56 protein-coding genes, 1 pseudogene and 2 other annotated features (2 of these 59 only partly in view) are annotated in these 57,671 nt (G+C 50.0%); of the genes and pseudogenes, 47 read left to right on the top strand and 10 right to left on the bottom strand.

The genetic code is table 11. The features are described from left to right. The 9 genes and pseudogenes from P9B68_RS03280 to P9B68_RS03240 all read left to right on the top strand — a co-directional run. Nucleotides 1-594 carry the 3' portion of a ribokinase gene (locus P9B68_RS03280; RefSeq protein ID WP_135657647.1) on the top strand. 330 nt of this gene lie to the left of the window's left edge, so only the last 594 of its 924 coding nucleotides appear in the window; its start codon lies beyond the left edge, outside the window; it ends in the stop codon at nucleotides 592-594. A gap of 165 nt (nucleotides 595-759) precedes the next feature. Beyond that, nucleotides 760-2,028, top strand: coding sequence for an alpha-L-fucosidase (locus tag P9B68_RS03275; RefSeq protein WP_135657649.1), 1,269 nt, complete (start codon nucleotides 760-762; stop codon nucleotides 2,026-2,028). A gap of 350 nt (nucleotides 2,029-2,378) precedes the next feature. Further along, nucleotides 2,379-3,698 (top strand): annotated as a pseudogene (locus tag P9B68_RS03270) (ABC transporter substrate-binding protein); the annotation flags it as partial. A 353-nt stretch (nucleotides 3,699-4,051) separates the two neighbouring features. Then, nucleotides 4,052-4,975 carry an ABC transporter permease gene (locus P9B68_RS03265; RefSeq protein ID WP_135657653.1) on the top strand — a complete coding sequence of 308 codons (924 nt, stop codon included), beginning with the start codon at nucleotides 4,052-4,054 and terminating at the stop codon, nucleotides 4,973-4,975. A 13-nt stretch (nucleotides 4,976-4,988) separates the two neighbouring features. Then, nucleotides 4,989-5,885, top strand: coding sequence for an ABC transporter permease subunit (locus tag P9B68_RS03260; protein WP_135657655.1), 897 nt, complete (start codon nucleotides 4,989-4,991; stop codon nucleotides 5,883-5,885). 12 nt (nucleotides 5,886-5,897) lie between these two features. Next, nucleotides 5,898-6,896: an ABC transporter ATP-binding protein gene (locus tag P9B68_RS03255; protein WP_135657657.1), complete on the top strand. Its 999-nt coding sequence runs from the start codon at nucleotides 5,898-5,900 to the stop codon at nucleotides 6,894-6,896. Continuing rightward, entirely contained in the window at nucleotides 6,893-7,855 is a 963-nt protein-coding gene (locus tag P9B68_RS03250) for an ABC transporter ATP-binding protein (protein ID WP_135657659.1), read from the top strand. Before P9B68_RS03255 ends, P9B68_RS03250 begins: the two co-directional genes overlap by 4 nt. Before the next feature lie 31 nt (nucleotides 7,856-7,886). Beyond that, a complete protein-coding gene (locus tag P9B68_RS03245) occupies nucleotides 7,887-9,299 on the top strand; it encodes a leucyl aminopeptidase (protein ID WP_277668448.1) in 1,413 nt (470 codons plus the stop codon). A gap of 26 nt (nucleotides 9,300-9,325) precedes the next feature. Then, complete coding sequence (locus tag P9B68_RS03240) at nucleotides 9,326-10,495, top strand: ROK family protein (protein WP_243112925.1); 1,170 nt, start codon at nucleotides 9,326-9,328, stop codon at nucleotides 10,493-10,495. Between the two features lie 134 nt (nucleotides 10,496-10,629). Here P9B68_RS03240 and P9B68_RS03235 read toward each other — a convergent pair whose 3' ends face one another. From P9B68_RS03235 to P9B68_RS03215, 5 genes are all read right to left on the bottom strand, one after another. Further along, on the bottom strand, nucleotides 10,630-10,881 hold the full coding sequence (locus P9B68_RS03235; RefSeq protein ID WP_135658215.1) for a helix-turn-helix domain-containing protein: 252 nt from the start codon (nucleotides 10,879-10,881) through the stop codon (nucleotides 10,630-10,632). A 137-nt stretch (nucleotides 10,882-11,018) separates the two neighbouring features. Beyond that, nucleotides 11,019-11,648, bottom strand: coding sequence for an SGNH/GDSL hydrolase family protein (locus P9B68_RS03230; protein ID WP_243112937.1), 630 nt, complete (start codon nucleotides 11,646-11,648; stop codon nucleotides 11,019-11,021). 38 nt (nucleotides 11,649-11,686) lie between these two features. Next, entirely contained in the window at nucleotides 11,687-12,802 is a 1,116-nt protein-coding gene (locus P9B68_RS03225) for a phosphotransferase enzyme family protein (protein WP_135657666.1), read from the bottom strand. Then, nucleotides 12,799-13,728 (bottom strand): sugar phosphate nucleotidyltransferase, encoded by a 930-nt coding sequence (locus P9B68_RS03220; RefSeq protein ID WP_135657668.1) that lies wholly within the window; start codon nucleotides 13,726-13,728, stop codon nucleotides 12,799-12,801. Before P9B68_RS03220 ends, P9B68_RS03225 begins: the two co-directional genes overlap by 4 nt. 272 nt (nucleotides 13,729-14,000) lie before the next feature. Further along, nucleotides 14,001-14,915, bottom strand: a complete 915-nt coding sequence (locus P9B68_RS03215; protein ID WP_135657670.1) for an AraC family transcriptional regulator — start codon at nucleotides 14,913-14,915, stop codon at nucleotides 14,001-14,003. 514 nt (nucleotides 14,916-15,429) lie between these two features. On the opposite strand from P9B68_RS03215, the gene P9B68_RS03210 reads away from it, so the two are divergent. From P9B68_RS03210 to P9B68_RS03035, 36 genes are all read left to right on the top strand, one after another. Then, nucleotides 15,430-16,719 (top strand): ABC transporter substrate-binding protein, encoded by a 1,290-nt coding sequence (locus tag P9B68_RS03210; RefSeq protein ID WP_135657672.1) that lies wholly within the window; start codon nucleotides 15,430-15,432, stop codon nucleotides 16,717-16,719. A 76-nt stretch (nucleotides 16,720-16,795) separates the two neighbouring features. Further along, nucleotides 16,796-17,707 (top strand): carbohydrate ABC transporter permease, encoded by a 912-nt coding sequence (locus P9B68_RS03205; protein WP_135657674.1) that lies wholly within the window; start codon nucleotides 16,796-16,798, stop codon nucleotides 17,705-17,707. Between the two features lie 15 nt (nucleotides 17,708-17,722). Then, complete coding sequence (locus tag P9B68_RS03200; RefSeq protein WP_135657676.1) at nucleotides 17,723-18,589, top strand: carbohydrate ABC transporter permease; 867 nt, start codon at nucleotides 17,723-17,725, stop codon at nucleotides 18,587-18,589. Nucleotides 18,590-18,620: 31 nt separating this feature from the next. After that, on the top strand, nucleotides 18,621-20,654 hold the full coding sequence (locus tag P9B68_RS03195; protein WP_167875143.1) for a DUF5107 domain-containing protein: 2,034 nt from the start codon (nucleotides 18,621-18,623) through the stop codon (nucleotides 20,652-20,654). 230 nt (nucleotides 20,655-20,884) lie between these two features. Further along, complete coding sequence (locus P9B68_RS03190) at nucleotides 20,885-22,225, top strand: FG-GAP repeat domain-containing protein (protein ID WP_277668447.1); 1,341 nt, start codon at nucleotides 20,885-20,887, stop codon at nucleotides 22,223-22,225. A 25-nt stretch (nucleotides 22,226-22,250) separates the two neighbouring features. Next, entirely contained in the window at nucleotides 22,251-22,955 is a 705-nt protein-coding gene (locus P9B68_RS03185; protein ID WP_277668446.1) for a response regulator transcription factor, read from the top strand. Between the two features lie 38 nt (nucleotides 22,956-22,993). Next, nucleotides 22,994-24,460 (top strand): sensor histidine kinase, encoded by a 1,467-nt coding sequence (locus tag P9B68_RS03180; RefSeq protein WP_135657684.1) that lies wholly within the window; start codon nucleotides 22,994-22,996, stop codon nucleotides 24,458-24,460. Then, nucleotides 24,453-25,409, top strand: a complete 957-nt coding sequence (locus tag P9B68_RS03175; protein ID WP_277668445.1) for a DUF1385 domain-containing protein — start codon at nucleotides 24,453-24,455, stop codon at nucleotides 25,407-25,409. Before P9B68_RS03180 ends, P9B68_RS03175 begins: the two co-directional genes overlap by 8 nt. Nucleotides 25,410-25,429: 20 nt before the next feature. Beyond that, the gene (gene prmC / locus P9B68_RS03170; protein ID WP_277668444.1) at nucleotides 25,430-26,275 is read left to right on the top strand and encodes a peptide chain release factor N(5)-glutamine methyltransferase; all 846 of its coding nucleotides are present in this window, start codon (nucleotides 25,430-25,432) and stop codon (nucleotides 26,273-26,275) included. A 132-nt stretch (nucleotides 26,276-26,407) separates the two neighbouring features. Continuing rightward, on the top strand, nucleotides 26,408-27,520 hold the full coding sequence (gene recA, locus P9B68_RS03165; protein WP_277668443.1) for a recombinase RecA: 1,113 nt from the start codon (nucleotides 26,408-26,410) through the stop codon (nucleotides 27,518-27,520). Further along, complete coding sequence (locus P9B68_RS03160; RefSeq protein ID WP_243112928.1) at nucleotides 27,517-28,131, top strand: regulatory protein RecX; 615 nt, start codon at nucleotides 27,517-27,519, stop codon at nucleotides 28,129-28,131. The genes recA and P9B68_RS03160 overlap by 4 nt, the downstream gene beginning before the upstream one ends. After that, the gene (gene rimO, locus P9B68_RS03155; RefSeq protein WP_135657692.1) at nucleotides 28,132-29,463 is read left to right on the top strand and encodes a 30S ribosomal protein S12 methylthiotransferase RimO; all 1,332 of its coding nucleotides are present in this window, start codon (nucleotides 28,132-28,134) and stop codon (nucleotides 29,461-29,463) included. Nucleotides 29,464-29,474: 11 nt separating this feature from the next. After that, nucleotides 29,475-30,074, top strand: coding sequence for a CDP-diacylglycerol--glycerol-3-phosphate 3-phosphatidyltransferase (gene pgsA, locus P9B68_RS03150; protein ID WP_277668442.1), 600 nt, complete (start codon nucleotides 29,475-29,477; stop codon nucleotides 30,072-30,074). A gap of 107 nt (nucleotides 30,075-30,181) precedes the next feature. Then, nucleotides 30,182-30,385 (top strand) — a binding site (T-box leader). Nucleotides 30,386-30,425: 40 nt separating this feature from the next. After that, nucleotides 30,426-31,088, top strand: a complete 663-nt coding sequence (gene cysE, locus P9B68_RS03145; RefSeq protein ID WP_135657696.1) for a serine O-acetyltransferase — start codon at nucleotides 30,426-30,428, stop codon at nucleotides 31,086-31,088. Further along, nucleotides 31,075-32,481, top strand: a complete 1,407-nt coding sequence (cysS, locus tag P9B68_RS03140) for a cysteine--tRNA ligase (RefSeq protein ID WP_135657698.1) — start codon at nucleotides 31,075-31,077, stop codon at nucleotides 32,479-32,481. Before cysE ends, cysS begins: the two co-directional genes overlap by 14 nt. A gap of 29 nt (nucleotides 32,482-32,510) precedes the next feature. Beyond that, a complete protein-coding gene (gene ybaK / locus P9B68_RS03135; RefSeq protein WP_135657700.1) occupies nucleotides 32,511-32,990 on the top strand; it encodes a Cys-tRNA(Pro) deacylase in 480 nt (159 codons plus the stop codon). Between the two features lie 167 nt (nucleotides 32,991-33,157). Then, nucleotides 33,158-34,189, top strand: a complete 1,032-nt coding sequence (locus tag P9B68_RS03130; RefSeq protein WP_135657702.1) for a hypothetical protein — start codon at nucleotides 33,158-33,160, stop codon at nucleotides 34,187-34,189. A gap of 103 nt (nucleotides 34,190-34,292) precedes the next feature. Then, nucleotides 34,293-34,685, top strand: coding sequence for a hypothetical protein (locus P9B68_RS03125; protein ID WP_277668441.1), 393 nt, complete (start codon nucleotides 34,293-34,295; stop codon nucleotides 34,683-34,685). 243 nt (nucleotides 34,686-34,928) lie between these two features. Then, on the top strand, nucleotides 34,929-35,546 hold the full coding sequence (locus tag P9B68_RS03120) for a hypothetical protein (protein ID WP_277668440.1): 618 nt from the start codon (nucleotides 34,929-34,931) through the stop codon (nucleotides 35,544-35,546). A 241-nt stretch (nucleotides 35,547-35,787) separates the two neighbouring features. Next, the gene (locus P9B68_RS03115) at nucleotides 35,788-37,098 is read left to right on the top strand and encodes an HD-GYP domain-containing protein (protein WP_277668439.1); all 1,311 of its coding nucleotides are present in this window, start codon (nucleotides 35,788-35,790) and stop codon (nucleotides 37,096-37,098) included. Then, nucleotides 37,095-37,658, top strand: coding sequence for a DUF5317 domain-containing protein (locus P9B68_RS03110; RefSeq protein WP_277668438.1), 564 nt, complete (start codon nucleotides 37,095-37,097; stop codon nucleotides 37,656-37,658). The genes P9B68_RS03115 and P9B68_RS03110 overlap by 4 nt, the downstream gene beginning before the upstream one ends. 121 nt (nucleotides 37,659-37,779) lie before the next feature. Then, nucleotides 37,780-38,343 carry a TetR/AcrR family transcriptional regulator C-terminal domain-containing protein gene (locus tag P9B68_RS03105; protein ID WP_135657712.1) on the top strand — a complete coding sequence of 188 codons (564 nt, stop codon included), beginning with the start codon at nucleotides 37,780-37,782 and terminating at the stop codon, nucleotides 38,341-38,343. 338 nt (nucleotides 38,344-38,681) lie between these two features. Then, nucleotides 38,682-40,178, top strand: a complete 1,497-nt coding sequence (gene glpK, locus P9B68_RS03100; protein WP_135657713.1) for a glycerol kinase GlpK — start codon at nucleotides 38,682-38,684, stop codon at nucleotides 40,176-40,178. A gap of 106 nt (nucleotides 40,179-40,284) precedes the next feature. Then, nucleotides 40,285-41,001, top strand: coding sequence for an MIP/aquaporin family protein (locus P9B68_RS03095; protein ID WP_277668437.1), 717 nt, complete (start codon nucleotides 40,285-40,287; stop codon nucleotides 40,999-41,001). Between the two features lie 147 nt (nucleotides 41,002-41,148). Then, the gene (locus P9B68_RS03090; RefSeq protein WP_277668436.1) at nucleotides 41,149-42,600 is read left to right on the top strand and encodes an NAD(P)/FAD-dependent oxidoreductase; all 1,452 of its coding nucleotides are present in this window, start codon (nucleotides 41,149-41,151) and stop codon (nucleotides 42,598-42,600) included. After that, entirely contained in the window at nucleotides 42,593-43,861 is a 1,269-nt protein-coding gene (locus P9B68_RS03085; RefSeq protein ID WP_135657719.1) for an NAD(P)/FAD-dependent oxidoreductase, read from the top strand. Before P9B68_RS03090 ends, P9B68_RS03085 begins: the two co-directional genes overlap by 8 nt. Continuing rightward, complete coding sequence (locus P9B68_RS03080) at nucleotides 43,858-44,211, top strand: DUF1667 domain-containing protein (protein ID WP_135657721.1); 354 nt, start codon at nucleotides 43,858-43,860, stop codon at nucleotides 44,209-44,211. The genes P9B68_RS03085 and P9B68_RS03080 overlap by 4 nt, the downstream gene beginning before the upstream one ends. A gap of 55 nt (nucleotides 44,212-44,266) precedes the next feature. Next, nucleotides 44,267-45,256, top strand: coding sequence for a dihydroxyacetone kinase subunit DhaK (gene dhaK / locus P9B68_RS03075; protein ID WP_135657723.1), 990 nt, complete (start codon nucleotides 44,267-44,269; stop codon nucleotides 45,254-45,256). 113 nt (nucleotides 45,257-45,369) lie between these two features. Continuing rightward, a complete protein-coding gene (gene dhaL, locus P9B68_RS03070; protein ID WP_135657725.1) occupies nucleotides 45,370-45,993 on the top strand; it encodes a dihydroxyacetone kinase subunit DhaL in 624 nt (207 codons plus the stop codon). 19 nt (nucleotides 45,994-46,012) lie between these two features. Beyond that, entirely contained in the window at nucleotides 46,013-46,393 is a 381-nt protein-coding gene (gene dhaM / locus P9B68_RS03065) for a dihydroxyacetone kinase phosphoryl donor subunit DhaM (RefSeq protein ID WP_135657727.1), read from the top strand. A gap of 253 nt (nucleotides 46,394-46,646) precedes the next feature. Continuing rightward, entirely contained in the window at nucleotides 46,647-46,910 is a 264-nt protein-coding gene (locus P9B68_RS03060; protein WP_135657729.1) for a hypothetical protein, read from the top strand. 250 nt (nucleotides 46,911-47,160) lie between these two features. Continuing rightward, nucleotides 47,161-47,460, top strand: a complete 300-nt coding sequence (locus P9B68_RS03055; RefSeq protein WP_135657731.1) for a DUF2087 domain-containing protein — start codon at nucleotides 47,161-47,163, stop codon at nucleotides 47,458-47,460. Nucleotides 47,461-47,537: 77 nt separating this feature from the next. Next, nucleotides 47,538-47,771, top strand: a binding site (T-box leader). Nucleotides 47,772-47,830: 59 nt separating this feature from the next. After that, nucleotides 47,831-49,501 carry a biosynthetic-type acetolactate synthase large subunit gene (gene ilvB, locus P9B68_RS03050; protein WP_135657733.1) on the top strand — a complete coding sequence of 557 codons (1,671 nt, stop codon included), beginning with the start codon at nucleotides 47,831-47,833 and terminating at the stop codon, nucleotides 49,499-49,501. A gap of 12 nt (nucleotides 49,502-49,513) precedes the next feature. Continuing rightward, nucleotides 49,514-50,002: an acetolactate synthase small subunit gene (gene ilvN, locus P9B68_RS03045; RefSeq protein ID WP_135657735.1), complete on the top strand. Its 489-nt coding sequence runs from the start codon at nucleotides 49,514-49,516 to the stop codon at nucleotides 50,000-50,002. A 32-nt stretch (nucleotides 50,003-50,034) separates the two neighbouring features. Continuing rightward, nucleotides 50,035-51,237: a threonine ammonia-lyase gene (gene ilvA / locus P9B68_RS03040; protein ID WP_135657737.1), complete on the top strand. Its 1,203-nt coding sequence runs from the start codon at nucleotides 50,035-50,037 to the stop codon at nucleotides 51,235-51,237. 49 nt (nucleotides 51,238-51,286) lie between these two features. Then, a complete protein-coding gene (locus P9B68_RS03035) occupies nucleotides 51,287-51,661 on the top strand; it encodes a RidA family protein (RefSeq protein ID WP_277668435.1) in 375 nt (124 codons plus the stop codon). Between the two features lie 54 nt (nucleotides 51,662-51,715). Here the strand turns inward: P9B68_RS03035 and P9B68_RS03030 are convergent, their stop codons facing one another. Together P9B68_RS03030 and P9B68_RS03025 are read right to left on the bottom strand one after the other, a co-directional pair. After that, a complete protein-coding gene (locus tag P9B68_RS03030) occupies nucleotides 51,716-52,534 on the bottom strand; it encodes a putative ABC transporter permease (protein ID WP_135657741.1) in 819 nt (272 codons plus the stop codon). A gap of 66 nt (nucleotides 52,535-52,600) precedes the next feature. Beyond that, nucleotides 52,601-53,974 carry an oligosaccharide flippase family protein gene (locus tag P9B68_RS03025; protein ID WP_135657743.1) on the bottom strand — a complete coding sequence of 458 codons (1,374 nt, stop codon included), beginning with the start codon at nucleotides 53,972-53,974 and terminating at the stop codon, nucleotides 52,601-52,603. A 188-nt stretch (nucleotides 53,975-54,162) separates the two neighbouring features. Between P9B68_RS03025 and prmA the strand changes: the two genes are divergently transcribed. Together prmA and P9B68_RS03015 are read left to right on the top strand one after the other, a co-directional pair. Beyond that, complete coding sequence (gene prmA, locus P9B68_RS03020) at nucleotides 54,163-55,083, top strand: 50S ribosomal protein L11 methyltransferase (protein WP_135657745.1); 921 nt, start codon at nucleotides 54,163-54,165, stop codon at nucleotides 55,081-55,083. 107 nt (nucleotides 55,084-55,190) lie between these two features. Continuing rightward, a complete protein-coding gene (locus P9B68_RS03015; protein WP_135657747.1) occupies nucleotides 55,191-55,388 on the top strand; it encodes a hypothetical protein in 198 nt (65 codons plus the stop codon). A 20-nt stretch (nucleotides 55,389-55,408) separates the two neighbouring features. Here the strand turns inward: P9B68_RS03015 and pheA are convergent, their stop codons facing one another. The 3 genes in view from pheA to aroA are tightly spaced (at most 15 nt apart) and all read right to left on the bottom strand, a layout consistent with a single transcriptional unit that may run on beyond the window. Continuing rightward, on the bottom strand, nucleotides 55,409-56,533 hold the full coding sequence (gene pheA, locus P9B68_RS03010) for a prephenate dehydratase (RefSeq protein ID WP_135657749.1): 1,125 nt from the start codon (nucleotides 56,531-56,533) through the stop codon (nucleotides 55,409-55,411). Nucleotides 56,534-56,548: 15 nt separating this feature from the next. Then, nucleotides 56,549-57,625: a chorismate synthase gene (aroC, locus tag P9B68_RS03005; RefSeq protein ID WP_277668434.1), complete on the bottom strand. Its 1,077-nt coding sequence runs from the start codon at nucleotides 57,623-57,625 to the stop codon at nucleotides 56,549-56,551. Beyond that, on the bottom strand, nucleotides 57,606-57,671 hold the final stretch of the coding sequence (gene aroA, locus P9B68_RS03000) for a 3-phosphoshikimate 1-carboxyvinyltransferase (protein ID WP_135657753.1). 1,176 nt of this gene lie beyond the right edge of the window; the window shows 66 of its 1,242 coding nt (coding positions 1,177-1,242); its start codon lies off the right edge, out of view; it ends in the stop codon at nucleotides 57,606-57,608. The genes aroC and aroA overlap by 20 nt, the downstream gene beginning before the upstream one ends.

The following is a 57,671-nucleotide window of genomic DNA, read 5'->3' as shown; positions in this document are numbered from 1 at the left end:
CATGAAATCACAGAGGAATACGCCGACAGGGTTCTGGAACATTTCGGGGAAGGCGATCTGGTTTTAATGCAGAATGAGACCAGTTGCATCGATTACATAGCGCGGAAATGTGCGCAGAAGAAGATTAAAATTGCGATCAATCCATCTCCGATCAGCGAAAAACTGTTGGACACCTTCCCTTTTGAGTTGGTATCCCTCTTTTTTATTAATGAAATAGAAGGCAGGGAGCTGTCGGGGAAGGAAAAAACGGATGAGATTCTGGATTCTCTGCTCGAACAGTATCCGGATTCCGCTTTTGTTTTGACCCTTGGGCATAACGGCGTTGTCTATCGGGATAAAAACAATACCTTTACGCATGGAATCTATGATATAAAGGTAGTCGACACAACGGCGGCGGGCGATACGTTTACCGGATACTTTTTGGCCTGCTACGCGGCGGGCGAGCCGGTTCCGGATTGCCTGCGTAAGGCTTCCGTCGCATCTTCTCTCGCGGTTTCAAAGCCCGGTGCAGCACCCTCCATCCCTCGGATGGAAGAAGTCCAGGAGGCAAAATCCCATTTAAAATATGTGGAGTTTCAAAATCCGCTCTTTTAAAGGAATGCTGCAAAACATTCCGTAAAAAGCCGGAGCGGCCAGCCCGAAAGGGTTGGCTTCCCCGGCTTTTGCTTTGCGGCGGAAAATGCCATCTCCGCGATCTGCTGGAAATCGATTGATTTTTCCGGGTATTCTGCTATGCTTTAGGAAAAGGAGGATTTGTAAATGGAAGAAAGAGTAAAAGCGTTTCTGAACGACCGGTTCGGTATGTTCATCCACTGGGGGCTATACGCGATTCCCGCCCGCGGCGAATGGGTGCAAAGCTATGAACGCATGGATGCGGAAACCTATCGGAAGTATTATGACGCGTTTGACAGCACGGATTGTAATCCCAGGGAATGGGCGAAGCTGGCGAAGGAAGCGGGCATGAAATACGCGGTGCTGACCGCAAAGCACCACGACGGCTTCTGCCTGTTCGATTCCAAACTGACGGATTTCAGCTCGGTACACACGAAGGGCGGGCGTGATCTGGTTCGGGAATTTGTCGAGGCGTGTCGCGCGGAGGGGATCAAGGTCGGTTTGTACTACTCCCTTCTGGACTGGCACCATCCGGATTATCCTGTTTACCACGACAAGCAGCATCCCATGCGCGACAACGAAGCGTACCGGGACAAGCCGCAGAACTTTCAGAATTACGTCCGCTATTTTCATGAACAGGTGCGGGAGCTGCTGACGAATTACGGAAAGATTGATCTGCTGTGGTTTGATTTTTCATATCAGGACTCTGTAAACGATATGTCCGGCGAAAAGTGGGAGGCGGGGAAGCTGGTAAAGATGGTTCGCGAGCTGCAGCCCGATATCGTTTTGAACGACCGTCTGGGCGGGCACACCGGCTCGATCTTCCCTACCCTCCAGTACGGCGACTTTGTTTCCCCGGAGCAGTACCTCCCGAAACACGGGATGCTGGATGCAAACGGCGAAGCGCTTCCGTGGGAGGCCTGTATTACCTTAAATAATAACTGGGGCTACTGTTTTGCCGATAGGGGTTACAAGCAGCCGAAAGACGTGATCCGCGCGCTGGTGGAATGCGTGAGCAAGAACGGGAACCTGATTGTGAACGTCGGCCCCGACGCGCGAGGGGAGATTCCGGAAGAATCCGTGCGGATTCTGCGCGAGGTGGGGCAGTGGATGCGCAAAAACGGAGACAGTATTTACGGCTGCTGCGCCGCCGATTTTGAAAAGCCGGAGTGGGGACGCTTTACCCAGAACGGGAAAAAATTGTATGCGCATATCTTCGAAAGGGGAATCGGGCCGGTTTTTCTTGAAGGAATGTCCGGGAAAATCCGTTCCGCGCGGTATTTGCACGACTTGTCCGAAGCGGATATCCGTCTTCCGTGGAACCAGCCGGACAATCGTACGGACGCTTTTTTGAATCTGCACGCCAACCGTTTGCCAGATGAACGGGACACAGTAGTTGAACTGACGCTTGTTTGATAAAAATATATGAATAAACGCCTCGTTTTTTGCGTTTTCTGTTGACTTCGGACATTTCTTTTGATATTATAAACTCGAGTTAATAAACTGAGTTTATAAACAGCGGGCAATAAAAAATGATTTCCGTCTTGATTTTTAAAATACTGCGGAAAATGTCGAAAAATAGTGGGTGTAATGTTGCTTTTTGTTTTTATATGATAACATGATGTTAGCATTGACCGCCTCTGCGCCCGGTTTCTGCATAAATTTCTTATTTCCTTTTTGGCAGTTATTCTTGTTAGCATTGTCCGGTTACTCAAAAACCAGGCAATACAAATAATAATGTAAATACGAACAAAAGGAGTGGAATTATGAAAATTCGAAAAAAGGCAGTTGCGATCGTTTCGCTGGCTTTGGTTGCTGCAATGTTGTTCTCGGCGTGCGGATCGGGCTCAACGTCTTCCGGACCCCAGGTACAGAGCACCGGGACAAGCACAGAAGCAAAATCCAAGGACAACGATCTTGTAATTGCTATGTCCGAATCCGTACTGACCCTTGATCCGCACAATCTGACATCGACGATGTCTATTTCCGCAAACCGCACCATGTATGAAAATCTTCTGACCTTTGACAAGGACATGAAGAACATCGTGCCGCAACTCGCGAAATCCTATGAGGTTTCGAAGGACGGGCTGGTTTATACCTTCCACCTTCAGACAGGCGTAAAATTTACGGACGGCACGGACTTCAATTCCGAGGCGGTTAAGGTAAACATTGAACGCTGCATGGACAAAAAGAACAACCTGAAATCATTCCGTTATTTTACAAAGGTAAAAGAGGTAAAATGCCCGGACGCCAATACCGTGGAAATTACCTTGAAAGAGCCCTACAGCGTGTTTGTCAATAAGCTTACAAACTTTGGCATTATCAGCCCCAAGGCGATTAAAGAGGGCGTAACGCTGAATTCCAAAGCGGTCGGCACCGGTCCCTTCAAGCTGAAGGAATGGGATCAGGCGGACCACCTGATCGTAACCCGCAACGAAAATTACTGGGGAGAAAAGCCCGGCGTAGATTCTATTACCTTTAAGGTCGTTCCGGAAGCGGGTTCCCGTATCGCCATGCTCCAGACAGGCGAAGCCGACATGATTTACCCGATTCCTCCAGAGCAGATCAAATCGATCGACGGCACGAAGGATATTAAAGTGGAATCCGTGCCTTCCAACATAGTCGACTATGTAACGTTGAACATGAGTCACAAGCCGTTCGACAATATCAAAGTGCGCCAGGCCATGAACTACGCAATCGACAAGGATGCTTTCATCAAAGCGGTTTACGGCGGCTACGGCGACCACGCAACTTCCCCGATTGCTTCCACAACCCAGTATTACAGCAAGCAGGAGGAATATGCGTTCAATATCCAGAAAGCCAAGGACCTTTTGAAAGAGGCGGGGTATCCGGACGGATTCAAAACGACCATTTGGGCGGATAACACCTCTGACTCTGTAAAGGGTATGCAGTTTATTAACCAGCAGCTCGCACAGATCGGTATTACTGCAGAGGTTGTACCAATGGAGGGCGCCACATTGAATGCGAAAATCAATGAAGCGCAAAACGCGGCGGAATCCAAGATCGACATGTGGTTTGTAAACTGGTCCCCGTCCAGCGGCGATGCGGACGGCGCAATGCGCGGACTGTTCTACAGCAAGATGATTCCTCCGGCAAACGCCAATACGGCTTATTACAACAATCCGACCGTTGACAAACTGTTAGATCAGGGCCTTTCCGAAACTTCACCGGAAAAACTGGCGTCCATCTATGCGGAAGCGCAGAAGACCATCTGGAATGACGCTCCGTGGCTGTTCCTCGGCCAGCGGGTCGTACAGTACGGTATCAAAAATTATGTAAGCAATGTTTACATGATGGCGGACGGTTCAATTAACTGCGCACAGGCAACGCTCGCCCACTAATTTTTGCATTTGGAAAGGGTTTGGTAACTGAAGGGTTACCGAACCCTTTTTAAGAATCATTGACTGGAGGTCGTCAATTGGGTCGTTATTTTTTGAAAAGAGTATTGGGGACCATCCCCCTGATGCTGGTGATTTCCTTCATTATCTTTATGTTCGTACACATGATTCCCGGCGATCCGGCCCGGATCATGGCGGGCAAGGACGCTACCTTGGAGGAAATTAACCGTACGCGTCAGGCTCTGGGACTGGATCAGCCCCTGATGAAGCAATATCTTATGTATCTTGACCGGATGTTTCACGGTGACCTTGGAACTTCCACCACAACCGGACAGACTGTGGCCGAAATGATCGGTCCGCGCTTTCTGCCGACCTTAACCTTGGCGGGATGCGCACTAGTGTGGTCCCTGATTATCGGGGTGCTTTTAGGTGTGCTCTCGGCGGTTATGCGGGGAAAGTGGGAGGACTACATAGGAATGCTGATTGCCATTTCCGGCATTTCCATACCGGTTTTCTGGCTTGGTTTGGTTCTCATTCAGATTTTCTCCGTACAACTGGGGTGGCTGCCTACAGGGGGGCTGGACAACATGCAAAGCTATATCCTGCCGTCCTTCAGCCTTGGAATCGGTGTTATGGCGATCATGGCGCGCTTTTCGCGTTCTTCCATGCTGGAAAACATGAAGGAGGATTACGTGCGAACCGCGCGCGCAAAAGGGCAAAAGGAATCCATGGTGGTTTTAAAGCATGCCTTTCGCAATTCCCTGATTGAGGTTGTCACGGTTGCCGGACTGCAGATTGGCGGGCTGCTTGCCGGTTCCATTCTGGTGGAAACGGTATTCACCATTCCAGGAATGGGCAGACTGCTTGTCGATTCCATTAAGTTCCGTGACTATCCTGTTATTGAGGCGGAGCTGCTGCTGTTTTCTTTGCAGTTTGTCGTCATCAATCTGATTGTCGACTTGCTTTATGGCGTCTTAAATCCGAAGATACGTTATGAAAGTTAAGGAGGATTCCCAAATGTCTGAAGAAAAAGGAGCTTTAACCGTACCTCAGGAGGAACAGGCGCTCGCTCCAAGGCAAAGCCGCGTAAAAGCTTTTTTTATAAAATTTCTGGGCAGAAAAACGGCTGTTGTTGCCGCTTGTTTTATCATTTTGCTGGTTATCATCGCATTCCTTGCGCCGGTACTGCAGCCCTTTGACCCGGCCACGCCGGATTACGACGCAATTCTTTCCCCTCCCAATGCCAAGCATCTGTTCGGCACCGATGAATACGGTAGGGACATTTTAAGCAGACTGCTCGCAGGTAGCCGGCTTTCCCTCTCGGTTTCCCTTAGCTCGGTAACCCTCGGCGCGGGGCTGGGCGCTGTTTTAGGCATCCTCGCCGGGTATTACGGCGGATGGCTCGACAGCCTGATCATGCGTACCGCGGACGTTCTTCTTGCCTTCCCGGACATCCTTCTGGCAATCGCCATTGTTGCGGTGATCGGGCCGGGGCTTTCCAACGTAATCATTGCCGTGGCAGTATTCAGCATCCCATCCTTTGCAAGAATCATGCGAAGCTCAACCCTTACGGTAAAGCAGTCGCTTTATGTGGAGGCGGCGCGTTCCATCGGAGCCACGAACAGGAGCATTATGTGGAAGCATATTTTCCCCGGAACCGTCGCAAGTATTATTGTGAACTTTACCATGCGTATCGGCACCGCGATTCTTGCTGCGGCATCCTTGAGCTTTCTGGGCTTCGGCGCAAAGCCGACGGAGCCGGACTGGGGCGCCATGCTCTCCACGGGACGGAATTATCTTGGCGTTGCTCCGCACATCGTATATTTTTCCGGCGGAATCATCTTTTTGACGGTTCTGGCCTTTAACCTTTTGGGAGACGGCCTGCGGGATACGCTTGATCCCAAAATCCAGTAGGTAGGTGTGAGTATGGCAGAAGTGTTATTAGAAGTAAATCATTTGCGTACGGAATTTAAAAAGCGCAAGGGGAAAGTGACCGCCATCGACGATGTATCCTTTCATATAGACAAAGGGGAAATCGTCGGACTGGTGGGGGAATCCGGTTGCGGAAAATCGGTTACCTCCCTTTCTATCATGCGTCTGCTGCGGGATACCCCCGGCGAGATTACCAACGGAACCGTCTTGCTCGGCGGAAAAAATCTGCTGGAATTGTCCGATAAGGAAATGCATGCGTTCCAGGGCAAACAGATGGCGATGATTTTCCAGGAGCCGATGACCTCGTTAAACCCGGTTATGCGCGTGAAGGAGCAGATTGTAGAAGCGATCCGCCTCCATCTGGATATGGATCAGGCACAGGCGCTGAAGCACACGGAGAAAATGCTTACCCAGGTGGGAATCCCCGATGTGCAGCAGGTTATGAATTCCTATCCGCACCAGCTTTCCGGCGGCATGAGCCAGCGCGTTATGATCGCCATGGCGATGTCCTGCTACCCCGAACTGCTGATTGCAGATGAACCGACCACGGCGCTGGATGTTACCATTCAAGCGCAGATTCTCGACTTGATGCGGGAATTGAATCAGAAAAATGGAATGAGTATCCTTTTGATCACCCATGATCTGGGTGTTGTTGCCGAAATGTGTTCGCGCGTCATTGTAATGTACGCGGGAAGAATTGTGGAACAGGCGGATGTGGAAACGCTGTTTGCCCATCCCCGTAACCCATACACACAGGGGCTTCTGGCTTCCCTTCCAAGGCTTGGACAGCATGTCGACATGCTGCCGTCGATTCCCGGCACCGTCCCCGACCTTGCCAATATGCCCGCCGGCTGCAAATTTGCGCCGCGCTGCAAATATGCAATGGATATCTGCACGAAGGAAGAGCCGAAGTTGGTCGATATGGAAAAGCCAGGCTGCAAATGCCGCTGCTGGCTGGTTGAGCAGCAAATGAAAGAGGAGGGAAAAGCATGAGCGAACCTCTGGTAGTGGTGAAAGATCTGGTAAAAACCTTTGTTTCCTCAAAGGGCCTGCTTTCTCCCAAAAGATATGTGCACGCCGTTACGGACGTGTCGTTTACCATCCATCCGAAAGAAACCTTTGCGCTGGTCGGGGAATCCGGTTGCGGAAAGTCTACAACGGGACGCCTTGTTACGCGCCTGCTTCACCCGGATGCGGGTCAGGTGATTTTTGACGGCACCGATATTACCAATTATACCGTTAATCAGATGCGTCCTTTAAGGAGCAACATGCAGATGGTGTTCCAGGATCCTTACGGCTCGCTGAATCCGCGTATTAAAATTGAGGATCTGGTGGCAGAGCCGCTGAAAATCCATACAAACCTCAGCGCCGAGGAAAGACGCAAGGTCGTTTATGAGCTTCTGGAGGTTGTCGGGCTGCGCACCGAGCACGCGGATCGGTATCCGCACGAGTTCTCCGGCGGGCAGCGCCAGCGCATCGGCATTGCGCGAGCTTTGTCCGTGCGCCCGAAGCTGATTGTGGCTGACGAACCGGTTTCCGCGCTGGATGTTTCCATTCAGGCGCAGGTTCTGAACCTTCTGAAGGAATTGCAGCAAAAATATGAGCTTACTTATCTTTTTATTTCCCATGATCTGAGCGTTGTGGAAATGATCGCGGATAAAATCGGCGTTATGTACCTGGGAAAACTGGTGGAATCCGCGCCCAAAGAGGAGCTATACAGCAATCCGTTGCACCCCTACACTAAGGCGCTCCTTTCTGCGGTACCGATTCCCGACCCGACGCATAAACGCAACCGGATTATATTGAAAGGTGACCTGCCAAGCCCGGTATACCCGCCATCCGGCTGCATGTTCCATACACGGTGCCCCAACTGCACCGAACAGTGCAAGGTGGAAAAACCCGCCCTGCGCGAGGTATCGAAAGACCATTTTGTCGCCTGCCCCTATGTCTGAGGGTCGGCATTATAACGAATGTGAGGCTGTCATGATGAATATACAATACGAAGGTACCTGCCAGTCGCGGATTACCTTTGTTTATGAGGATTCGGATTTTCCCGACATAAAACAGGTGTTCAAGGGTGAGTTCCTGTCCAGCTTCCCACAGATCTGCAATGCGGGTCTTACGGTTTATATTGGGCTGGGAAAGAAGGAAGAGCTTACCCCCCGCAAGCTGATGGACGCCGTTTCCAAGGGCGTGCGGGAGATGAAGAAGTACAATCAGCGCGAAGCGCAGGTGGATCTTTCGCCCGTAATGGAAAAATTCGGGCTGCAAAGCGTGCGCTGCGCCGTTTTGGGCATTAAGCTGGGATTATATGAATACAACCCGTTCCGTTCCAACCGCAGGGAGGAAACTGGGCTTTATGTCCTGAAGGGAGTGGAAAAAACCGAAAAGGCGGAGCAAGCCCTGAAAAAAGCCACAAACCTTGCGGACAGCGTCCTTTACGCCAGGGAACTGGTGAACATGCCCGGAAACCTGCTTACACCGGAGCTTATGGCGGAAAACATGGCGCGCGAGGCGGAAAAGCATGGCGTACAGGCGGAAATCCTGGATGCAAAGCAGGCGGAAGCCCTTGGTATGGGTGCATTTTTGGCGGTCGGCAACAGCAGCGGAAACCCGCCGAAGCTGATTGTCCTGCGCTACCTTGCGGACCCGGATTCGAAACAGAAAACCGCGCTGGTTGGGAAAGGCGTTACCGTTGACACGGGCGGCTACTGCCTGAAAAGCTCGGGCTCCATGCTGGGCATCAAGGGCGACATGGCCGGCGGCGCGGCGGTTGCGGGTGCGGTTTTTGCCCTTGCCGCAAACAAAGTGAAAACGAATGTGGTGGCGGTCATTCCCGCCTGCGAAAACCGCATATCCAGCCGGAGCTTTGTCCCTGGGGACGTGATCCGCTCAATGTCTGCCAAAATGATTGAAATCCGCAATACGGACTGCGAAGGCAGGCTGATCCTTTCCGACGCGGTCACCTATGCCATCCGCAAGGAAGGGGCGACAAGGGTTCTGGATATTGCGACGCTAACCGGCGCAGTCGTTGGTGCCCTGGGCTTTTCTACAGCGGGCGTATTGACGAACAGCGACGAATGGTGGGACGAGCTTTCCGCCGCCGCTAAAGTTTCCGGGGAGCAGTACTGGAGGCTTCCGATTTTCCCGGAATATGAGGACCTTCTTAAAAGCACAATTGCGGATATTAAGAATTTGGGCGAGGATTACTGTGGCACTATCACCGCCGGCTTGTTTATTAAAGCCTTCGCGGAAGGCCTGCCGTGGATTCATATTGATATTGCCGGCACGGCATGGGTGGATAAACCGGTCTTTGAGCATCAGGTGGTCGGCGCAACCGGCGCGGGCGTAACCACTCTGTATGATATGCTTGAAGGGGCGGGCCGCCGCAGCTGAAAATCGGATTAAAGGAGTTGCTGCAAGTGGACAATTCAGGAGCCCGGCTAGATAAATTTCTTATGAGAAAATCGAACCGGAAACTTGTCTTTTCGGCGATTCATAAGAAAGGCTCCATATCGCGCGTACAGATCGCGAACATGACGCATATGAGCCTGATGACGGTGGGACGTATTGTTGATGAACTGGTTGGTATTGGAATTGTTGTTGAAGAAGAAAGCGGCGATACAACCTCAACCGTCGGCAGAAGGCCTAAGCTTCTTCATGTGGCTTCCGATCGTTTTCTGAGTGTCGGCGTGGAAATCGACCGCGATGGAATTTACGCGGGTGTCATCAATCTGTATGGTAGTGTGTTGCGGAAACTGGAATATAAATTTAATTGCAGCGGAGAATCCGCTGAAACCGTGCTGAAAAAAGTCAGTAAGCTTATAAAGCAGATTCTTTCCGAAAATCCGGAGCTTCCTGTTATTCCCGCGGTTGGCGTTGCCTGTCCGGGATTGATCGACGACGGCGTAATCCGGTTTTCCTCTCAGATGAAATGGAAAGACGTCCCCGCGGTGGAGCTCCTGCGGAAATATACCGGAATAAACGATGTTTTTATTGACAATGAAGTCAAGGCGCATGGTATGGCCGAGGACATGTTCGGTCTTGCCAAGAGCTATCGGAGCAGCGTTGTTCTCACGATGGGCTCCGGAATCGGATCTTCCATTCTGATAAACCATAAGCTGTACCGTGGGAAACGCAACATGGCGGGGGAAATCGGGCATATTTGTATTAACCCGTACGGCAATATGTGCGAATGCGGGAAACGCGGCTGCCTGCAAACCTATATGGCGGACTGGGCTATCCTTCGGGAAGCCCGTATGGTACAGGAAGATATTACGTTGGAAGGCGTATTCCGGGCCTACAGCGAGAAGAAGCCGTGGGCGGAGGAACTGATTGGCCGCGTAATGGAATATCTGTCGATTACGATCAGTATTCTTGCGAGCACCTATTCGCCAGATATTATTATCCTTTGCGGGCGGCTGATTGAGGAGCACGAAGTGTTTCGGAATTTGATCGAAGAGCGGTACCGACATCCGGCTGAGGATTACCGGCCGGATCCCCTGGTGCTGGTCTCGGATTTGGGCCCCGACGGCACGATTGTAGGCGCGGGGACGCTTGCGTATTACAATATGTTGGATAAAATCTTATAAATTTGTAAATTTGTAGAAGAAAGCGCCGGCGCATATCGCGTCGGCGCTTTCCTGCGTCTAGCCTTTCTTTTTTCTTATTGCGCGGATTCCATCCTTTGGTCGTAGTTAAAATCCATATGCGATAACTTCTATATCTATGATTTTAAAATATCCTCATAAGCAACATTCAGAATTTCTTTCAAGCATTTTAACTCGTCTATATATAAATGCCGAATACCTGTTTCGATTTTCGCAAGCGTTCCCCTTGAAATATCACATCCGTTGATTTGCATTTTTGCGGCAAGCTGCTCTTGAGTAAGATTTGCTTTATGTCGTAATTCTTTAATGTTTTGCCCTATCTTGTTATCTTGTTTGCTTGCACACACCTTTGTTCTAAATTGTAACATCATTATTAATTATTATATATAATTAAACAGGCTATCGAAGAACCGCAGTTTTCGCAAGCTGAAAACTGCGGTTCGTCGATAGCCTGCGGTGGCTGCGTCGTTAAGACGCGGCCGCCGTGCTAGCTTTCCATTCTATTTTATCCGTCGGGGTAAATTTCGTGGATTTTTTCGGCGATCCGTTCCGCCATCCGGCGGTGGCCTTTCTGGGTATAATGCAGGCCGTCTTCCCGCCCGATTTCAATTTCCTGCCCCGGGTCCAGAAAGAAAATACCATTCCTGCTTGCGACCTGCCGATATTCTTCCGCCAGAAGCCGGCTGTTTCCGATGCCGTCGCCGAATAGCATCCGCCATTCGCGGCTTCCGATATCCAGAATGGGCACCGGTGCGGCCAAAAGCACCTGCGGGGCGGCCCCGCCAGCACCGGCGTCTGATTTCAAAATGGTTTTCACCAGATTTTCCATTCCATAGGCAATGTCGCAGACGGAGAGGGAGAACCGCTTTTTCAAATCGTTTGTCCCCAGCATGATGATGACCAGATCCAGCGGCTTGTGGCTGTCAAGGCAGGGGAGAAGATAGGTTTTTCCGTTTTTGAATTCCTCGATCGGGTCGTCCCAAACCGTGGTCCTGCCGCCCAGCCCCTCCTCAATCACATACCATTCGCTTCCGAGAAGCTTTTGCAGGACGCCCGTCCAGCGGACATCCCGCGGGAATCTTCCGGTCATGCCGGGTATCATCCCGTAAGTATTGGAATCTCCGTAGCAAAGCACATTTCGCAATGCGGCTTCCCTCCCGTCCATCTGTCCTTCTACTTGTTCCGATGTTTCTTAACAATATCAAACATGGCGTCCCATTTTTCCTCCATGTCCTGAACCAGTTTAAACTGGGTGCGGGCGCGATCCAGATTTTGGTTGGGATGCGCCGTTTTAAAGTAAATATCTCCCGCAAGGTAATCCGTAAGGAAGCGGATACCGCATTCCAGCGTGAGCATCTTCGCGCCCACGGGCAGGTTGTCAATTTCCGCGTCGGTCAGCACTTTCCCGGCAACTTCCAAGTATCCCTGTGTGTATGCTTCAAATAAGTCCAGGTCAAAATTCACTTTCGATAAATCCGGTTCATCCTCGGCCGCCGTGCTTGCGCCGAAGCGGATGGAATCGCCGAAATCGTTCAGGGACAACCCCGGCATAACGGTGTCGAGGTCAATTACGCAGATCCCAAGACCGGTGCCGGCGTCGATCAACACGTTGTTTAGCTTGGTATCGTTATGGGTTACGCGCAGGGGAAGCTTGCCCTGCGCCTGCAAATCCACCAATACATGCGTGAATTCCTCGCGTTCCAGGACAAAATCGATTTCCTTCCGGACTTTGTCGGCGCGCCCTTTTTTGTCCGCCTGAAGCGCTTCCTGAAACTGAAGGATGCGGTTGGGTGTATTGTGGAATAGTGGTATGGTTTCGTGCAGCGTTTCCGCCGGGTAATCCGCCAGCAGAAGCTGGAACCGCCCGAAAGAGCGTGCGGATTCGTAGAAGTCCGCTTTGTTCCTGGCCCTTTGAAGCGTGACCGTGTTCTCAATAAACAGATATGCGCGCCAGTAGCCGCCTTGTTCATCCACATAATAATAGGAGCCGTCCACGGTGGGAATGAGATTTAGCGTTTCGCGCTTCGGGTCGCCGCCCGCTTTTGTAATTGCGCTGTGAAGGTAACGGGTGACCCCGACCACGTTTTCCATTAATTCCACAGGATTGCAAAATACATCCGTATTAATCCTTTGGAGGATGTAACGGTTTATGTGTTCATCCATTTGAAAAATAACGGAATACGTGTCGTTGATATGGCCGCTTCCGTATGGAAGCAGTCCGACAAACTGGCCATCAAATTGAAATTTTTCCACAATTGAAGGAAAAAGTGCTTTGTTTACTGGTTTCATTCCCTGCCCTCCCAAAGTTTTGCGGGATAAATTCCCTGTCTTCTCATTTTGCGTATGGCCTCCACGACCACCGGCTTATCCTCCCGGTAGGTAACGCCGTACCATTTGTCCAGGGAGTTTAGCACCTTGACGGTTGCTTTTTTGCCGACAAGCAGCTCATTTACCACGGAGGGGAGGAAGAATTCCGCTTTCTTGGGGTCTTCCTTATAAGCCCGGTCCAGAAACACGGGGAAGCGTGCGTCGATTTCCTCCAGGATGCTTTCGGAGAATCCCCACAGGTTCATGGAAACGGTGCTGCCCTCCGGAATTGTAACCCAAGTTTTGCCGTCGTCTTCCGTATACTGCGTAAGGCCGCCGCGCTTTTCAATATGGGTGCGTTCGTGTATATCCGTTAGGAATCCGTCCGGGGAAGTAACGCATACACCGCGCGCCACATGGCCGTAATCTGTAAGGGTGTTTTCCAGCGTATAACCCACCATGGCGTAGCGGTAATATTCGTCATCCCTGCTGTAAAGCAAAAAGTTGTACATCAGCGAAAAGGCGTCCCGCCCGTAGTAGTCGTCCGCGTTGATTACGGCGAACGGGGCGTCGATCAGCCCTTTGCAGCAAAGGATGGCGTGTGCGGTGCCCCATGGCTTTATGCGCCCTTCCGGCACGCGGTAGCCTTCTGGCAGCACGTCAACCTCTTGGTATGCATATTTCACGTCCATGATTTTGGACATCCGGTCGCCGATAATTTCCTTAAAATCCGCTTCGATGGATTTCTTTATAATAAAGACCGCTTTTTTAAAACCGGCTTTCACCGCGTCAAAAAGGGAAAAATCAATGATGATTTCTCCGTTGTCGCCGACAGGATCAATTTGCTTCGGGCCGCCGTATCTGCTCCCCATTCCTGCGGCCATTACAACGAGTACAGGTTCTTTCATTTTGCATTGCTCCTTTTTGATCGGTTTTTTCTTGTATCTATGCTTTATTGTAGACGAACGCAATTTATAAATAAATGTCTTTTTATTCACAATTTTTGCACAAAAAATGATTTTTGCACAAACAGTCATGCTTCCCGCCTCCTGCACAACGGAAAATCGAAATCCATCTTTGTGCCGAAAAGGGGAACGTAATAGGGGGGCTGCGCCTTTTTGAATGATAAGATAAAGAATCCCGTCCGCAACCTGTCGGACGGGATACGCTTTCTGCCTTCTTATTCGAAACGGGGTAGACGGCCCTTCTGATTGTCCGTCACCAGCTTGACGGAGGAGGAGTATTCCGAAGGGGTCATGCCGGTTACTTTTTTAAAATGGCGTGAAAAATAATGGATGGACGAATAGCCAAGCTCATTGGCGATTTCGGTGAAATTCTTTGATCCTTCCCGGATGTACTGCTTTGCAAAATCCACTTTCATGCGGCCGAAATATTCCATAACGCCGCCGCCGGTTTTCTCGCGGAAAACCTTCTGTAAAAAAGAACAGCCGCACATATTGTCCCGGCAAACGTCATTTAGGGTGATTTTGTTGTGGATATTCTTGTTCAGATACGCAACAATTTTTGTAAAGGTATCCAGATCCGCTTTTTCGCGTATGGTGGAGGATACCCGTTCTTCGCCGGTGCCGCCCGTGCGGATGAGATTGATCAGAATCAGCTCCAGACAGGCCCGGATCACCTGCTCCGAAGCAAAATTGCCTGTTTCGCTGCGTTCCAGCATTTTCGTGTCGGGGTCGTCCAGAGGGGAGGAAAAAGCGGAAGATGCCTCCTCGATCAATCGGCCCAGCAGGACGCGTTCGGTATCGCCCATTCGTAAAATTTTATTTTCGAAAAAATGCATGGCACGGGAAGTGCATTTAAAGGAAACCACGACCAGATTGGGTGCGACGATGCCGTTTGCGCTCAGGCTGTGGAATTCATAAGGTTTGTGAAAGATGATGTCCCCTTTTTTCAAGACATAGTTGGTTTCGCCGGCGGTCACGTCCACCAGCCCCTTGTCCACATACAAGAATTCCCAGAAATCGTGGGCTTCTCCCGGAAAATAAAAATTACTGGTGTATTCAAAATAATGAACGGTCATCAACTCATCGATGACGATCTCCTGTTTCAGCTTGGTACCAACAAATTGTGTCATTTTTCGCTCCTTATCTGCGCCAGTTGGGGCAATATACCCCCATTTTTTATACTCCTGCTATTTAATTTCATGTAATTTTATTATACCTTATTTTTTCGGGAAATCATATTAAAAATCGAGAATTTTAATACATTTGCCATTTTACGTATGAAATTTATACAATCCGTTGCGATCGGTTGACAATGAAAAACCAGCGCGGAAATAGTAAGGACGTAAATTTGGATGAACCGGTATTTTTTGGCTTCTTGCCTTGTGCCCCGGCTTAGCAGCAGGGGAGTATCAGGACGTTTGCGTGTATGATTTTTTTTCTTATTTGCGGTTATAAACGATCAATTGTGCAAGTTTGATTGATTGTGCAAATTTTATGCTAAAAATTCTAAATCAATATTGTGTTAAAGCCCTTAAAATAAAGGCATTGGACGGCGAATTGGATAAAAAACAAGGAGGAGCATTCGTTTTATTGGTCAATATGTAATCACTTGAATCTGAAAATCTATAATTAGGAGGTTTGAAAATGAAAAAGAAGTTAAGTTCTCTTATGGCAGTTTTATTAACTAGTGCTATGGTTCTTGGAGGCTGCAGCGGCGGCGCTACGGAATCCAATTCCGGCGGTGAATCCAAGGGCGAAGCAAAGAGCGACGTTACATTGACGTATTACTCGATGTGGAACGAAACCGAGCCGCAGGGGCAGACCATTGCCGAAGCGGTTGAAGCTTTTAAGGAGAAAACGGGCATAACCGTGGAAGTGAACTGGCAGGGCCGCGATATCCGCAAAACGCTCCAGCCCGCGCTGGACGGCGGACAGGAAATCGATATTTTCGATGAAGATATCGAGCGCGTCAATAAAACATGGGGCAAATACCTGCTGAATGTGGAAGACCTGGCAAAGAAGTCCTATGACACAACAAACGGCAAACCGTTGACCGACGTAATCAACAAGAAGCTTGTTGAGCTTGCCCGTTCACTAGGACCGGACGGAAAGCTTTCCACGATTCCCTATCAGCCTTCCAGCTTTTTGGTGATGTATAATAAGGACATCTTCAAGGCTGCCGGCATTACCGCCCCCCCGAAGACATGGGACGAGTGGCTTGCCGATTGCGCGAAGATCAAGGCCGCTGGCAAAACCCCGATTACGGTGGACGACGCTTACATGGCGTCTCTGTTCGGCTACCACATGGCCCGCCTGATCGGCAAAGACAAGACGCTTGCCATGGTCAATAATAAGAAGATCGACGACCCGGCAGTCCTTACCTTTGGACAGCAGTGGCAGGAAATGTACGAAAAAGGCTATATTTCCAAGAATGCGGCGGGCAACATTTATCCGGCCGGCCAGCAGGAAGTTGCAAGCGGAAATGTCGCTATGTATTTGAACGGGACATGGCTTCCGAACGAAATCAAGAATTCTGCGCCGGCGGACTTCAATTGGGGCAGCTTTGCGTATCCGGCTGTCGGTAAGGACGGCGACGGAACCAACGCCAACCAATACGGCGCGCAGTGCTTTGGTATCAACAAGAATACAAAGCACGCAGAAGAGGCTTTCAAATTTATCGTATTTATGACCACAGGCGAATGGGACAACAAGCTTGCGGAAAACTCCATCGGTGTCCCGATGGCGAACGACGCCACCTGGCCGAAGCAGCTTACGGAAGCAAAAGCGGTGCTTGACGCAACGACAATCCGTTATCCATGGGCGGTCGGTATGGAAGACGTAGCAGACATTAACGCAAAAATTAAGACAAACTTTGCCCTCCTTGTCAGCGGCAAGCTGGACGCAAAGGGTTTCGCAGATGCAATGAAGAAATAATTATTTCAGCAGAGAAAGGGCGGCATCGTGTTTACGCATTGCTGCCCTTTGTTTATGGTAATCGCGGGAGGTTCTTATGAAAACAAAAAACAAGTCCATGATCATCCTTTTCCTCGCTCCCTCGGTATTGTTGTACCTGATGGTATTCCTGTACCCTACGGCCAGAACCGTCGTCATGAGCTTTTTTAAGGTGGAGGGTGTGACGGATTCCGTTTCCCTGTGGAAGTTTAACGGCCTTGGCAATTTCAAGACACTTTTCAACACCCCCTTATTTGTAAGCTCCCTGAAAAATATCGCCCTGATCTGGCTGATCGGCGGTATCGGCGTAATGGTGGTGTCCCTGCTGTTCGGCGTGATCCTGACGAGCGGCGTTCACGGGAAGAGTTTTTTTCGTTCCGTAATCTATCTGCCGAATGTCATTTCGGCGGTCGCTATGGGGACCATGTGGATTAACTATGTATATAATCCGGACTTCGGACTGCTCAGTTCCGTTTTAAAATCCATCGGCTTAAGCAAGCTGGCGGCAACGCAGTGGACGTCGCCGGAAATGGTGTTCTGGAGCATGCTGGTTGCTTACTGCTTCGGTATGGTGGGCTATCACATGCTGATCTGGATGAGCGGCATTGAGCGGATCCCGGTGGATTATTACGAAGCGGCAACCATTGAGGGGGCAAATGTGTTTCAGCGCTTTTCGAAGATTACGCTTCCCCTTCTGAAAGGGGTCTGCCGCACGAATATCGTTCTGTGGACGGTCAGCACTATGGCTTTCTTTGTATGGAGCCAGTTGTTTTCGCCGGTCAACCTGAGCGCAAGTACGGTTACGCCGATGTCCTATATGTACGAATTGGTATTTGGCGCGAGCAACTCCGCGGTTACGGTGCGCGACTCCGGCGCGGGTGCGGCCATCGGCGTGATTCTTACCATTGTCGTTGTCGTCGTATTCATGCTTTCACAGTTGATTGTCAAGAACGACGATGTAGAGCTTTAAGGGGGGGACGGAGCAATGAAGGAAAAAAAGATAAGAGAAAAAAACAACTGGAAAAAGGAAATGGCCCTGGCCCCGGGTTATATTATTGTGGGAATCTGGGTAATCTTTACCTTTGTTCTGATCGGCTGGATTATTTTGGCTTCCTTTTCTACCACAAGAGAGATTTTCGACGGGAATATTTTCAAATTTGCAACCGGATTGCATCCGGAAAACTATGTGAAGGCATGGAAAACGCAGAAAGTTTCCAGCTATTTTATGAATTCCCTTCTCTATACAGCCGTTTCCTGCACAGCGGTCATCATTCTCGGCGCACCTGCCGCCTATGTGCTCAGCCGCTTTAAATTCCGCGGGAACGGCCTGATACAGAATTTGTTTGCAACGGCGCTGGGAATTCCGGCGATCATGATTATCATGCCACTGTTCTCGCTTTTCAGCCAGCTTCATATGAATCAGTCCAAGGGGCTTGTTATTTTCCTTTATATTGCGGTAAACCTGCCCTTTACGATTTTCTTTTTGAATACGTTCTTCCGGAACCTTTCGGTTACGTTCGAAGAGGCGGCCGCCATCGACGGCTGTTCCCCAATGAAAACGTTCTGGACGATCATGCTGCCGCTGGCGCAGCCCGGAATTATTACGGTCAGCATTTTTAACTTTATTACGATCTGGAATGAATATTTCATCTCCCTGATTTTCGCCAATACCGCCAAGACGCGGCCGGTTGCAGTCGGACTGTATGCCATGATCCAGTCCATGCGCTACACGGGAGACTGGGGCGGGATGTTCGCCGCCGTCGTGATCGTGTTCCTGCCTACGTTCCTCCTTTATATTTTCCTCTCTGAGAAGATTATCGCCGGTGTGACGGGTGGAGCGATCAAGGGATGATTACCGAATAACAAATGGGGAGACGTTTCAATTGAAAATATACCGTACCGCATTGAAGATACAGGGCGCCGTTCTGGAAAACGGAAATCCTTTGCCGCGCTTTCGCGATCGCGAGCAGAACAAAACGCTCATCGACGCCGGGCTTTTGGAAAACGAACGCGAGGGGTTCGGCTACCAGACCGGTTTTCGGGAACTGCCGTATTTGGTGCAGGAGAGGTACCGCAGGGATTTGCAGGAGCAGGAGCTTGCCACCGTCGTTATGGAAAATGATTTTCTCCGCGCGGAATTCCTTGCCGATTACGGCGGGCGGCTCTGGTCGCTTTTCGATAAGAAGGCCGGGCGGGAGCTTCTGTTTACCAACCCGGTGCTGCGCGTTGCGAATCTTGCGATCCGCAACGCGTGGTTTTCGGGCGGTATTGAGTGGAACTTGGGGCAGTTTGGGCATACCTGCCTTACCTGCGAGCCGATGTTTTTTGCGCGTTGTACGGATCCAGACGGGACACCGTTTCTGAGGATGTACGAATATGAGCGCCAGAAATGCTTTTTCCTCCAGGTGGACTTTCATCTTCCGGAAGATTCAGCCTGCCTTTTCGCACACGTGAAAATTGTAAACACAAAGCCGGAAAGCGTGCCGCTTTACTGGTGGACGAATATCGCTGTGCGTGAGGAGCAGAATGTACGCGTGTTTTCGGGGAGCGACGGGGTGATCTGTATTCAGCCGGAAACAATGGCTTCCCAAAGCGTCCACGGCTTTGCGCACGATACTATGCCGTTTTTAAGGACGCTGAACGGCAGGGATGGAAGCTATCCCCAAAATCTTCCGTATTCCAACGAATACTTTTTCCAAAACCGGCCGCTTTTTTCTGATGCGTGGGAGGTTGCCGCGTACAATGACGGAACCGCCTTTTGGGAGCGCTCTACGCCGACGTTGCGCTACCGCAAAATGTTTTGCTGGGGTGTCCAGCGCGGCGGCCGGCACTGGAAGGATTTCCTGTCATTGGATGGGCAGGGCGATTACTTTGAAATTCAGGCGGGGCTTTCGCCAACGCAGGTGCATGGGCGCGATCTGGCGCCGAACGGCTGTGTGCGCTTTACACAGGCATTTGGCGGTATGAATGTGGACACAAGCCGTACCTTTTCAAGCTGGCAGCAATCTAAAGCCTATGTTTATGATCTTGTGGAAGTCCGCTTGGGCGCAGAAGAGCTGAAACGGGCCGATCGCCGTTTCGAGAGCTTGGAGGACACCACGCCGGATGAAATCTTGCATTACGGCAGCGGCTGGGGCGCTTTGGAAGCGGAGCGCGATCCGGAAATTGTTCCGAAAGGGCTGGTTTTCCCCCACAAGACCATGGGGGATCTGCAAGCGCCGTGGCTTACCCTACTGCGGACGGAAAAACTGCCTGATCTTCAGCCGGATACCCTGCCCGTTTCGTGGATGACCGATTCCCGTTGGGCGGCGCTTTTGGCGCACTCCCTTGAAAAGACGGAAAACCGGAACGCAGCCGCGTTGCTGCACCTTGGCCTGATGCTCTACGAGGAGGGAAAATGGCAGGAGGGCGTAGCGGCAATGGAACAGTCCCTGAAGCTGCGCCCCACCGCGATTTGCTGCCGAAACCTTGCCAGCGCCGCGGCGCAGGAGGAAGATTGGGAAACCGCCTGCAATTACATGGAACAGGCGCTTTCGCTGGGCGGTGTGGAGCAATCCGCCGTTTTCGCGCAGGACGCGATCGATATTTTTACAAAGGCCGGCCGTTTTGAGCGGGCGTGGAATTGTTACAAGGATCTTCCCCAAGCGCTGAAAAACGTTGAGCGTGTTCGACTGAACACCGTGCAGGCCGCGTTTGAACTGAGGCAATGGGAATTTTTGGAAGAGCAGTTTGCAAGCAATTTTGCCGTCATGCGCGAGGGGGAAACCATGCTGTTGGACACATGGTTCAACGTGCAGGCGGTACGCCTTGCGAAGGAGAGGGGCGTGCCGGACTGGCACGTGCTTCTGGACGAGGTAAAGGCGGTTTGCCATCCGCCGTATAATCTGGATTTCCGCATGACGATTTCCTCCCAATGAATCCATAAATACATCTAGGCCGCCGCATGGTGAAAACCGTGCGGCGGCTTTCTGCTTGCAAAAGGCTGCCGGTGCCGAATGGAGGCTTCCGTTTAGGAAGGGCATTACTTGCGGTTCCGCGGGCGGCGCTTGTGTTTTTGGCGGGTTCCGATTACATAATTGATACTGTTCATTTCGGTGAGAAAATGTTATAATGAATAATCGACGAGAAAAGGAAAAGGCGTGGTGAAATGAAGCTGAAAGCTGTAGCAATAGCGCTTATGCTGGCCCTGACGCTGTCGGGCTGCTCGTTTGTTGGCCTGGACGCGCAGACGCTGATGCGTCCGCCGAAGCCGACCGGCGAAAAAGCGGATATTCACGCGTTGCTGGAAAGCAAAACCGACGGGAAAATGACGCTGAAATACCCGCGCACCGGGGATTACCGTTCGGCAATCATTACTCATGACGTCTGCGGAGATAAAAATGACGAGGCCATGGCCATTTTTCAAAAAGGGGACGAGGCGACCGGAACCGATCTTATGTTTATGAAGAAGGACGGCGGCAAATGGGTCGACATGGGCTTTTTCAACAACCCGGCGGCGCAGGTGGATAAGGTCTGCTTCGGGGATGTGACCGGAGACGGCAAGGACGATGTGATCGTCGGCTGGGGGAACAGCCTGAACAATACGAGCACCATCTGTGTCTATTATTATAAAAACGGGAAAATGAACGAACTGAAGGTTGACCAGACATATACTGAAATGGCGGTTATGGATTTTGACGGCGACGGCAGGGATGAAATCTTTACCGCGAGCGTCAGCGTGGGCGACCAGCCGGCACTTGCCCGCCTGATCCGGATCAAGGACGGGAACGTGGAAATCATGGGCTCCTGCCAAATGGACAGCGCGGTTACCAAATATGTGTCCGTCCAGACCGGGCTGATCAACGAAAAGCAGAACGGCATTGTGCTGGACGGGATGGAAAGCGCGAATACCCTTGTGACGGAAATGCTTTACTGGGATAAAACAACCAAGATTCTAAAATCGCCCTTCTTTGACCCCAGATCCAACATTGCAAATTATACCTTGAGGGATACCTCCGTGGTGTCAAAAGATATTAACAATGATAGAATCATCGAGGTGCCGATTGTTAGCCTGATGCCGGGTTACGACGGGCAGACAAAGGACGAGGCCGCCTATATTACGGATTGGAACCGTTATGATACCCAGACCGGCGAGATGGTGCGCGTCATGAGCATGGTGCTTGATTATTCCGACGGGTACTGGTTCTTAATCCCGGATATGTGGCGCGGCCGGATAACGACCAAGGCGGATACGGTAACGCGTACGGTCACCTTCTATGAGTGGAAGGCGGACAAAAAGCAGGCCGGGGGCCTGTTGGGCGATCCGCTTCTGAAAATACAGGTGTTCTCCGAAAAGGAATGGGACGGCGGTGAAGCGGCCCCGGGCTTTTATGAGCTTATGGAATCGAATAATATGATTTTTGCAGCATGTTCTCCTTCGCCGGACAATCCGCTGTCATTAAGCAGCGGCGATGTGAAGAACAGCTTTAAACTGATGAATCAGGAATAATTATTGGATAAACGGAGGAACAGGTATGAAAAACATCCTTGTTGCCGAAGACGAACAGGCAATTCGAGAATTTGTGGTTATTAATTTGAAACGCGCGGGTTACAACACGCTGGAAGCGGCCAACGGGGAAGAAGCGTTGGAACTGTACGAGCGCGAGGGCGGCAATATTGACGTTGCCGTACTGGATATTATGATGCCGGGCAAGTACGACGGCCTTGCCGTGTGCAAGGAATTCCGGCAGAAAAGCGGTTCGATCGGCATTATCCTTCTTACCGCGCGCACCCAGGAAATGGATAAGGTCAGCGGGCTGATGATGGGCGCCGACGACTACGTTACAAAGCCGTTCAGCCCAAGCGAGCTGGTAGCCCGTGTGGACGCGGTGTACCGCCGCGTCGCGCTGGAACAGATGCGCAATGAAAATAATTTTAAGGAGGAAATCCGTTCCGGCGAATTCGCCCTGAACCTTCGGAGCAGGACGCTCATGAAAAAGGGCGTGCCGATAGAATTGACTCAGGTCGAATTCCAGATCATGGAGTATTTCTTTTCCAACCCGGGCACCGCGCTGGATCGCACCGATATTTTAAAGCATGTCTGGGGCGAATCCTATTTCGGCGAGGAGAAAATCGTGGACGTTAACATCCGCCGGCTCCGCATGAAGGTGGAAGATGAGCCGTCGAACCCGAAGCATATTGTTACGGTTTGGGGACTTGGCTATAAGTGGGAAGCCTGAGCAGCAGAATTTTCAGACTAAAGGAAGGGGAAAGAGGAATGAAAGTAACCGGCATTACTCGGCGCTGGCTTTTAAACAGCTTCGGCGTAATCCTGCTTATTTTGGTTACGCTGATTTTAACTCTTTCCTATGTAATACGCGATTATGTTTACAATGGGATACAGACGGCGCTGAGCAGCCGTTCCGACGAGCTGACAAACGTATTTGCCGATTACGGGCGGAAATCGCCTAGTGAATTCAGCACAGCCGCCCGCAATTATGTGGAAAACTTTCCGAACAAGGAAAGCATGGAACTGATGGTGTTCAATTCCAACGGGAAAATCATCATCACCTCCATCGGCTTTGCGCCGGATGAAAACCAGCCCATGCCGGATTACCATCAGGCGCTTACCAGCATCAGCGGATACGGCACCTGGACGGGCCAGTTGACCAGCGGGGAAAAGGTGATCGCCGTTACGCGCGTTATGCGCAATAACCGCGGGAATTTCGTTGGCGCAATCCGTTACGTGTCTTCCCTTCAGGAAGCCGACAAGCAGGTTTTCCTCATCAGCGGCACGCTGATTTTGGCGGGGCTTCTGATCATCCTTTTTGTCATTATTTCGAATTTTTATTTTATGAATTCCATTATCACCCCGATCAAGGAAATCGGCGCTACCGCCAAGCGCATTGCGCAGGGGGATTTTAAGGCGCGCATCCAAAAGGTGAATGACGACGAAATTGGGCAGCTTTGCGACACCATCAACGATATGGCGGACGAACTGGGAGCCGCCGAAAAAATGAAAAACGACTTTATTTCTTCCGTTTCGCATGAGTTGCGCACGCCGCTTACCGCAATCAAGGGCTGGGCGGAAACCATGCAGGCTAGTGAAAACGACAAGGAAACCTTTGAACGCGGCATGGGGATTATTATCCGCGAATCCGAGCGACTTTCCGGCATTGTGGAAGAACTGCTCGACTTTTCCCGCATGCAGAGCGGCCGCATAACGCTGACAATGGACAAAATCGATATACTTGCCGAGCTGGGCGAGGCTGTGTATATGTTCAGCGAGCGCGCCAAGACGGAACATAAATTCCTGCTTTATGAGGAACCCGCCATGCTCTCGCCGGTTCTGGGCGACATCAACCGGCTGCGGCAGGTGTTTGTGAATATTATTGACAATGCCTTGAAATATACCGACGAGGGCGGAACCATCAGCATTACCGCCTCGGAGGCGGGCGGGTTTATCCGCGTGGTAATCAGCGACAACGGCTGCGGAATCCCGGCAGAGCACCTGCCGAAGGTTAAGCGGAAATTCTACAAGGCCAACCAAACGGTGCGCGGTTCGGGAATCGGGCTTGCGCTTGCCGATGAAATCATGAAGCTTCATTCCGGCAGCTTGGAAATCGAAAGCCGCGAAAACGTCGGGACGGCTGTGACAATTTTTATCCCTACTTTAAAACAGATGGAAGACGCCCCGGAAACGGAAGCAGAGAACGAAGAAAGGAACTCCGAACAGAATGGCTAGAGAAAAAACAAAATGCATCACGTCCATCGGTGGGCAGGCGCTGATCGAAGGGATTCTGATGCGCGGTCCCAAGAAAACCGAAATCGCCGTGCGGTTAAGCGACGGCAGTATCTCCCTTGAGGAAATGAACACCGGATTTATAAAGGATAAGTACCCTGTTTTCCGCCTGCCGCTGCTCCGCGGCGTTGCGGCAATGATCGATTCACTTACGATGGGCTACAAGGCGCTTTCCGTCTCCGTCGAAAAGGCGGGGCTGGAAGAGGATGAGGAGCCGTCTAAATTTGACAAATGGGTGCAGAAAACCTTTGGCGATAAAATGATGAACGCAATCATGGTTGCAAGTACGGTTCTGGGTCTCTTGCTGGCAGTTGTCTTGTTCTTTATGCTTCCGACATTCCTCTTTAACCTGATCCGCGACTACGTTGCCGGCCCCGGCTTTGCGCCCTGGCGGTCAGTTGTGGAAGGCATTATGCGCATTGCGATTTTTATTATTTACATTTATTTTTGCTCACGCATGCCGGAAATTAAACGGCTTTTCCAGTATCACGGGGCGGAACATAAGACGATTTTCTGCTATGAAAACAATGAGGAGCTTACGGTGGAAAACGTGCGCCGCCACAGCCGGTTCCATCCGCGCTGCGGGACAAGCTTTCTGGTCATTATGCTGCTGCTGGGCATCATCGTGGGCTTCTTTATCCCGTTCGGCAATCCCTTTGTCCGGACGATTGTAAAAATCCTGTGTATCCCGCTGATTATGGGGATCGGGTATGAATTTATCCGTCTCTGTGGCCGGTGTGAAAACACCGCGACCCGCATCATTTCCGCACCGGGGCTTTGGATGCAGCACATCACTACGCAGGAGCCCGACGACAGTATGATCGAGGTTGCCATCGCCGCCATGCAGCAGGTTATACCTGAAAACGGCGAGGATAAAATAAAAGTTGGTTGAAAGCGGTGTGGACGTTGACTTTGGGAGAAACCTACCGGAAAGGGAAAAGCAGGCTGGCTGCCGCGGGGAACGAAAGCCCCGCGTTTGACGCGGCGTGCCTGTTCCAGAAAGTATTCGGTTATAACCGGCAGCAGCTCGCCGTCCACGAAAGGGAACCGGCGCAGGACGCAAAGGCCGGGGAATATGCCGCGCTTGTGGGAGAACGGGCGCAGGGCAGGCCGCTCCAGTATATCCTTGGCAAATGGCCGTTTATGGAACTGGAATTGCTGGTCGGAGAGGGTGTTTTAATCCCGCGCGAGGAAACGGAGCTTCTGGTGCGCACCGCGGCAGAGCTTTTAAAAAGAAAGAACAATCCGTCTATATTGGATCTCTGCTCTGGCACGGGCGCAGTTGCGCTCGGACTGGCTTATTTTTATCCAAAAGCGCGGATATGCGCCGTGGAGCTTTACGACGGCGCATTTTCCTATCTGCAAAAAAATATCCGGAATACGGGACTTCACAATGTAACGCCGCTCCGTATGGACGTTCTGCATCCGGGAGCAGAGGAATTCCCAGAGTGGGATGGTATCGTTTCCAACCCACCCTACGTTACAACCGCTGAAATGGAAACCCTGCAGGAAGAAGTGAAGCACGAGCCGCATACGGCGTTGGAAGGCGGCGCGGACGGCCTTCTGTTTTACCGCGCAATTGCAAAGCTTTGGCTACCGAAATTAAAGCCCGGTGGCATTGCGGCGGTTGAAGTCGGCGACGGGCAGGCTGAGGAGGTGGCGGCTCTTTTTCAGGACGCTGGATTGGGCGAAATACGGGTCGAAAAGGACTTTAACGGCATCGCCCGCGTGGTGGGCGGCATATGGGGCAAAGATTAAACATACGTTCGTGATCCGTTCTTTTGTATATTGCTTTTCGTAGAAAGATACGGTATAATTTTAAAGGTAGAAACTGCAAATTTGGGACCGAAAGCCTTACGGTGGAAGGTCTGTCATAAATTGGAGGAAAGCATGGCGACAGATAAGACCAAAGCGTTGGAAACGGCGCTTGCACAGATTGAAAAGCAGTTCGGCAAAGGCGCGGTGATGCGCTTGGGCCAGAATGAGGCAATGCATGTGGAAGCGATTCCGACCGGTTCACTGTCGCTTGATTTGGCGCTGGGAATCGGGGGACTTCCCCGTGGAAGAATCGTGGAGATTTACGGGCCGGAAAGCTCCGGTAAGACCACGCTTGCCCTGCATTGCATCGCACAGGGGCAGAAAAACGGCGGGAACGCCGCATTTATCGACGTTGAGCATGCGCTCGACCCGGTTTACGCCCGCGCGCTGGGCGTGGATGTGGATTCGCTTCTGGTTTCCCAGCCGGATACCGGCGAGCAGGCGCTGGAAATTACGGAAGCGCTTGTGCGTTCCGGTGCGATCGACGTGATTGTCGTAGACTCCGTTGCCGCATTGGTGCCGCGCGCGGAAATCGACGGCGAAATGGGCGAAGCCCACGTCGGCCTTCAGGCCCGTTTGATGAGCCAGGCGCTGCGCAAGTTGGCGGGTGCGATTTCGAAATCGAACTGTGTCGCCATCTTTATCAACCAGCTCCGTGAAAAGGTTGGGATCACGTACGGCAGCCCGGAAGTTACTCCCGGCGGCCGCGCGCTGAAATTTTACGCTTCCGTGCGCATTGATATCCGAAAAATCGAAACGCTGAAAAACGGAACCGAGCTGATCGGCTCGCGTACCCGTGCGAAGGTGGTAAAAAATAAAATCGCCCCGCCGTTCCGCGAGGCGGAGTTTGACGTGATGTACGGCAAGGGGATCTCCCGCGTAGGGGAGCTGCTTGATCTTGCCGTTAAACTGGAGATTATTCAAAAAAGCGGTTCGTGGTTCTCATACAAGGAAACGCGCCTTGGGCAGGGACGCGACAACGCAAAGAACTTTTTAACGGAAAATGCCGATATCGCCGGCGAAATCGAAGCGCAGGTCAAGGAGAATGTCGGCAAGCTGTTCACCAAAGCCGCTTCTTCTTCCAGTTCTGCAGCGAAGCCGGTCGAAGTGGAAACGCCCGCGCCGACGAACAACGCTTCCCGCGGAAAGACTGCCAATATCGACATTTCCGCAGATGACGAATGATGCTGATTACGGCGGTCGAACCGCGCAGGAAAAGCCTTTCGGCGCTGTTCATCGACGGGGAATTCGCGGTGAATATCGACACCGAAACGCTTTTAAAATCCGGTTTTCGCGCGGGGCAGGAAATCAGCGACGAGCAGCTCCATGAGTTGATTCAGGCGAGCGACAGCCGGCGCGCAAGCGAAAAGGCGCTTTATCTTCTGGAGCGCCGGAGCTATTCGCAGAAAGAGCTTGCGGATAAAATCAGCCGCGTTGCTTCCCGCGAGGCGGCGGAAGCGGCGGCGCAGCATATGGCGGACATCGGCCTTGTAAACGACGAGGACTACGCAAAGCGGCTTGCGGCGGATCTGCTTTGCCGCAAAGGGTATTCCGCTTCCCGCACGCGCAGGGAACTGCAGCAGAAGGGAATCGACCGGGAGCTTGCGGAACAGATTATTGAGGAAGCCGTACCGGACCCGGTTGAAAAAATCAAAGAGATACTGCGGAAAAAATACGGCGGTATGCCCCAGGATGAAAAGGGGCGGCGCAGGAGCATTGCCGCGCTGCAAAGGCTCGGTTATTTTTGGGACGATATCCGCACAGCGATAAATGAAATGGAAAACGAGGACGAATGAATGGCATATAGTGTGGGCCTGGTAAGCCTTGGTTGTGCGAAAAATCAGGTGGATGCTGAAATCATGATGGCCGCGTTGCAAAAAGCGGGCTATGAAATAGAGGACGACGCCGCGCAGGCGGACGCCGTCATCGTTAATACCTGCGGCTTTATTGACGCCGCGAAAAAAGAATCCATTGACGAGATTTTGAAACTTGCCGGCTTAAAGGCGGCTGGCAGGATCAAAGCGATTATCGTTACCGGCTGCCTGGCGGAACGGTACAGGGAGGAAATCCTGAAAGAACTGCCGGAAGTGGATGCCGTGGCTGGAATCGGCGCGGACAGCGACATTGCCTCCGTAGTCGGAAAAGCGCTCGAAGGGGTAAAGCTGGAAAGCTTTCCGGAGAAAACGCTCCTCCCGCTCAACGGCGAACGCCGTCTTTCCACCCCCGGCTATTTTGCGTACCTGAAAATTGCGGAAGGTTGCGACAACCGCTGCGCCTACTGCGCGATTCCGTTTATCCGCGGGCGTTACCGCTCGCGCAAGATGGAGGATATTGTTGAAGAAGCGAAAACATTGGTGCAAAATGGCGCAAAAGAACTCATTTTAATTGCGCAAGACACAACAAAGTACGGCTGGGACCTTTACGGAAAGCTGATGCTTCCGCAGCTTCTAAAGAATTTGTGTGAAATTGGAGGCGTTGCCTGGATTCGCGTTTTATATTGTTATCCCGATTATATTACTGACGAATTGCTGGAAACGATCGCCGGTGAAGAAAAGATTGTAAAGTATATGGACTTGCCGCTTCAGCATTGCAGCGGCAGGCTCCTAAAATTGATGCGCCGCACAGGGAACCGCGAAGAATTGACCGCGCTAATTCGGAAGATGCGGGAAAAGATTCCGAATCTGATCCTTCGCACCACGCTCATTACCGGTTTCCCCGGTGAAACCGACGAGGATTTTACGGAGCTTGCGGAATTTGTGAACGAAATCCGCTTCGAACGCCTTGGGTGCTTTCCGTATTCGCAGGAAGAGGGAACTGCGGCGGCGGAAATGCCTGATCAGATTGACGAGGATGTTAAACAGAACCGCATGGAGCGGATTATGGAAGACCAGATGCGTATCATGCAGGAGTGGGGCGAACAGCAGACCGGAAAAACCTTCCGGGTTCTGGTGGAAGGTTACGATGAGGAGTCCGGCTGCTGGGCGGGTCGTTCCTGGGCGGATTCGCCCGATATTGACGGCCGCATCTATTTTACCGCAGAGAATGCAAATTTCGAGCCCGGAAGTTTTGTAGATGTGAAAATACTGGAATGTGTCGACTGTGAACTGTATGGAATCATTGCTGAGTAGGAGGCGCGTGTATGAATCTTCCGAATAAATTAACGGTGATGCGCATTATCCTGGTTCCTTTTTTTGTTGCTGTCCTTCTAATTCCAGGTATTCCGCACCATTATCTCTGGGCGGCCATTTTGTTCGGCGCAGCGGCGCTAACAGACCATTACGACGGCAAGCTTGCGCGTAAAAACAATCAGGTTACCAATTTCGGGAAATTCCTGGATCCCTTGGCCGACAAAATCCTTGTGATTTCGGCGCTGGTCTGCTTTGTGGATCTCCGGCTTGCGGCAACCTGGTGCGTGCTGGTGATCATCGCGCGCGAATTCATGGTGACGTCGATCCGCCTTGTTGCGGTGGACAGCGGCGTAGTGATCGCCGCCAATAAATGGGGCAAAACAAAAACCGTCAGCCAGATTATCGCCATTATTGCCATACTGCTTTTCCAGTACGTGCAGGAACTGATTTCTCTTGGAAAGCTGTCCTCCTTTACAATCGGCGGCATGCCTAGTGCGGATGTGTTTGCGGCGGCCGGCTATGTTCTGATTCTGATTGCGACATTTTTTGCCTTGCTTTCGGGTATTATTTATATTGTGCAGAACATCGATGTGATCAATACGACGAAATAAAAAGGTTTCCCGCGCGTGAAAACCGGCGGGGGTTTACTTCCTTTGCTTTTTGGTATATACTATTGTCACCTTTTACGGAAATCTTACTATATTATCAGTATGATATTAAAAATGCAATGAGCGGAAGAAGTAACCGTACTGTGTGTATCAGAGAGGGGACGCCGAGGCTGAAAACGTCCTTTGCAAGGCGTGCGGCGAAATGCATCCGTGAGCAGGCGGGGGGAAAACCAGTATCCCCGCACGGTTGGCCCTGTTACAGGCTTTTCGAGTGAGAAAACGGAGTGGAACCGCGGTAAGACGCCGCCTCCGTCCCCAAAGGGACGGAGGCGGCTTTTTATATGGAGGAATACAATGTTTAAGCGACTGAAAGAAGAGCTTGATTCCATTATGGAACGTGACCCGGCGGCCAGATCGAGGCTGGAAGTCTATTTTCTGTATTCCGGGTTCAAGGCGGTACGCGCTTACCGTAAAGCGCATTGGTTTTATAAACATAACATGAAGTTCATTGCCCGTTATTTATCACAGCGGGCAAGGCATAAAACAGGAATTGAAATCCATCCCGGGGCGACCATTGGGAAAGGATTGTTTATCGACCATGGTATGGGCGTCGTTATTGGGGAAACTACCATTATTGGCGACAATTGTACGCTTTACCAAGGGGTTACGCTGGGCGGCACCGGGAAGGACCACGGAAAGCGCCACCCGACCCTTGGCAACAACGTGATGGTCGGCGCGGGGGCGAAGGTGCTCGGGCCGTTCCGCGTTGGCGACAATGCCCGCGTTGCGGCGGGCGCGGTGGTTCTAGACGAGGTTCCGGACAACGCGACGGCGGTCGGCGTTCCGGCAAGAGTGGTCCGTTTGAACGGCGTGCGCCCGTACAATATGGATCAAATCCACGTGGCGGACCCCGTATCCCAGGAGCTTTGCCATATGGCATTAAAATTACAAGGCTTGCAAAAACAGCTTGATGAAATCATCAGACAAAGAGAGGGAAACCGTGATGAAAATTTATAACACGTTAACACGCCAGAAAGAAGAATTTGTTCCGCTGACGCCGGGAGAGGTTAAAATTTATGCGTGCGGCCCGACGGTGTACAATTACATCCATATTGGAAACGCGCGCCCAATTTGTGTGTTTGACGTGCTGCGCCGCTATTTCGAGTACCGCGGGATGAAGGTGACCTATGTCCAGAATTTTACCGATATCGACGACAAAATTATTCGCAGGGCAATGGAAGAGGGAACCGATTACCTGATGGTATCCGAGCGCTATATCGAGGAATACAAAACTGACGCAAAAGGGCTGAATGTCCGCCCGGCAACAATTCACCCGCTCGCGACCGAGAATATTGATGAAATCATCAAAATGGTTTCCGATCTGATCGAGAAGGGCTATGCCTATGCCACGGACAACGGGGACGTTTACTTCCGCACCAAAAAGGATGCAGGATACGGAAAGCTTTCGCACCAGCCTTTGGAGGATTTACAGGCCGGCGCGCGCATCGCGACAGGTGAAATTAAAGAGGACGCCATGGACTTCGCACTCTGGAAGGGTGCGAAGCCCGGCGAACCGAGCTGGATTTCTCCCTGGGGCGAAGGCCGCCCGGGATGGCACATCGAGTGCTCCGCTATGGCGCGCCGCTACCTTGGTAAAACGATTGATATCCACTGCGGCGGGCAGGATCTGATTTTCCCCCATCATGAAAACGAGATTGCGCAGAGCGAATGCTGCAACGGCGTTCCTTTCGCAAATTATTGGATGCATAATGGCTACATTAATGTGGACAACCGTAAAATGAGCAAGAGCCTCAATAATTTCTTTACTGTCCGCGATGTTGCCGAGCAGTATGGCTACGAGCCAATCCGTTACCTGATGGTCGCGTCGCATTACCGTACGCCCATCAATTACAGCACAGAGGTCATCGAACAATGCAAAGCCGCTTTGGAAAGGCTCTACAACTGCCGCGACAATCTGCAGTTTCTGATGGAAAAGTCCGTTTCGGGCGAAAAGCCGGACGAGCATGCCGTACGCCGCAAGCTGGAAGCGCATCAGGATCACTTTATCGAGGCGATGGAGGATGACCTGAATACGGCGGACGCGGTTTCCGCGCTGTTTGATCTGGCGCGCGACATCAACTCCAACCTCAACGCTTCCACCGCTCCATCGAAGGAACTTTGCCGCTTTGCGCTCGACCTGTTTAACGAGCTTGCGGATGTGCTGGGCCTGCTTTATACGAAGAAAGAAACCACGCTTGACGCGGAAATTGAAAAGCTGATTGCCGAACGTGCCAAGGCGCGGGCAAATAAAGACTGGGCGACCGCGGATAAAATCCGCGACGAGCTGAAGGCGCGTCATGTTGTGCTGGAAGATACGCCGCAGGGAGTCAAATGGAGGATTGAGCAGTAACCGCCGCGAATACGAAAGGTGAAATAGGAATGGCAAAGGATAATAAAACGAATGTAATGCGCATTTTGGATCGGGCGAAAATACCGTATAAATATTATTTTTACGATCATGAGGATGGAAAGATCGACGGCGTTTCCGTAGCCCACAAGTTGGGACAGAACGTCGAGCAGGTTTTCAAAACCCTTGTCACGCGGGGCGCCAGCCGGAACTTTTACGTGTTTGTGGTTCCGGTTGCAAAGGAGCTGAACCTGAAGGCTGCTGCGAAAAGCGTGGGGGAGAAATCGGTTGAGATGATTCATGTGGATGAAATCAACAAAGTGACCGGCTATATCCGCGGCGGTTGTTCCCCAATCGGTATGAAAAAGCAGTTTCAGACCGTTATTGACAGCAGCTGTGAACAGTTTCCGTCCATCATTGTAAGCGCCGGGAAAATCGGCGCGCAGATAGAGGTGGAACCCCACGCCCTGCTAAACTTTATCGGCGGAAAAACCGCGGAAATCGCTCAGTAAATGCTGATTTGGCAATTGTGAAAGCATCCGGTTTTCCGCCGGGTGCTTTTCCGTGTTTGACATATCCATAGAACTGTACAAAAACAGGACAAAAAGGGAAACTGTCTATTCCTTTTCAGAGGGATTCTTTTTATACTTGAATCATTAAGGATAACGGAGCGGAAAAAATGGAGTACAGACATAAGCTTATACGGACAGCCGTTGGCATTCTTATCGATAAGGCTATTCGGGATATACAGTCCGACCCCGGGAGAAGCATTCGCAATTTGGCGGATATGGGGGACAACTTTTCCAAAACACCGGCACAGAAACGGTTCTTCAAAATCGCGCATGAGATTCTGAAAGACCCCGATAATCCCTATTATGAACTGCTCCTCAATATGACCCGGAATGTATGGCCGGATACCGTCAAGACCGTGGGTTTGAATTTCGGCTATACGGGGCTGAACTACGGGGCGGAAATCCTGCGGGGAAAAGAAGCGGCCGCGGGTAAGAGCATTCCGTGGCTCCTGCGCTTTGATTGCAGTGAGGATGGGGAAAACGCTTTGAACTTCCGGGAAATAGATAAAATCCTTACGGATTCCGTTTCCCTGGGGATCTACACCTGTGTCTTTAAGCTCGGGGAATGCGGAGAAAAAATAGGGCGGATTTTGGAGCTTTGCAAAAATCACAGGGAGTGCTGTGTTTTCGTTGCGATGGACCCGACGACTTCCCTGAAAGGGTTCAGAGAACCGATCATGAAAACGCCGAATCTGATCTTTTCCGTGGATATGACGGAAAGCAGGGAAGTGCAGCCCCAAATTCTTTGTGATTTGCATGAATGGAAATGCTTTTACGGCTTCCATGCGTATTACAATACCGATAATGTGAACGATTTGACATCGGACCGCTTTACCCGCCGCATGATCAGAATGAACTGCATTTTTGGCTGCTATGTCAACTCGGATTTTGAAAATCAGGAGCTTGAGGAGCAGGTGTACCGCTATGTCTGTTCCCGCAGAGGAAAAAAAGGGGAACCGCTCTTCGTGTTTGATTTTAACCGGGATGAAAAATATATTTCGGATACGATCCTGTGCGGAACAGACTTTTGCGTTGGCCCCGACGGCAAGGCGCGGCTTGCTGGCGGGCACTTGGCGGATATGCATCGTGTTTTGCTGTCCGACATGGTAAAGGCGCCGGGCGTTCAGTTCGTTTCATAAAACTTTCACGGTTCATTCAAATATTTATGTGTTCCGTATGTTATGATAAAGAATACGGGGGTCGATGGGCTGTCCGTATTTTATACAGGAGGAGATCCTTTTTATGTATTGGTTTCGAAGAATGATGATGGGCAGGTATGGTACCGACCAGTTATCCATTGCTCTGCTAATTCTTTATATGATGCTTTCCCTGATTTTGCAATTTTTCCGTGTGCCGTTTTTGTCCCTGCTTGCCTTGATTCCGCTGGCGATTTGTTTCTACAGGATTTTTTCCAGGAACATCAACCGACGTTATGCGGAAAATGCCCGCTTTCTGAAATGGTGGTACCCCGTAAAGACACGGATGCAGAAGTCCTATAGCCGTTTCCAGGACCGGCAGACACACCGCTATTTTAAATGCCCGCATTGTTCCAGTACGCTTCGCGTACCAAGGGGGAGAGGAAAAATTTGTATTACCTGTCCGGTTTGCAGAACGGAATTTATTAAAAAAACGTAAAATTACCGCATGGATTGTAAGCGCTACAACCATGCGGTTTTTGTTGCCTTTAAGCCCGGAAAAGTTTGATTATTAGGAGAGGCAGACAGGTTTGATTTTATACAGATAAAGGAGAAATTATTATAATATTTTCCAAAAGCATTGCGAAGCAATTCGCAATTTAATATAATCTAAATAATAAAATTTTTTTGAAATTTTCATTCTAAGTATATAGGGGGCTCTCAAATGGAGGAAATACGCCAAATGAGTTCGGTAAAGAAGTACATGGATTTGATCGACAAATTGGCTGGAATTATCAAGTCTCACATTGTGATTAATGACGAAGAGATTACCGAAATCCACGTGCTTTCGGATACCAGCCGTTCCCCAAAGCAACTCGCGCGGGATATTCAGTCCGCATTGATGGTGCGCTTCGGTGTGAATGTTGACCACAAGCTGATCAGTATCGCGCAGATTCCGTCCGAGAATACCATGAAGCTCACAGACCGCCTTGTTTTCGAGGAAATCAGTATTTCCAAAAACAAAGAGCGTTTCACCGCCCGCGTTACCCTTTGCGACGGGAATTCCACCTTCAGCGGAGAGGCCACCGGCCTGAATGACCTAATGGAGGGCAATAAAATAATCTGTCAGGCGACTTTGAATGCGGTTTTGAATTTTGTAAATCCCTGTGTCGTGCTTTCACCGGTTGAAATTAAGGCGTTTGATTTGGCCGGTGAAAAGGTGGTTGCCGTTTGCATTGCGGTGAAGATTCAGAGCAAGGTGGAGCATTTTCTGGGCAGCTCCTTTATTGGCGACGACGCAGGTTCGGCAGTTGTGAAGGCCACGCTGGATGCTCTGAACCGAAAGCTGGCGAATACATAGCCGGTTTTATTTGCTAAAAATCAGGTTTGCAGTAATTTTTTTCTAGCGTAGAGGATATAGCCTGTTTACTAGCGGAGAACAGAGTCTGTTTTACGGAGGGCTATATTTTATGAAAAAAATTCTTTTTGCGTTGATGTCCATTCTTTCTGTGATTGCGGCTGCAGGCGCAGGCTTTACATGGCAATAAACTTAATTTAACATAGCTGCGAACCTGATTTTTTATATAAGAAGGAGGTAACATATGAGCCGTACTTCAAAAATATACGCCTGTTTCATTTCAGTAATCGGAATTACGCTAGGCTCATACTGTGTTTATCAATATTTTCATACGGTTTTTTCCTATTCGGATCCGAAGGCGGAACTTAGGCAGTTTGGCGTTCTCCTGCTTTTGTACTTGATTTGCCGGTGTCTGCCCATTTACATAAGAAAAGATTATGCGATTGACATGTCGTTTATTTGCAATCTTGCGTCTATTTTATGCAAAGGCCCCTTTGCATCGGCGGCGATGGTTATTATTGCTACGCCGTTTGTAATTGTTCCGACCAATTCGAAAGACAGGACCTACGACCATTTTTTTAATAAGCCGCCCATTAAGACGGCTTTCAATGCGGGAAATTTTACTATTGCTGTATTTCTGGCCGCCGTTGCATACCAAAAATGCGGCGGAGACATTAAAAACATCAGCCAGCCGCAGAATTTTATTCCGGCGATTGTTTCCATAGTCACATTTTTTCTTTTAAATTGTGCCATTCTAATGTTCCTGTTTCATTTGGACAAGCAGGTTCCGTTTTTTTCCGCGCTCTTTAAAAATCTGTACCAGTTTTTCCCGAATATCTTGGCTTCTGCCCCGATCGCATATTTTCTTGCGAAAAGCATGGAAATAAAAAACGGGGAGTTTCTGGTAATCCTGATCACGCTCCCTTTGCTGCTGGCACGGTACAGTTTTGTGTTATACCTCGATGTAAAGCAGAATTTTTACAACATGCTCAAGACGCTCACAGCGGCGCTTGAGGCAAAGGATAAATATACCGAGGGCCATTCACACCGTGTGGAAGACTACGCCGAGATGATTTCACGCAAATTGCACTGTTCCTTGTCGGAGCAGGATAATATCAAAGTGGCCGCCCTGTTGCATGATGTGGGGAAAATCGGCATTGACGACGAAATTCTGAACAAGCCCGGCCCGCTTACGCCTGAAGAGCGGAAGGTTATTATGACACACCCGCTGATCAGCGAAGCAATTCTGGAGAATGTGAAGCTGAATAAAAAAGTGCGTTCCGCCATCCGCCATCACCATGAACGCTATGATGGAGGCGGCTATCCGGACGGCACAAAAAGGGATGAAATCGGCATGGAAGCCTATATTATCGGCGTTGCGGACGCGTTCGATGCAATGACGAGTGACCGGGCTTACTGCGCCAGTATGCCGATTGAACGGGTAGCTCGGATTTTGCAGGAGGAAAGCGGGAAGCAGTTCCATCCGAAGGCGGTTTCTGCCTTTTTGGAAGTACTGCGCGAAAGGGGCTATCTTCAAACGGGAGGACAGGAATGATTTTACTGTTTTTTGCGCTTGCTGGTATCCTGATTGCCGCTTTGTTGAATTTTTTTCACGGCAGGAAAAACCAGTATCGAAATCTGGGGGAGATCCGCGGCCTGTGGCTGCCCGTCCTGGGGCTTGCCCTTGAATTGCCGTTTACCCTTTTCCTGGCCTATGCTGAAAAAGCGGGCTGGATGTTTACAATTGCAAGCTATTTGTGTATTTTCGCTTTTCTCTTTCTAAATCGGCAGAAAAGGGCTCCGGTTTGGCTGATTGGGCTGGGAACTTTCTGCAATTTTTTCGTGATTGCCTGCAACGGGTGGCGCATGCCGGTGTCGGTGCGTGCGCTAGCTGTTTATCCGGATATAACCGCGGAGGCGGTATATGCAAAAAAGGCGAATTATTTCGTTGCGCTGCACGGTGCGAATTTCTCTTTTTTAAGCGATGTGATTTATGTGCCGATTCCGCGAATCGGTGGATTTATCAGTATAGGGGATATTTTGCTCGGTCTTGGTACAGCTTTTTTTATTGTCCAAACATTGACTGATAATAAATACCCTGAATTATTTATCTGATTTCGCATAATAAAAATTTCCTTGAAACATATTGCTGATTTATAGTATAATATATATTATTGTTCAGGGTATGCCTTTAAAATTTGTTTAAAAAGTTGAATGTGAAAATGGAGGAGAGAGTATGGAGTATCCGTCGCAGACAAAACAGCAGTTGGCGAATTCACTAAAAGAACTGATGGGCCATACACCGTTCAATAAAATTACTGTTCATAATGTAACAAGTAACTGCGGTTTAAATCGCCAGACTTTTTATTATCATTTTAAGGATATGTATGAACTCTTGACATGGATTTACAGTACTGAAATCTTTAACCAGGTGGTTGAGGAACGGGATGAGCCGTGGGAAGCGGCGGTCGTGAAGGTTATTCGGTATTGTAAAGCAAACCGGGCCTTTTGCAGAAATACCATACGTTCTATGAAAAAAGAGTCGATGGAGGGCTATTTGCAGCCGGTTGTCCGCAATTGGGTGGAAAAGCTGGGAATCGACATTGCAAACAGCAAATACATAAGCAAAGAAGATGCAAAATTTCTCGTGGACTTTTTCACATCGGCCTTTGTAAATTATGGCATCCAGTGGATCAGCCGAGGAATGCAGGAGGATGAAGATTTTATTATTGGGAAAATAAAAGCGCTGCTTCGAATTATTTATCACGGCGCGGAAAAAGAAAAACGGATTGCTATTTAAACGAAGCCCTGTACATTTTGTACGGGGCTTTTTATTGCTATATCGAAAAAATTGTTAATGCTCACTAAGCAAAATGAATCAAACATAGAAAAATTACCTAAAAAAAAGACATGGTTTACAAATATAACTAAAAATATTGCATGGTTTATATAATATTTATCATATCTAAACAAAGCGAAAGAATTGTCTAAATACAAATTCGGGGCGGGGTGTTATGATATACGCATAGATGGTGATGCGGTGAAAACCGGAAAACCAAAGTTATGGGAAGGTGCCCTTTGGGGCAAACGAAAGATACAATTACTGTATCGGAAAAACATTTTAGGGGAGGTTTTTTTATGGCCAAGTATGTAATGGCGTTGGATGCCGGCACAACAAGTTCACGTTGTATTCTTTTCAATGAGAAGGGTGAAATGTGCAGCGTGGCGCAAAAGGAGTTCACACAGTATTTCCCAAAGCCAGGCTGGGTAGAGCATGATGCAATGGAGATTTGGTCCACCCAGATTGGTGTTGCTCAGGAAGCAATGCTGAAGATTGGAGCCGTAGCTTCCGATATCGCGGCGATCGGTATTACCAATCAGCGTGAAACCACGGTTGTGTGGGACAAGAAAACAGGCGAGCCTGTTTACCACGCCATTGTTTGGCAATGCAGACGTACATCAGAGTACTGTGACTCTTTAAAGGCAAAAGGCTTAACAGAAACTTACCGGAAAAAGACAGGCTTAATGATTGATGCCTACTTCTCGGGCACGAAATTAAAATGGATTCTTGATAATGTTCCGGGCGTAAGGCAAAGAGCAGAAGCCGGAGATTTACTGTTCGGTACCATTGAAACATGGCTAATCTGGAAACTGACAAAGGGCAAGGCCCATGTTACTGATTATTCCAATGCTTCCAGAACCATGCTGTTTAATATTACGGAGCTGAAATGGGATAAGGAAATCCTTGCCGAGCTGAATATTCCGGAATGCATGCTCCCGACTCCGAAACCGTCAAGTTGCGTTTACGGCGAAGCGGATTCGTCCTTCTTCGGCGGCCCGATTCCAATTGCAGGTGCCGCAGGCGACCAGCAGGCTGCGTTGTTTGGTCAAACTTGCTATACTCCCGGCGAGGCGAAAAATACATACGGTACAGGCTGCTTCATGCTGATGAATACAGGTGAGAAGCCGGTTTACTCCAAGAACGGCTTGGTTACCACAATTGCATGGGGCCTAGACGGCAAAGTTAATTATGCACTTGAAGGTTCTATTTTTGTAGCCGGCGCTGCGATTCAGTGGCTGCGTGATGAAATGCGTTTGGTAGATTCTTCACCAGATTCCGAGTACATGGCAACGAAAGTTAAGGATACAAACGGCTGTTATGTGGTTCCTGCGTTTACCGGTCTGGGTGCTCCGCACTGGGATCAGTACGCCAGAGGTACAGTCGTTGGTATTACCAGAGGCGTGAACAAGTATCATTTCATCAGAGCTACTTTGGAATCCCTCGCTTATCAGACCTATGATGTACTGAAAGCAATGCAGGATGACTCCGGCATTACGCTGAACGCTCTGAAGGTTGACGGCGGTGCTTGCGCGAACAACTTCTTAATGCAGTTCCAGGCCGATATCATCAATGCTCCTGTCCACAGACCGGTATGCATTGAAACAACGGCGATGGGTGCTGCTTATCTGGCAGGCCTTGCGGTTGGCTATTGGGCAAGCAAAGAAGACGTTATCAAGAACTGGCAGATTTCCAAGATCTTTGAGCCTTCCATGGACAGCGCTCATCGTGAGGAAATTATCAAAGGGTGGAACAAGGCTGTTAAATGCTCTTTCGGTTGGGCGAAAGAAGACTAATTCATTCGTTCGAGTATAGAAAAGCGACTAAAACAGTTACTAATCGGTCCCGCGGGAGGGCGACCTATCTACGGGACCGATATAAAAAAGATTGAGGTGTATGGATATGTTACCTTATTTAGCTGAATTTTTAGGTACGGCTCTATTGGTTCTCCTGGGCGATGGCTGCTGCTGCAACGTAAGTTTGACAAAATCTGGACAAAAAGGTGCCGGTACCGTTCAGACTGGCATTGGATGGGGTCTCGCAGTTATGGTTCCTGCTTGCATTTTTGGTGCGGCTTCCGGTGCCAGCTTTAACCCTGCGCTGACCATCAGCTTGGCAGCAATCGGCAAGTTCGATTGGGCTATGGTTCCCGGCTATGTTGTTGCTCAAATGTTAGGTGGCTTTGTAGGTGCTATTCTCGTTTATATCACCTTTAAAGATCACTTTGACGCTACAGAAGATGGCCCGACAAAGCGCGGCGTTTTCTGCACTGGTCCGTCCATCCGCAACATCGGACGCAATATCTTCCAAGAAGCAGTTGCAACATTTGTACTTGTTTTTGCACTCCTCGGCTTCGGCAATGTAAAGGGTGCTGCTGATGCAGGTGTTAACTACTTCTTCGTATGGGGCATTATCGCTGCTTGCGGCATGTGCTTAGGCGGTCTCACAGGTTATGCAATGAATCCTGCTCGTGACCTTGGTCCCCGCATTGCTCATGCGATCCTCCCGATTAAAGATAAGGCAGATTCTGATTTCAGCTATGGCCTCGTAGTTCCTGTCTTTGGGCCGATCATTGGCGGCCTTGTCGCTGCGTTCTTGTTCGCGGCCATTCCGTGGTAGGATAACGCTATTTATTAGGTTATATTATTTGGCATACCTTGTAAATACATAGCGATAAATTCACAGAATATTTGCAGGGGCAACAATCGTGTCTGCCCCTGCATTATTTTAAAAATCCTAAATAATTAAAAGAGTGGTGTACACAAAATGATGGATGTAATTATCATTGGCGGAGGCGTTGTTGGTTGCGGTGTAGCACGCGAATTGTCCCGTTACAAGCTGAACATAGCGCTGCTTGAAAAGACCGATGATATCAGCAATGGCCAAAGTAAAGCCAATACCGCCATTATCCACGGCGGATATGATGCCAAACCGGGCACGCTGAAAGCAAAGTTCAATGTCTTAGGCAATAAAATGTACGACAAAGTTTGCGAGGAACTGGACGTTCCCCATAAGCGCAATACATCTTTAGTTGTTTCTTTTGGCCCTGATGGCCACGCTGAACTTGAAAAATTACTGCAACAGGGAATTGAAAACGGAGTTCCGGGTCTAAGCATTATTGGACAGGATGAACTTAGAAGAAGAGAACCGAACATTGGCTCTACAGCGTATGAAGCATTGCTGGTTGAGACCGGCGGGATTGTCTGCCCGTACGAAATGACACAGGCATACGCAGAGAACGCGGCAATGAACGGTGTTACTTTCTACCGCCAAGCAGAGGTTACAGGGATTGAAAAAGTAGAAGGCGGTTGGAAAGTTATAAGCAAAGCCGGTACTTTTACGGCAAAGGCAGTTGTGAATTGCGCCGGGCTTTACTCAGATGTCATTAACAACATGGTATCCGAGGACAAGATTTCAATTGTCCCCCGCAGAGGCGAATATTATATTGTAGACAAAAAATATGCGGACGCATTCCATGCTTCCATCTTCCAGCTTCCAACGAAGATGGGCAAAGGTATCTTGGTTACGCCGACCGTTGACGGGACTGTGCTCCTTGGGCCGACTGCGGAAGATATTGACGATAAGGCTGATACAAGAACCACAGCAGAAGGCCTTGCAAAGGTTTTGAAATTTGCGAGCCTTACATGGGAACACATTCCGATGAGAAACTTCATTACGACTTACTCCGGTCTGCGTGCCCACTGTGACAGAAACGATTTCGTGCTTGGCGAAGCTCCGGATGCCCCGATGTTCTTCAACGCGGCAGGCGTCGAGTCCCCGGGTTTGACTTCCGCACCGGCAATCGCCCAGTACCTTGCTGAAATGATTGCTGACAAGCTTAGCGCGAACAAGAACGAAAACTTCAATCCGATTCGCAAGGGGATTCCGAAGTTCAGAGAAATGAACGACGAGCAGAGAGCAAGAGCAATTTCCATTAACCCGGATTACGCCAAGGTTGTCTGCAGATGTGAAACAGTAACCGAAGCGGAAATCAGAGAAGCAATCCGTAGACCGGTCGGTGCAAGATCGGTAGATGGAGTTAAGAGAAGAACCAGAGCCGGAATGGGCAGATGTCAGGCCGGGTTCTGCACACCAAGAACCGTGGAAATATTATGTGAAGAGCTTCATATATCCCCGCTTGAGGTGACAAAGTTCGGAGGAAACTCCAAGTATATTGAAAGCTACCTTTTTGAGAAAGGGGATAATGAAAATGCGTAATGTTGACATTTTGATTATTGGCGGCGGTCCCGCTGGTTTAGCGGCTGCAATTTCAGCCTACGAAGCGGGTTGCAGAGATATTCTGATTCTTGAAAGAGAAGAAAATCTTGGCGGCATACTCAAGCAGTGCATACATAACGGCTTTGGGTTGCATACTTTTAAAGAAGAACTTACTGGTCCGGAATATGCACAGAGATATATTGATAAGGTGCTCGAATACGGCATTCCCGCCCAGTGCGACACCATGGTTATTAACATCACTCCGGACAAGGTTGTTACAGCGGTCAGCCGTGGCGCCGGTCTGGAACACTTTAAGGCTAAATCCATTATTCTTGCCATGGGCTGCCGCGAGCGTCCGAGAGGGTCGCTTGGTACCCCGGGCTGGAGATGCTCCGGTATTTATACCGCCGGTACGGCACAGAAATTTACAAACTTAAAAGGATTAATGCCGGGCAAACGCGTTGTTATTCTTGGTTCCGGTGACATCGGCCTTATCATGGCCCGCAGAATGACATTTTTGGGCGCCAAAGTTTTGGCTTGCGTCGAATTGATGCCTTACTCTGCCGGACTGAAGAGAAATATTGTTCAATGCCTCGATGACTATGGCATTCCGCTTCTTCTCAGCCATACGGTTGTTGATATTGCGGGAAGAGAGCGTCTGGAAGGAGTTACGGTTGCAGAGGTTGATCCGAAGACCCTGAAGCCGATTCCGGGTACGGAGCAGTATTTCGAATGCGATACCCTGCTGCTTTCGGTTGGCTTGATTCCTGAAAATGAGTTGAGCACGATGGCTGGCGTTAAAATTTCTCCGGCGACGAATGGTGCCGAAGTGAACGAGAATCTGGAAACGTCGGTAGAAGGCATCTTCTCTTGCGGCAACGTTCTGCATGTTCACGATCTGGTTGACTACGTTTCCGAAGAATCTGCAAAAGCAGGTGCCAACGCATATAAATATGTACAAGGTCAGCTTAGCAGAGAAGAAGATACCCTTGAAGTGGAGAACGGATTCGGTGTTTCCGGTGCTGTACCGCAGCATATTTCAAAGGATCTCAATGAGCCGATCACCATTATGTTCCGTCCGAGAGGCGTTTTCAAGGATGCGCAGGTTTGCATTGATGTAGGGGATGTTCAGGTGGCTACAAAGAAGAGCCGTATCCTTACCCCCGGCGAAATGGTTACATTAAAGTTCAGCCCGGAATATCTCCGGAAAAATACAAATGCTGACAAAATCACTGTTAGAGTGGAGGCGCAGCAGTCATGATAAAAGAAATTACTTGCATCGGCTGCCCGATGGGCTGCAGGATCACAGCCGAACTGGATGGAGATAAAATTCTTTCCATCGAAGGATTTACTTGCAATATCGGTAAAAAATATGCTCAGGAGGAACTGACCGTTCCTACAAGAATGGTAACCGCTTTGATGCATATTTGTGGAACCGATCAACCCCTTTCCGTAAAAACGTCGAAACCGATTGAGAAAAGTAAGATATTTGATTGTCTGAAAGAGATTTCAAATCACTACGTAATGCGTCCGGTTCACATTGGCGAGGTCGTCATTAAAAATGTGTGCGGTACGTCGGTTGATATTGTTGCGACGAGGGACGTTGAATAAGAATACGGTATAAAGCCGTATTTAGGAATTAAAATATTTGACAGGAGGTATTTTTGTGAAGAAGCTAATTAACTGCGTCGAAAATGTTGAGCGCGAAATGATTGAAGGCTTGGTAAAAGCCTATCCGAATCATGTGCGAAAGCTGGATTGCGGAAATGTTGTGGTTAGGGCGCATAAGAAAGAAGGCAAAGTTGCGCTAATCAGCGGCGGCGGCAGTGGCCATGAACCGGCCCACGGCGGTTATGTAGGCGAAGGTATGCTTGACTGCGCTGTGGCTGGGGCAGTATTTACTTCACCCACTCCTGATCAGATTTACGAAGGAATTAAAGCGATCGCCACGGATAAGGGCGTCCTGATGGTAGTGAAAAACTACACGGGCGATGTTATGAACTTTGAAATGGCGGCTGAAATGGCACAGGCTGACGGTATTGACGTGCAATATGTCGTAACAAACGACGATGTTGCCGTGGAAAACAGCCTTTACACGACCGGGCGCCGCGGCGTTGCCGGTACGGTGTTTGTTCACAAAATTGCCGGTGCGAAGGCGGAAACGGGCGCAGATCTGAATGAAGTCCACCGCGTAGCGCAAAAGGTTGTTGACAATGTGCGGAGCATGGGAATGGCGCTTACTCCCTGTACTGTTCCCGCGGCTGGAAAACCTGGTTTCGAACTCAACGAGGATGAAATGGAAATTGGCATTGGTATCCACGGGGAACCAGGTACGCACAAAGAAAAAATCAAAAGCGCCGATGAAATCGCCGTAACGCTTCTTGATAAGATATTGGCGGACATTGATTATAACGATAAAGAAGTGGCTGTTATGATTAATGGATCCGGCGCAACCCCCCTAATGGAACTCTTTATTGTCAATAATAAGGTTCATGATTATCTTACCGAAAAAGGAATTAAGATTTATAAGACCTTTGTAGGCAACTACATGACCTCCCTCGAAATGGCGGGCTTCTCCATTTCGTTGCTGCGCTTAGACGATGAGTTAAAAGAACTGCTCGACGCGAAAGCCGACACGCCGGCCTTTAAAGAATAAAAAATTTGGAAAGCGGCGGAGCTTTCCGTTCCGCCGCATATTCTTTATCTGTCTGCATATATATAGTTTGTTAAGAATAGGGAATCATGTTGCTTTTGAAAGGAAATGTAATTATGACGGACAGTAAAAAATTAATTGACATCATTCAAAAGATCAGTACACAAATTCAAATGGATAAAGACTACTTGACAGAATTGGATAATGTGATTGGAGACGGTGACCACGGGATTAACATGGCGCGTGGATTTAAAGAGGTAGAGAAAAAACTGTCTGATTTCTCTAATAAAGACATCGGTTCTATTTTGAAAGCGGTTGGAATGGCATTGGTTTCAACGGTTGGCGGAGCTTCCGGGCCGCTTTACGGTACAGCGTTTATGAGAGCGGGCGCGGCAATCGGAGCGAAAAACGAAATGGACGGCAATGATTTCCTGAATGCAATGGAAGCAGCAATTGAAGGAATCAAAATGCGTGGAAAGTCGCATGAGGGTGAAAAAACGATGCTCGACGCGTTAATTCCCGCTTATAATGCAATGAAAAAAAGTTACGAGGAAAACAACGATTTTAAAGCTGCTATTTCAAAAGGTGTAGAAGCAGCTGAAAAAGGCGTAGAATATACAAAAACCATCATTGCAACCAAAGGAAGAGCCAGCTATCTTGGTGAAAGAAGTATCGGTCATCAGGATCCGGGCGCAACCTCTGCCTGCTTGATGCTAAAGGTTATTCAAAGTTCGCTTTGAGAAGCAGGAAGGAAAATATATGGTAGGAATTGTAATTGTATCGCATAGTGAAAAGCTTGCGCAGGGCGTCGCGGAGTTGGCTGGTATGATGGCCAGCGAGGCGCCGGTAGCGGCCGCCGGCGGTTTGGATGATGGTTCGCTGGGAACCAGCTTTGAAAAGATTGTTAAGGCTGTCGATTCGGTTTATTCCGATGACGGCGTTGTAATTCTTATGGATATGGGCAGCGCCGTAATGACGGCGGAAATGGTTATTGAAAGTATGCCCGATCGAAAAATTAAAATGATTGACTGCCCTCTGGTTGAGGGCGCTGTTGTGGCCGCGATCGCTTCCAGTTCCAATGAGAGTATGGAGGATATTATTCAGGCTGCACAGGAATCCACTTCAGAGAAAAAGCTCTGATTTAAATTTGATTACTCCTTTACTTATTCCATGTTTCGACACACACCATAGCAGTAGGCGCGCCAGTTCTTTGAACGGTGCGCCTGCTGCTATTTAAGCGCAATTTTTTCTTTTCATTTCATTTAAAGCTTACTGCTTGCGGCAAGATCTTGCTACAGGAAAATGGGACGGATAAACGGCATGAAGCAGGGAATATTACAGAATTGGGATTTACATTGAATCCTATTAAACTATAATGTAAAGGAGCATTATTATGAGTAAAAAATATACTTTTCCAACAAATGTGAATGGAATATCCGATGACGATACAAAAAAATGCAATTTTATTACAGACGCGAACTGCATTGGACAAGCGGAAAAAAATCCCGATTACAAGAAAGATGCGAATACGGATACAAGCTCGTACCAACCGAATCGTGTCGAGAATAAACGGAATGAAAACGATAGTTGGAAAACAAGCCCTCTGGAAGCCGATACCCCGATTGATCCAAAAACCGGTTCTGATAAAAATCGCTAAAGAAAAGCCCTCCTTTTCGAGGGCTTTTCTCTTTTTGTATAACGAAAACTTCCGGCATATCCGGGAGTTCAAAAAGCTTTAGCGGTGACCAAAATGCGGGCTAAATCTTTTCAACAATCCTCCCGTTTCGTTTTCAAAGCAAAAATAAGCATCTTCCGCGAAACAGACGGGCTTTATAGCACCTCCTGGCGCTTGACTTTTTGAAAAACGGGTGTAAAATCGTATATAAAAACAGGCCGGGAGGATAAAAATGGAAGATTTTACGATTGCTCCGGAAGAGGAAGAGAAAATTTTAAAGAATGTTTTCAGTTCGCTTGAACCGTTAAAATTGAAAGTCCTGTCGTCAAAGGCAAAGAAAAGAGCGGTTATCTATAAAAAAATAGCCGGCCAGTTTGAAAAAGGAAAAAAATATACCGAATTGGAAGTCAACGGTATTTTAAAGCAGATTTATCCGGAAGATCATTCCACCTTGCGCCGCGGTCTGATCGACCTGGGGTACTTGGCTCGGATGAGTGACGGAAGCGTTTATTGGCTTAAAGAAAACGATTGATTTTTAAATTGGTTTCAAGAAAACTATTGACAATTCAGCTTGAATACCATATTCTATAATAAATATAATATAGCTCATGAAATGCGCAGATGGGGACGGAATGCATCTTAACCCGCTCACAGAGAGCCGCTGGTTGGTGGAAAGCGGTGCAGGTATTTGCAGGATATCACCCCGGAGCAGGCAGCTGAACAGAAATTAGTAAGCACGCCCGGTTTCTCACCGTTAAGCGAGAGTGCATTGTTGGATGCATATGAGATGCCGCTTTGGCGGCGAATTAGAGTGGTACCGCGGAGAAAGCCTTCGCCTCTAGGATTAGAGGCGAAGGCTTTTTTAATTCAGAACGGAAGAATGTTTTAAGGAGGAATCAGAAATGCAGTTAACGGGAGCACAAATCCTGATGGAATGTCTGCTTGAGCAGGGCGTGGATACCGTATTCGGGTATCCGGGGGGAGCCGTACTCAACATTTACGATGCACTTTACGAGTATAGGGATAAAATCTGCCATATTCGTACCGCTCATGAACAGGGTGCGGCGCACGCGGCGGACGGATACGCCCGTTCAACGGGGAAAACCGGCGTTTGCATCGCGACCTCCGGTCCGGGTGCAACGAATCTGGTAACCGGCATCGCTACTGCCTATATGGACTCCATACCGATGGTGGCAATTACCGGAAATGTAAGCTGCGCGCTTTTGGGGCTGGACAGCTTTCAGGAGGTGGATATCACGGGCATTACCATGCCGGTGACGAAACATAATTTCCTTGTTAAACATATTGAGGACTTGGCGGATACCATCCGAAAGGCGTTTTTAATCGCGGGAACAGGCCGCAAGGGACCGGTGCTGGTGGATATTCCAAAGGATGTTACCGCGCAGAAGTATGAATATATTCCGCATGCGCCGCTACCGGCCCCGAAAGGCGACTTCCCCTATGATGAGCGCTTCGAGCAGGCGCTTACAATGCTTAAAAAAAGCGAAAGGCCGTTTATCTATTCGGGCGGTGGGGTGATCGCTTCGGAGGCTTCGGGAGAGTTGAAAAAGTTTGCCGATCTTCTGGACGCTCCGGTTGCCTCATCGCTGATGTGTCAGGGTGGTTTTGACCAGACGGATCCGCGCTATATCGGGATGCTGGGAATGCATGGGACGAACACCTCGGCACTTGCCATCAAAAATTGTGACTTATTGATCGCTATTGGCACCCGTTTTTCTGACCGCGTGCTTTGCAACGCGGACCTGTTTGCACAGCATTGCCCGATTATTCAGATTGATATTGATACGGCGGAATTTAATAAAAATATTGAAGTCGATTTAAAAATGAAGGGCGATGCCAAGGAAATTCTTGCAAGGCTGAATCAGCTTCTTCCCCAGTGCCAGCACAAGGGATGGCTGGAACAGATCGCGGAATGGAAGGATCTGTATCCGCTTGAACAGATGGCCGAATCCGAAGGGGAGGTACTGCCGCAGGAAGTCATCGAAACGCTCGACCGGCTAACGGATTCCAAGGCGATTATCGTGACCGAGGTCGGGCAGCATCAGATGTGGGCGGCGCAGTTTTACCGCTTCCGCACGCCCCGGCATTTTATCAGCTCGGGCGGGCTGGGAACCATGGGGTACGGGCTTGGCGCGGCAATCGGCGCGCAGGTGGCGAACCCGGATCAGCGCGTAATCAATCTTGCGGGGGACGGCAGCTTCCACATGAACTGCAATGAGCTGGCAACGTTGGCGCAGTATAACATCCCGGTCATTGAACTGGTGTTCAATAATCGCGTGCTCGGTATGGTCCGCCAGTGGCAGAAGCTGTTTTACCAAAACCGTTTTTCCCAGACCACGCTGGACAGCGCCACGAATTTTGAAATGCTGGCCCAAGCGTTCGGCATAAAGGCGTTTGCCATCAGCCGCAGAGAGGAAATCGAGCCGGTACTGAAGGAAGCGCTGGCTTATCAGGGGCCGTCGCTGATCAACTGCCATATCAGCCCGGATATCAATGTGTTGCCCATGGTTCCGGCGGGCAGTTCCGTAGAAGAGCCGATTCTGGAAATGTAAGGAGTGTGCAAGATGAGCTACAGCAATGAGAAAGAGTATGTTTTATCCGTGCTTGCAAAAAATACGCCGGGCGTACTGCTTCGGATTTCCGGATTGTTCAGCCGCCGCTGCTACAATATTTTAAGTATCGTTGCGGCGCAAACCGAAAACACGGAATACTCCCGCATTCTGATTGTCGTATCGGGGGACGACAGGATTGTGCGCCAGGTCGATAAACAACTGTGCAAACTGGTCGATATAGAAGAGGTAACGGTTCTGGACAGGGAGCAAGCCGTTGTGCGCGAGCATCTGTTGATCAAGGTGGCGCGCAATCAGCAAAACAGCGAAAAGCTGGTTAGCATTGCCAATGTGTTCCATGCCAATATTTTAAATGTCCAGGAGGATTCTATGATTATGGAACTGACAGGGGACGCGACAACATTAAATTCCTTTATTGAACTGTACAATCCGTATCATGTGCTGCAAATTCTTCGCACAGGCGCAATGGCTATGATGAAGTAATAAGACAAAATAAAAAGATTGGGGATGTCAGCTTGCTTACGTTAGATCAAGTTTATCATGCGGCCTATGTTTTAAAAGATGTGATTCGAGAAACGGCGCTGATTCATGCACCGCTTATCAACCCCGAAAGCCAGATTTACTTAAAAACCGAAAATCTTCAAATTACCGGCTCCTTCAAGGTGCGCGGTGCTTATTATAAAATCTCCCAACTGTCGGAGGAGGAAAAAACCAAGGGCGTAATCGCCTGTTCCGCCGGAAACCATGCGCAGGGTGTGGCTCTTGCCGCGGCGAAAAGCGGCATCCGGTCGCTCATCTGCATCCCCGACAGCGCCCCGATTTCCAAGGTGGAGGCAACGAAAAGCTACGGCGCGCAGGTCTGCCTTGTAAAGGGCGTGTACGATGACGCCTATCAGAAGGCGTGCGACCTGCAAAAGGAAAGCGGCGCCACCTTCATCCACCCGTTCAACGACCAGCAGGTTATTGCCGGACAGGGGACGATCGGGCTGGAAATCCTGAACCAGCTTGCAGACGTGGACGCGGTGATCGTACCCGTGGGCGGTGGCGGGCTGATTTCGGGCGTAGCCTTTGCTATAAAATCCCTGAATCCCAAATGCAAGGTTTATGGCGTGCAGGCCTGCGGCGCTCCAAGCATGGTGCAGGCTTTGGTCGACAAGAAGGTAGAAGCCCTTTCTAGTGTGTCTACCTTTGCGGACGGTATTGCGGTAAAATGCCCGGGTGATTTGACCTATGCCCTTTGCAGCAAATATGTCGATGAGGTTGTTACCGTTACGGAGGACGAAATTGCCACGGCGATTCTAACGCTAATTGAGCAGCATAAGCTGATTGCCGAAGGAGCCGGCGCGGTTTCCGTTGCGGCGGCCATGTTCAACAAGGTTGACGTAAAAGGGAAAAAGGCGGTATGCTTGCTCTCAGGCGGGAATATTGATGTGACCATCCTTTCCAGGGTTATCAGCCGCGGGCTTCTCAAGGCCGGGCGCTCCGGCGACCTTATTCTCTCGATGGTTGACAAACCAGGCCAGCTCAAGGAGGTTTCCTCCATTATTGCCGACCTCGGCGCGAATGTGGTAAGCGTTCACCATGACCGCAGCGGTGAAAATACGGGAATTAACGACTGCTATTTGCATATTCGCATGGAAACGAGGAACCATGAACATCTGGCGCAAATCCGAAAAGCGATTGTCAAAGCCGGATACCATATCGTACAGTCCAACTGAGTATTCGCTTATATAAATATATTAAAATAAAGAAAGAGGGAAAAACAAAATGAAAGTCATTTCCACAAAGGATGCTCCAGCCGCAATCGGACCCTACTCCCAGGCGATTGTCGCCGGGAAAATGCTCTTTCTGAGCGGACAGATTCCGATTATTCCTGACACGGGCGAGATTGCACAGGGTGATATCACCGTGCAGACCGAGCAGGTCATGAAGAATATCGGTGCGGTCTTGAAAGAAGCCGGTGCGGATTTCACAAATGCCGTAAAGACAACCTGCTTTCTTGCGGATATGTCTGACTTCGCTGCATTTAACGGGGTTTATGAGAAATACTTCACCGGAAAACCTGCGCGTTCCTGCGTTGCTGTAAAACAGCTTCCCAAAAGCGCTCTGGTAGAGGTTGAAGTGACTGCCGTTTTGGATTAAGTCTTCCTTTAAAGGCATGCGCCCTCCGGATATCCGGAGGGCGCATGCCTTTGTCTATTTTCGCTTTATAATTCGGGTTTTATTTTGAATCGCCTCTTTTACACGCTGAAGGGATTCGTTGTTCCGAAGCGATTTCATAGTTGGGAAAGCCTGAATGAAGCGGCGCTGGAAAAATTTGATTTCCGTTTCCAATTTATCCATTTTCTCGTAAAGCTCGTTCAGGGTTTTCAAATAGAAGGCTTTCCGGTCCTCGTCAATCAGCGAACCGATTGCCGTCTGAATGTTCTCGAATTTCTCCGTTTTAAGGTCGGAGGCTTTTTCCCGGAATTCGTCAATGGCCTGCTGGATTTCATCGAGCTTTCCGTTGAACCGCAGAATTGTGAACACAGTCAGCGTAGTATCACAGAAGAAATACAGGATAAACAAGCAAGCAATGCAGGGAAGGATGTCCGAAGGGATTTTCTGCAGCATCCGCATAAGCAGGGGGTGCACGTAAAGCATTCCAACCACGCACATTACGCCGAACAGAAGCGAATTTTGCAGGCAGACCCTTCCCTGGATATTATACCGGTGCTCGGAATAATCCCAGTATTTCGTGTGGAAAATCCCCTCCAGCGCGAACCCGGTCAGGTATTCCAGCGTGGATGTAAGGAATACCCCTGCTATGTAAAGCAATAGGATATTATCTTTTACCGGAGTCAGAATATAGATTACTGCAATACCGCCCACACCGTATATTGGGCAGAATGGGCCGTTGAGGAAGCCCCGGTTGATAAATTTTCCGACAGGGATGGAACAAAAGATGCTTTCAGTCAGCCAGCCCAAAAAGCTGTATACGGTAAACGATAAAAACAAGATCCAGAAATTCTCCATTTCCTATCTCCGTCCTGAATAGACTATGTTGAATCGTTAATAGTGTATCTTTTCTGTGGAGGTTTGTCAAATGGAAATAAAGGATACTTTTTGGATAAGAAGGAGAATATAGTACAAAAGAGCCGCGCCGACCGCAGGGGTAACAATCCATTCCCAAATATCTACTTCCAATGTGGTCACATTCAGCAGGCGGTTGATGCTGAGCGAGGCATTGTAGATTTCGCTCAGGAAAAGCACCGTGATATAGGCGCGCAGCCCGAACATAGGCACAAATACGGCAATCAGGATAACGCGCATGATGGAATCGCTGAAATTGTATTTCAAAGAATACATCTGCTGGTCAAGACCCTTTAGCAAGCCGTCCACAACGCTGTCGAGGTACATCAGCGGTACAATCGGGGCCATAATCCGCAGGATATTCCCGACCTCGCGGCTCTTGTAAAACAGCATGCCAAGATCGTCCGCAAAAAAGATGAACAGCGAGCAAATGAAAAACGAAAACATGAGCGTACAGCGGAACGCCTTTTCCACGACCCTTTGGATGGCCTTCTGCTTTCCTTCGGCGTTGGCTTCCGCCATTTCCGGAATGAGCAGCATGGATAGGGACGTTAAAAAGGAGTAGGGAAAGTAAAGAATAGGCATAACCATCCCCTGTATCACGCCGTACTGCGCTAGCGCGCCGCTGTCGCCGGCACCGTATTTTTTCAGCCCCTTCGGGATCAGCATGTTTTCGGTGCTGCTTAATAGATTTCGGAAAAAGGAACCGAATAGGATCGGCCCGGCGATATGGAGGATGCTCTGGAACACACCGCTGCTTTTTGCTTTGGAAAGCTTGTTCCGGTTAGCAAACAGATGATAAAGCACGATCATAAAGGTGCAGTCGAACACTTCGCCAATAGTGGAACCGAGCATCAGCGCGTCCAGCGCGTTGCTCATGGAAAAAAGCAGCAGCAGGGAGGCGCCGATTGTCACAAACTGTTCCAGAAAATCACTACATACGGGAACCAGCGTATTCCGTATCGCAAGGAAATAGCCTTTCAGGCAGGAGCAGATGGCGATAAAGGGCAGGCCAGGCGCCAAAAGCTTCAGCGGCATGGCCGCCGATGCGTTCCCGATGAACCAGTGCGCGATGAAATCCGCGCCGAAGAACAGCGCCGACGCTCCCAGTAAACTCAGTGCCAGCGCACAGAGTGTGCATTGCCGCACGGAACTCTTTGTTCCGCGCCCTTCGGAAACCAAGCGGGTAACAGCCAGCCCGATTCCCGAGGTACACAGGGTGATGCCGAGAAAGAAAACGGACAGGACAAGCTGGTACAGCCCCATGCCCGCCGCACCGATTTTCGAGCAGATAAACATCCGGAACCAGATATTGCTCAGGCGGAGCAGTACGGAGCTGGAGGTCAGAATAGCGGCGTTTATGTAAAATACACGCTTTCTCATTTGATTAACACCTTTATTTTCTTTGTTAATCAAATGTATTCGCGCGAAGGGCAAAATAAGTCTATAACTTTTATTTGATACAGTGTATAATTAAATACAGCAATTTTAAAATCGGAAAGTAAGTTGTTCCCACTGCCCGCAGAGGGTTAGGACGAAATTGCATTAAGAGTGATTTTTGGAGGAAACATATGGATTGGACGGAAATTCGGATTACCGTGGATGCGGAAAATATCGATACAGCGGGGGACATTGCCCAGATGGTCGTTCCCTATGGCATTTATATTGAGGATTACTCCCACCTGGACGAAGAAGTGCGGGAGATCGCCCACATTGACCTGATTGACGAGGAGCTTTTGAAAAAGGACCGCTCCAAGGCGCTGGTGCATGTGTACATCAGCCCGGAGGAAAATCCGGCGGAAGCCATTGCGTTCTTAAGCGAACGCTACAACGCCGAAGGCATTCGGCATACAATCGATACATCCGCCTGTGCGGAGGAGGATTGGATTAACAACTGGAAGAAATATTTCAAGCCCATTAAGGTTGGCGAAAAGCTTTTGATCCGCCCGACTTGGGAGGAGGAATACGAGGCAGGGGATCGCACGGTGCTGCACCTGGAACCGGGGCTCGCGTTTGGCACCGGGACCCACGAAACGACCCGCCTGTGTATGGAACTGCTGGAGGAAACGGTAAAACCGGGCTGTGACGTGCTGGATGTCGGCTGCGGCAGCGGAATCCTTTCGGTCGCCGCGCTGCTTCTTGGGGCAAAAAGCGCCGTCGGGGTGGATATTGACCCGATTGCCGTAAAGACCGCTGTGCAGAATGCGGAAATTAACCATGTTCATGAACGTTTTACCGGCGTGTGCGGCGATTTGACCGAACAGGTCAGCGGGCAGTACCATATCGTCGTCGCCAATATTGTTGCGGATGTCATCCTCCTTTTAACAAAGGATATCGAGCAGTTCCTGTATCCGGATTCGGTGTACTTGATGAGCGGGATTATCGATACCCGCGAGAAAGATGTTCTTGCCGCCCTTTCGTCGAAATTTGAGGTTATCCGCCGCAAAACGGAGAAGGGCTGGATCGCCCTCGCGGCAAAACTAAAGAACTGATATGACCCTATATACGCCGTTTTGGGATACGATTCATAAAAAGGAATTACGACCTATTCCCTCTTCTGATAGTTCGAATCCGGAGGGAGAAAGCGGAGAAAATCATTATGGTTTTGGAAAATGGAAGGGGAACCTGTAATTGCGTAAAAATATACTGCGAACGCCATGGAAAATGTCCCGAGTGTATGGCCCACCACGAAAAGCACAAGCGGTATCCGCCTTACTGCAAGCGGGAATCGCGCGTAAAACAGAAAAAGGTCCGGCTGGCGGTGTCTGGCGGGCAAACAGAAAAGGACCCGGCTTGAAAATAGCCCGGTCCTTTTATTTATTCGTTTTCCGTATAGTTCCCTAAGAAAGAGAAGCGCGGAAGCTCGTCATTCAGCGCGCAGAGAAGGTTCAACGTGCGCTCTTCATGTACATTTCCGGTGAAATCAAGGTAAAAATCGTACTCGAAATTCCTTTCCGCAATCGGGCGGCTTTCGATTTTTGTCAGATTCAGCCCCGCCGCCGCAAAACGTGCCAATACGCTGTAAAGCGAACCGGTCTTGTGCGGAAGGGAAAAGCAAAGGCTGATTTTCTGCGCGCCGTCGGGAATGTACAGGCGGCGGCTGATCACGATGAACCGCGTGCGGTTGTTGGAAGTATTCTGAATATCGTTTTGAACGATATGGAGCTTATACTGCTTCGCCGCATGCTCGGAACAAATCGCGGCAATTCCGGCCTCCTGCCGCTGGGCGATCATCTGTGCCGCCGCGGCTGTGCTGGAACACGGCAAGGCATGCAGATCGTTCTTTTCAATATATACGGAGCACTGGGAAAGTGCCTGCGGGTGGGAATATACCGTACGGATGCTGCGGGGGTCCACTTTCTTAGCGGATGCCATGCAATGCCGCACAAGCAGGGTCGTTGCGGCGATAATGCTGTACCGGTACTGCAAAATCAGGTCGTAGACCTCGCCGACGGAGCCGGCAGAGGAATTTTCGACCGGCAGCAGCCCCAAATCCGCTTCGCCGCTTTCCACAGCGGCGAAAATGCCGCCGAAATCCTGGTAAAACAGAGGGAACGTATGCGGGTAAAGCTGCAGAAGTGCTTCGTGGGAATAGGAGCCGATTTCACCAAGGCAGGCGATTTTCTCAGCTTTTTCCGGCTTTACGCCCGCGTCCCGGATGGCGGCGCGCAGCTCCTGCCCGCTGCCGAGCAGGCTGTGTTGCAGCGAGCGGCTCATGTCCATCATATTCGCATACAGCATACGGGCTTCGCCGCCAAACTCGCCCGCCCTGCTCCCAATGCGGTTCAGAATAGCCTGTTCCCGTTCTGCGTTCAGTACCGGCTGGCCGGTTTCCTTTTTGATGACCGCCACCGCTTTGGCGCATTCCATCCGTTTCAAAAAAAGAGGCAGAAGGGCTTCGTCTATTTGATCGATTTCTTTGCGAATTTCTTCTAGTGTCATCCTTATTACCTCGATTTATAAAGTCATCAGGTTTATGAGCGCAATCGCCGCCGCGGCCTCCACAACGGGCGCGGCCCGCGAAACGATGCAGGGATCATGCCTTCCGTGAACACGGAGTTTTGCGTTTTCTTTCGTTTTCAGATCGACGCTGTCCTGCTCCCGTGCAATGGACGGCGTAGGCTTGAACGCCGCGCGGAACACAATCGGCATACCGGTTGTAATTCCGCCAAGGATTCCGCCCGCGTTGTTGGTCCGGGCTTTTACCGTGCCGCCGTCGAAGTAGTATGCGTCGTTGTTTTGGCTACCGTACAGCTCCGCCGCGCCGAAGCCCGCGCCGAACTCCACGCCCTTAACAGCGGGAATGCCGAACAGGATGGATGAAAAGACCGGTTCAATTCCACCGAACAGCGGGCCGCCGATCCCCGCGGGAACGCCGGTCAGCGCGCATTCGACCACGCCGCCCACGCTGTCCTGTGCCATCCGGGCTTTTTCAATTGTGTTCCGCATTTTTTGTTCCGCCTCCCGGTCAATGACGGGGAACGGGACGGAAGCAAGCCGTTGGAGCAAATCCTCAGGGATGTCCGTCGGGGAAAAGGGGGTATCCCTGCAATCCGCCACAAAAAGGACGTGTGAGCCGATTGCGATGCCCCGGCGCTGTAAAATCTGGCGGCATACGGCGCCCGCGAAAACAAGCGGAGCTGTCAGACGGCCGGAGAAATGCCCGCCGCCGCGCATGTCGTTAAAACCGCCGTAACGCAGGAACGCAGGGTAATCCGCGTGCCCCGGGCGCGGGACGCGCTGTAAATACTCATAATCGCCGGATTTTGTATTCGTGTTTTCAATTAGTGCACACAGCGGCGCGCCGGTGGTTCTGCCGTTTAAAACGCCGCTTACAATTTTAGGCAGGTCGCTTTCCCTGCGCGGCGTTGCTGCCGGATCCTTTCCCGGCGCGCGGCGGCTCATTTGCAGGGCGACGGCTTCAAAATCAAGCTCTTCGCCCGCCGGCAGCCCGTCGAGCACCGCACCGATAGCGGCGCCGTGGCTTTCGCCGAAAATGGATACCTTTATTTTTTCACCCCATGCGGACGACATACGCTTTCCCTCCCAGCCGGTTATAGTCCTCGAAAAAGTCCGGGTA

It is taken from the genome of Caproiciproducens galactitolivorans (assembly GCF_029266045.1).
Lineage (GTDB): Bacteria > Bacillota > Clostridia > Oscillospirales > Acutalibacteraceae > Caproiciproducens > Caproiciproducens galactitolivorans.
The sequence above is the reverse complement of the archived record's forward strand: the minus strand, read 5'-3'. Positions and strand labels throughout refer to the sequence as shown.

Excerpts from the sequence above, each read along its gene's own strand:
- P9B68_RS03275 (WP_135657649.1), top strand. The coding sequence starts at position 760 with ATGGAAGAAAGAGTAAAAGCGTTTCTGAACGACCGGTTCGGTATGTTC.
- P9B68_RS03260 (WP_135657655.1), top strand. The coding sequence starts at position 4,989 with ATGTCTGAAGAAAAAGGAGCTTTAACCGTACCTCAGGAGGAACAGGCG.
- P9B68_RS03255 (WP_135657657.1), top strand. The coding sequence starts at position 5,898 with ATGGCAGAAGTGTTATTAGAAGTAAATCATTTGCGTACGGAATTTAAA.
- P9B68_RS03250 (WP_135657659.1), top strand. The coding sequence starts at position 6,893 with ATGAGCGAACCTCTGGTAGTGGTGAAAGATCTGGTAAAAACCTTTGTT.
- P9B68_RS03245 (WP_277668448.1), top strand. The coding sequence starts at position 7,887 with ATGATGAATATACAATACGAAGGTACCTGCCAGTCGCGGATTACCTTT.
- P9B68_RS03235 (WP_135658215.1), bottom strand. The coding sequence starts at position 10,881 with ATGTTACAATTTAGAACAAAGGTGTGTGCAAGCAAACAAGATAACAAG.
- P9B68_RS03225 (WP_135657666.1), bottom strand. The coding sequence starts at position 12,802 with ATGAAACCAGTAAACAAAGCACTTTTTCCTTCAATTGTGGAAAAATTT.
- P9B68_RS03220 (WP_135657668.1), bottom strand. The coding sequence starts at position 13,728 with ATGAAAGAACCTGTACTCGTTGTAATGGCCGCAGGAATGGGGAGCAGA.
- P9B68_RS03215 (WP_135657670.1), bottom strand. The coding sequence starts at position 14,915 with ATGACACAATTTGTTGGTACCAAGCTGAAACAGGAGATCGTCATCGAT.
- P9B68_RS03210 (WP_135657672.1), top strand. The coding sequence starts at position 15,430 with ATGAAAAAGAAGTTAAGTTCTCTTATGGCAGTTTTATTAACTAGTGCT.
- P9B68_RS03205 (WP_135657674.1), top strand. The coding sequence starts at position 16,796 with ATGAAAACAAAAAACAAGTCCATGATCATCCTTTTCCTCGCTCCCTCG.
- P9B68_RS03200 (WP_135657676.1), top strand. The coding sequence starts at position 17,723 with ATGAAGGAAAAAAAGATAAGAGAAAAAAACAACTGGAAAAAGGAAATG.
- P9B68_RS03190 (WP_277668447.1), top strand. The coding sequence starts at position 20,885 with ATGAAGCTGAAAGCTGTAGCAATAGCGCTTATGCTGGCCCTGACGCTG.
- P9B68_RS03185 (WP_277668446.1), top strand. The coding sequence starts at position 22,251 with ATGAAAAACATCCTTGTTGCCGAAGACGAACAGGCAATTCGAGAATTT.
- P9B68_RS03180 (WP_135657684.1), top strand. The coding sequence starts at position 22,994 with ATGAAAGTAACCGGCATTACTCGGCGCTGGCTTTTAAACAGCTTCGGC.
- P9B68_RS03175 (WP_277668445.1), top strand. The coding sequence starts at position 24,453 with ATGGCTAGAGAAAAAACAAAATGCATCACGTCCATCGGTGGGCAGGCG.
- recA (WP_277668443.1), top strand. The coding sequence starts at position 26,408 with ATGGCGACAGATAAGACCAAAGCGTTGGAAACGGCGCTTGCACAGATT.
- P9B68_RS03160 (WP_243112928.1), top strand. The coding sequence starts at position 27,517 with ATGATGCTGATTACGGCGGTCGAACCGCGCAGGAAAAGCCTTTCGGCG.
- rimO (WP_135657692.1), top strand. The coding sequence starts at position 28,132 with ATGGCATATAGTGTGGGCCTGGTAAGCCTTGGTTGTGCGAAAAATCAG.
- pgsA (WP_277668442.1), top strand. The coding sequence starts at position 29,475 with ATGAATCTTCCGAATAAATTAACGGTGATGCGCATTATCCTGGTTCCT.
- cysE (WP_135657696.1), top strand. The coding sequence starts at position 30,426 with ATGTTTAAGCGACTGAAAGAAGAGCTTGATTCCATTATGGAACGTGAC.
- cysS (WP_135657698.1), top strand. The coding sequence starts at position 31,075 with ATGAAAATTTATAACACGTTAACACGCCAGAAAGAAGAATTTGTTCCG.
- ybaK (WP_135657700.1), top strand. The coding sequence starts at position 32,511 with ATGGCAAAGGATAATAAAACGAATGTAATGCGCATTTTGGATCGGGCG.
- P9B68_RS03130 (WP_135657702.1), top strand. The coding sequence starts at position 33,158 with ATGGAGTACAGACATAAGCTTATACGGACAGCCGTTGGCATTCTTATC.
- P9B68_RS03125 (WP_277668441.1), top strand. The coding sequence starts at position 34,293 with ATGTATTGGTTTCGAAGAATGATGATGGGCAGGTATGGTACCGACCAG.
- P9B68_RS03120 (WP_277668440.1), top strand. The coding sequence starts at position 34,929 with ATGAGTTCGGTAAAGAAGTACATGGATTTGATCGACAAATTGGCTGGA.
- P9B68_RS03115 (WP_277668439.1), top strand. The coding sequence starts at position 35,788 with ATGAGCCGTACTTCAAAAATATACGCCTGTTTCATTTCAGTAATCGGA.
- P9B68_RS03110 (WP_277668438.1), top strand. The coding sequence starts at position 37,095 with ATGATTTTACTGTTTTTTGCGCTTGCTGGTATCCTGATTGCCGCTTTG.
- P9B68_RS03105 (WP_135657712.1), top strand. The coding sequence starts at position 37,780 with ATGGAGTATCCGTCGCAGACAAAACAGCAGTTGGCGAATTCACTAAAA.
- glpK (WP_135657713.1), top strand. The coding sequence starts at position 38,682 with ATGGCCAAGTATGTAATGGCGTTGGATGCCGGCACAACAAGTTCACGT.
- P9B68_RS03095 (WP_277668437.1), top strand. The coding sequence starts at position 40,285 with ATGTTACCTTATTTAGCTGAATTTTTAGGTACGGCTCTATTGGTTCTC.
- P9B68_RS03090 (WP_277668436.1), top strand. The coding sequence starts at position 41,149 with ATGATGGATGTAATTATCATTGGCGGAGGCGTTGTTGGTTGCGGTGTA.
- P9B68_RS03085 (WP_135657719.1), top strand. The coding sequence starts at position 42,593 with ATGCGTAATGTTGACATTTTGATTATTGGCGGCGGTCCCGCTGGTTTA.
- P9B68_RS03080 (WP_135657721.1), top strand. The coding sequence starts at position 43,858 with ATGATAAAAGAAATTACTTGCATCGGCTGCCCGATGGGCTGCAGGATC.
- dhaL (WP_135657725.1), top strand. The coding sequence starts at position 45,370 with ATGACGGACAGTAAAAAATTAATTGACATCATTCAAAAGATCAGTACA.
- dhaM (WP_135657727.1), top strand. The coding sequence starts at position 46,013 with ATGGTAGGAATTGTAATTGTATCGCATAGTGAAAAGCTTGCGCAGGGC.
- P9B68_RS03060 (WP_135657729.1), top strand. The coding sequence starts at position 46,647 with ATGAGTAAAAAATATACTTTTCCAACAAATGTGAATGGAATATCCGAT.
- P9B68_RS03055 (WP_135657731.1), top strand. The coding sequence starts at position 47,161 with ATGGAAGATTTTACGATTGCTCCGGAAGAGGAAGAGAAAATTTTAAAG.
- ilvB (WP_135657733.1), top strand. The coding sequence starts at position 47,831 with ATGCAGTTAACGGGAGCACAAATCCTGATGGAATGTCTGCTTGAGCAG.
- ilvN (WP_135657735.1), top strand. The coding sequence starts at position 49,514 with ATGAGCTACAGCAATGAGAAAGAGTATGTTTTATCCGTGCTTGCAAAA.
- P9B68_RS03035 (WP_277668435.1), top strand. The coding sequence starts at position 51,287 with ATGAAAGTCATTTCCACAAAGGATGCTCCAGCCGCAATCGGACCCTAC.
- P9B68_RS03030 (WP_135657741.1), bottom strand. The coding sequence starts at position 52,534 with ATGGAGAATTTCTGGATCTTGTTTTTATCGTTTACCGTATACAGCTTT.
- P9B68_RS03025 (WP_135657743.1), bottom strand. The coding sequence starts at position 53,974 with ATGAGAAAGCGTGTATTTTACATAAACGCCGCTATTCTGACCTCCAGC.
- prmA (WP_135657745.1), top strand. The coding sequence starts at position 54,163 with ATGGATTGGACGGAAATTCGGATTACCGTGGATGCGGAAAATATCGAT.
- P9B68_RS03015 (WP_135657747.1), top strand. The coding sequence starts at position 55,191 with ATGGTTTTGGAAAATGGAAGGGGAACCTGTAATTGCGTAAAAATATAC.
- pheA (WP_135657749.1), bottom strand. The coding sequence starts at position 56,533 with ATGACACTAGAAGAAATTCGCAAAGAAATCGATCAAATAGACGAAGCC.
- aroC (WP_277668434.1), bottom strand. The coding sequence starts at position 57,625 with ATGTCGTCCGCATGGGGTGAAAAAATAAAGGTATCCATTTTCGGCGAA.